At 60.1% G+C, this 56220-nt stretch carries 55 protein-coding genes, 1 tRNA gene and 1 rRNA gene (1 of these 57 only partly in view); 20 read left to right on the top strand and 37 right to left on the bottom strand.

Annotation, left to right across the window (positions count from 1 at the left end; translation table 11 throughout):
* Nucleotides 1–105: ribosomal RNA gene (gene rrf / locus BBI10_RS13635) — 5S ribosomal RNA — on the top strand; the annotation flags it as partial.
* A gap of 112 nt (nt 106–217) precedes the next feature.
* Here the strand turns inward: rrf and queD are convergent.
* Nucleotides 218–574, bottom strand: a complete 357-nt coding sequence (queD, locus tag BBI10_RS13640) for a 6-carboxytetrahydropterin synthase QueD (RefSeq protein ID WP_074893670.1) — start codon at nt 572–574, stop codon at nt 218–220.
* A gap of 104 nt (nt 575–678) precedes the next feature.
* The gene (locus BBI10_RS13645) at nt 679–1761 is read right to left on the bottom strand and encodes a hypothetical protein (protein WP_065989100.1); all 1083 of its coding nucleotides are present in this window, start codon (nt 1759–1761) and stop codon (nt 679–681) included.
* Nucleotides 1762–1923: 162 nt separating this feature from the next.
* On the opposite strand from BBI10_RS13645, the gene BBI10_RS13650 reads away from it, so the two are divergent.
* From BBI10_RS13650 to BBI10_RS13675, 6 genes are all read left to right on the top strand, one after another.
* On the top strand, nt 1924–2232 hold the full coding sequence (locus tag BBI10_RS13650) for a PepSY domain-containing protein (RefSeq protein ID WP_065989102.1): 309 nt from the start codon (nt 1924–1926) through the stop codon (nt 2230–2232).
* Complete coding sequence (locus BBI10_RS13655; protein ID WP_065989104.1) at nt 2232–2561, top strand: PepSY domain-containing protein; 330 nt, start codon at nt 2232–2234, stop codon at nt 2559–2561. The genes BBI10_RS13650 and BBI10_RS13655 overlap by 1 nt, the downstream gene beginning before the upstream one ends.
* Entirely contained in the window at nt 2561–3229 is a 669-nt protein-coding gene (locus BBI10_RS13660) for a response regulator transcription factor (protein ID WP_065989106.1), read from the top strand. The genes BBI10_RS13655 and BBI10_RS13660 overlap by 1 nt, the downstream gene beginning before the upstream one ends.
* Complete coding sequence (locus BBI10_RS13665; RefSeq protein ID WP_065989108.1) at nt 3226–4584, top strand: ATP-binding protein; 1359 nt, start codon at nt 3226–3228, stop codon at nt 4582–4584. The genes BBI10_RS13660 and BBI10_RS13665 overlap by 4 nt, the downstream gene beginning before the upstream one ends.
* Before the next feature lie 82 nt (nt 4585–4666).
* Nucleotides 4667–6346: a methyl-accepting chemotaxis protein gene (locus BBI10_RS13670; protein WP_065989670.1), complete on the top strand. Its 1680-nt coding sequence runs from the start codon at nt 4667–4669 to the stop codon at nt 6344–6346.
* Nucleotides 6347–6487: 141 nt separating this feature from the next.
* The gene (locus tag BBI10_RS13675) at nt 6488–7552 is read left to right on the top strand and encodes an AI-2E family transporter (RefSeq protein WP_065989110.1); all 1065 of its coding nucleotides are present in this window, start codon (nt 6488–6490) and stop codon (nt 7550–7552) included.
* A gap of 763 nt (nt 7553–8315) precedes the next feature.
* Here BBI10_RS13675 and nuoN read toward each other — a convergent pair.
* The 23 genes from nuoN to cspD form a co-directional block, all read right to left on the bottom strand.
* Nucleotides 8316–9773, bottom strand: a complete 1458-nt coding sequence (nuoN, locus tag BBI10_RS13680) for an NADH-quinone oxidoreductase subunit NuoN (protein WP_065989112.1) — start codon at nt 9771–9773, stop codon at nt 8316–8318.
* A 7-nt stretch (nt 9774–9780) separates the two neighbouring features.
* Complete coding sequence (nuoM, locus tag BBI10_RS13685) at nt 9781–11313, bottom strand: NADH-quinone oxidoreductase subunit M (RefSeq protein ID WP_065989114.1); 1533 nt, start codon at nt 11311–11313, stop codon at nt 9781–9783.
* 52 nt (nt 11314–11365) lie between these two features.
* Nucleotides 11366–13213, bottom strand: a complete 1848-nt coding sequence (gene nuoL / locus BBI10_RS13690; RefSeq protein ID WP_065989116.1) for an NADH-quinone oxidoreductase subunit L — start codon at nt 13211–13213, stop codon at nt 11366–11368.
* Nucleotides 13210–13521: an NADH-quinone oxidoreductase subunit NuoK gene (nuoK, locus tag BBI10_RS13695; protein ID WP_065989117.1), complete on the bottom strand. Its 312-nt coding sequence runs from the start codon at nt 13519–13521 to the stop codon at nt 13210–13212. Before nuoK ends, nuoL begins: the two co-directional genes overlap by 4 nt.
* Before the next feature lie 4 nt (nt 13522–13525).
* The gene (gene nuoJ, locus BBI10_RS13700; protein ID WP_037008804.1) at nt 13526–14026 is read right to left on the bottom strand and encodes an NADH-quinone oxidoreductase subunit J; all 501 of its coding nucleotides are present in this window, start codon (nt 14024–14026) and stop codon (nt 13526–13528) included.
* 9 nt (nt 14027–14035) lie between these two features.
* A complete protein-coding gene (gene nuoI, locus BBI10_RS13705; protein WP_065989118.1) occupies nt 14036–14584 on the bottom strand; it encodes an NADH-quinone oxidoreductase subunit NuoI in 549 nt (182 codons plus the stop codon).
* An 11-nt stretch (nt 14585–14595) separates the two neighbouring features.
* On the bottom strand, nt 14596–15585 hold the full coding sequence (gene nuoH, locus BBI10_RS13710) for an NADH-quinone oxidoreductase subunit NuoH (protein WP_037008811.1): 990 nt from the start codon (nt 15583–15585) through the stop codon (nt 14596–14598).
* The gene (nuoG, locus tag BBI10_RS13715; RefSeq protein ID WP_065989120.1) at nt 15582–18293 is read right to left on the bottom strand and encodes an NADH-quinone oxidoreductase subunit NuoG; all 2712 of its coding nucleotides are present in this window, start codon (nt 18291–18293) and stop codon (nt 15582–15584) included. Before nuoG ends, nuoH begins: the two co-directional genes overlap by 4 nt.
* Nucleotides 18294–18426: 133 nt before the next feature.
* The gene (gene nuoF / locus BBI10_RS13720) at nt 18427–19785 is read right to left on the bottom strand and encodes an NADH-quinone oxidoreductase subunit NuoF (RefSeq protein ID WP_065989122.1); all 1359 of its coding nucleotides are present in this window, start codon (nt 19783–19785) and stop codon (nt 18427–18429) included.
* The gene (gene nuoE, locus BBI10_RS13725; RefSeq protein ID WP_065989124.1) at nt 19782–20279 is read right to left on the bottom strand and encodes an NADH-quinone oxidoreductase subunit NuoE; all 498 of its coding nucleotides are present in this window, start codon (nt 20277–20279) and stop codon (nt 19782–19784) included. The genes nuoF and nuoE overlap by 4 nt, the downstream gene beginning before the upstream one ends.
* Nucleotides 20280–20281: 2 nt before the next feature.
* The gene (gene nuoC / locus BBI10_RS13730; RefSeq protein WP_065989125.1) at nt 20282–22063 is read right to left on the bottom strand and encodes an NADH-quinone oxidoreductase subunit C/D; all 1782 of its coding nucleotides are present in this window, start codon (nt 22061–22063) and stop codon (nt 20282–20284) included.
* Between the two features lie 74 nt (nt 22064–22137).
* On the bottom strand, nt 22138–22812 hold the full coding sequence (locus tag BBI10_RS13735) for a NuoB/complex I 20 kDa subunit family protein (protein WP_065989126.1): 675 nt from the start codon (nt 22810–22812) through the stop codon (nt 22138–22140).
* A 10-nt stretch (nt 22813–22822) separates the two neighbouring features.
* A complete protein-coding gene (locus tag BBI10_RS13740; RefSeq protein ID WP_037008823.1) occupies nt 22823–23236 on the bottom strand; it encodes an NADH-quinone oxidoreductase subunit A in 414 nt (137 codons plus the stop codon).
* 512 nt (nt 23237–23748) lie between these two features.
* Complete coding sequence (gene aceA / locus BBI10_RS13745; protein ID WP_065989127.1) at nt 23749–25074, bottom strand: isocitrate lyase; 1326 nt, start codon at nt 25072–25074, stop codon at nt 23749–23751.
* 626 nt (nt 25075–25700) lie between these two features.
* Nucleotides 25701–26489: a secretin N-terminal domain-containing protein gene (locus BBI10_RS13750; RefSeq protein ID WP_065989135.1), complete on the bottom strand. Its 789-nt coding sequence runs from the start codon at nt 26487–26489 to the stop codon at nt 25701–25703.
* Between the two features lie 162 nt (nt 26490–26651).
* Nucleotides 26652–27077: a GNAT family N-acetyltransferase gene (locus tag BBI10_RS13755; RefSeq protein WP_065989671.1), complete on the bottom strand. Its 426-nt coding sequence runs from the start codon at nt 27075–27077 to the stop codon at nt 26652–26654.
* On the bottom strand, nt 27070–28236 hold the full coding sequence (locus tag BBI10_RS13760) for a cupin domain-containing protein (RefSeq protein ID WP_065989137.1): 1167 nt from the start codon (nt 28234–28236) through the stop codon (nt 27070–27072). The genes BBI10_RS13755 and BBI10_RS13760 overlap by 8 nt, the downstream gene beginning before the upstream one ends.
* 84 nt (nt 28237–28320) lie before the next feature.
* The gene (purB, locus tag BBI10_RS13765) at nt 28321–29691 is read right to left on the bottom strand and encodes an adenylosuccinate lyase (RefSeq protein ID WP_065989138.1); all 1371 of its coding nucleotides are present in this window, start codon (nt 29689–29691) and stop codon (nt 28321–28323) included.
* A gap of 132 nt (nt 29692–29823) precedes the next feature.
* Nucleotides 29824–30444 carry a high frequency lysogenization protein HflD gene (hflD, locus tag BBI10_RS13770; RefSeq protein ID WP_065989140.1) on the bottom strand — a complete coding sequence of 207 codons (621 nt, stop codon included), beginning with the start codon at nt 30442–30444 and terminating at the stop codon, nt 29824–29826.
* The gene (gene mnmA, locus BBI10_RS13775) at nt 30444–31574 is read right to left on the bottom strand and encodes a tRNA 2-thiouridine(34) synthase MnmA (RefSeq protein ID WP_065989142.1); all 1131 of its coding nucleotides are present in this window, start codon (nt 31572–31574) and stop codon (nt 30444–30446) included. Before mnmA ends, hflD begins: the two co-directional genes overlap by 1 nt.
* 93 nt (nt 31575–31667) lie before the next feature.
* Nucleotides 31668–32108, bottom strand: a complete 441-nt coding sequence (locus BBI10_RS13780) for an NUDIX hydrolase (protein ID WP_065989143.1) — start codon at nt 32106–32108, stop codon at nt 31668–31670.
* Nucleotides 32109–32223: 115 nt separating this feature from the next.
* Nucleotides 32224–34449 carry an NADP-dependent isocitrate dehydrogenase gene (locus BBI10_RS13785; protein ID WP_065989144.1) on the bottom strand — a complete coding sequence of 742 codons (2226 nt, stop codon included), beginning with the start codon at nt 34447–34449 and terminating at the stop codon, nt 32224–32226.
* Nucleotides 34450–35033: 584 nt separating this feature from the next.
* Entirely contained in the window at nt 35034–35300 is a 267-nt protein-coding gene (gene cspD, locus BBI10_RS13790) for a cold shock domain-containing protein CspD (RefSeq protein ID WP_065989145.1), read from the bottom strand.
* Between the two features lie 222 nt (nt 35301–35522).
* On the opposite strand from cspD, the gene clpS reads away from it, so the two are divergent.
* Entirely contained in the window at nt 35523–35885 is a 363-nt protein-coding gene (clpS, locus tag BBI10_RS13795; protein WP_065989146.1) for an ATP-dependent Clp protease adapter ClpS, read from the top strand.
* A 30-nt stretch (nt 35886–35915) separates the two neighbouring features.
* A complete protein-coding gene (gene clpA, locus BBI10_RS13800; protein WP_065989148.1) occupies nt 35916–38186 on the top strand; it encodes an ATP-dependent Clp protease ATP-binding subunit ClpA in 2271 nt (756 codons plus the stop codon).
* 126 nt (nt 38187–38312) lie between these two features.
* On the opposite strand, the gene infA is transcribed toward clpA, so the two are convergent.
* The 3 genes from infA to aat form a co-directional block, all read right to left on the bottom strand.
* The gene (infA, locus tag BBI10_RS13805; protein ID WP_002553999.1) at nt 38313–38531 is read right to left on the bottom strand and encodes a translation initiation factor IF-1; all 219 of its coding nucleotides are present in this window, start codon (nt 38529–38531) and stop codon (nt 38313–38315) included.
* 101 nt (nt 38532–38632) lie between these two features.
* Entirely contained in the window at nt 38633–39340 is a 708-nt protein-coding gene (locus BBI10_RS13810; RefSeq protein ID WP_065989154.1) for an arginyltransferase, read from the bottom strand.
* Nucleotides 39341–39387: 47 nt separating this feature from the next.
* Entirely contained in the window at nt 39388–40077 is a 690-nt protein-coding gene (gene aat / locus BBI10_RS13815) for a leucyl/phenylalanyl-tRNA--protein transferase (protein ID WP_065989155.1), read from the bottom strand.
* A 461-nt stretch (nt 40078–40538) separates the two neighbouring features.
* On the opposite strand from aat, the gene BBI10_RS13820 reads away from it, so the two are divergent.
* The 6 genes from BBI10_RS13820 (at nt 40539) to cysG (ending at nt 48060) form a co-directional block, all read left to right on the top strand.
* Entirely contained in the window at nt 40539–42953 is a 2415-nt protein-coding gene (locus BBI10_RS13820; RefSeq protein ID WP_065989157.1) for a DNA translocase FtsK, read from the top strand.
* 76 nt (nt 42954–43029) lie between these two features.
* The gene (gene lolA / locus BBI10_RS13825) at nt 43030–43653 is read left to right on the top strand and encodes an outer membrane lipoprotein chaperone LolA (RefSeq protein ID WP_065989159.1); all 624 of its coding nucleotides are present in this window, start codon (nt 43030–43032) and stop codon (nt 43651–43653) included.
* A gap of 18 nt (nt 43654–43671) precedes the next feature.
* Nucleotides 43672–44994, top strand: coding sequence for a replication-associated recombination protein A (locus BBI10_RS13830; RefSeq protein ID WP_065989161.1), 1323 nt, complete (start codon nt 43672–43674; stop codon nt 44992–44994).
* A complete protein-coding gene (crcB, locus tag BBI10_RS13835) occupies nt 44994–45368 on the top strand; it encodes a fluoride efflux transporter CrcB (protein WP_065989163.1) in 375 nt (124 codons plus the stop codon). The genes BBI10_RS13830 and crcB overlap by 1 nt, the downstream gene beginning before the upstream one ends.
* A 16-nt stretch (nt 45369–45384) precedes the next feature.
* Nucleotides 45385–46665 carry a serine--tRNA ligase gene (serS, locus tag BBI10_RS13840; RefSeq protein ID WP_065989165.1) on the top strand — a complete coding sequence of 427 codons (1281 nt, stop codon included), beginning with the start codon at nt 45385–45387 and terminating at the stop codon, nt 46663–46665.
* Nucleotides 46666–48060 carry a siroheme synthase CysG gene (cysG, locus tag BBI10_RS13845; RefSeq protein ID WP_065989167.1) on the top strand — a complete coding sequence of 465 codons (1395 nt, stop codon included), beginning with the start codon at nt 46666–46668 and terminating at the stop codon, nt 48058–48060.
* Nucleotides 48061–48129: 69 nt separating this feature from the next.
* On the opposite strand, the gene BBI10_RS13850 is transcribed toward cysG, so the two are convergent.
* From BBI10_RS13850 to BBI10_RS13880, 7 genes are all read right to left on the bottom strand, one after another.
* Nucleotides 48130–49131 (bottom strand): glutathione S-transferase family protein, encoded by a 1002-nt coding sequence (locus BBI10_RS13850; RefSeq protein ID WP_065989169.1) that lies wholly within the window; start codon nt 49129–49131, stop codon nt 48130–48132.
* Nucleotides 49132–49228: 97 nt separating this feature from the next.
* Nucleotides 49229–50230 (bottom strand): glycosyl transferase family protein, encoded by a 1002-nt coding sequence (locus BBI10_RS13855; RefSeq protein WP_065989171.1) that lies wholly within the window; start codon nt 50228–50230, stop codon nt 49229–49231.
* Nucleotides 50227–50562 (bottom strand): TusE/DsrC/DsvC family sulfur relay protein, encoded by a 336-nt coding sequence (locus BBI10_RS13860; RefSeq protein ID WP_065989173.1) that lies wholly within the window; start codon nt 50560–50562, stop codon nt 50227–50229. The genes BBI10_RS13855 and BBI10_RS13860 overlap by 4 nt, the downstream gene beginning before the upstream one ends.
* Nucleotides 50559–50858: a sulfurtransferase complex subunit TusB gene (gene tusB / locus BBI10_RS13865; protein WP_065989175.1), complete on the bottom strand. Its 300-nt coding sequence runs from the start codon at nt 50856–50858 to the stop codon at nt 50559–50561. The genes BBI10_RS13860 and tusB overlap by 4 nt, the downstream gene beginning before the upstream one ends.
* Nucleotides 50858–51220, bottom strand: a complete 363-nt coding sequence (gene tusC, locus BBI10_RS13870) for a sulfurtransferase complex subunit TusC (protein WP_065989177.1) — start codon at nt 51218–51220, stop codon at nt 50858–50860. The genes tusB and tusC overlap by 1 nt, the downstream gene beginning before the upstream one ends.
* Before the next feature lies 1 nt (nt 51221).
* On the bottom strand, nt 51222–51614 hold the full coding sequence (gene tusD, locus BBI10_RS13875) for a sulfurtransferase complex subunit TusD (protein ID WP_065989181.1): 393 nt from the start codon (nt 51612–51614) through the stop codon (nt 51222–51224).
* Between the two features lie 114 nt (nt 51615–51728).
* Nucleotides 51729–52400 carry a Bax inhibitor-1/YccA family protein gene (locus BBI10_RS13880; RefSeq protein ID WP_065989182.1) on the bottom strand — a complete coding sequence of 224 codons (672 nt, stop codon included), beginning with the start codon at nt 52398–52400 and terminating at the stop codon, nt 51729–51731.
* Between the two features lie 169 nt (nt 52401–52569).
* Here BBI10_RS13880 and BBI10_RS13885 point away from each other — a divergent pair.
* Nucleotides 52570–52660, top strand: a tRNA-Ser gene (locus BBI10_RS13885).
* Nucleotides 52661–52847: 187 nt separating this feature from the next.
* On the top strand, nt 52848–53660 hold the full coding sequence (locus BBI10_RS13890) for an XRE family transcriptional regulator (RefSeq protein WP_141695182.1): 813 nt from the start codon (nt 52848–52850) through the stop codon (nt 53658–53660).
* Nucleotides 53661–53760: 100 nt separating this feature from the next.
* Here BBI10_RS13890 and BBI10_RS13895 read toward each other — a convergent pair whose 3' ends face one another.
* Nucleotides 53761–54081 (bottom strand): DUF1654 domain-containing protein, encoded by a 321-nt coding sequence (locus BBI10_RS13895; protein WP_065989183.1) that lies wholly within the window; start codon nt 54079–54081, stop codon nt 53761–53763.
* A gap of 496 nt (nt 54082–54577) precedes the next feature.
* Here BBI10_RS13895 and BBI10_RS26605 point away from each other — a divergent pair, with 496 nt between their 5' ends.
* From BBI10_RS26605 to BBI10_RS26610, 3 genes are read left to right on the top strand one after another with little or no spacing between them, the layout of a single operon-like run.
* The gene (locus BBI10_RS26605) at nt 54578–54766 is read left to right on the top strand and encodes a Com family DNA-binding transcriptional regulator (protein ID WP_083233116.1); all 189 of its coding nucleotides are present in this window, start codon (nt 54578–54580) and stop codon (nt 54764–54766) included.
* Nucleotides 54767–54769: 3 nt separating this feature from the next.
* Nucleotides 54770–55603, top strand: coding sequence for a putidacin L1 family lectin-like bacteriocin (locus BBI10_RS13900; RefSeq protein WP_065989185.1), 834 nt, complete (start codon nt 54770–54772; stop codon nt 55601–55603).
* Nucleotides 55604–55631: 28 nt separating this feature from the next.
* Nucleotides 55632–55769 (top strand): Com family DNA-binding transcriptional regulator, encoded by a 138-nt coding sequence (locus tag BBI10_RS26610; RefSeq protein WP_244160375.1) that lies wholly within the window; start codon nt 55632–55634, stop codon nt 55767–55769.
* Between the two features lie 439 nt (nt 55770–56208).
* On the opposite strand, the gene BBI10_RS27985 is transcribed toward BBI10_RS26610, so the two are convergent.
* A protein-coding gene (locus BBI10_RS27985) for a hypothetical protein (protein WP_244160365.1) crosses the window boundary here: on the bottom strand, nt 56209–56220 show its 3' portion. Its footprint extends 171 nt past the window's final position; the window shows 12 of its 183 coding nt (coding positions 172–183); its start codon lies beyond the right edge, outside the window; the stop codon is at nt 56209–56211.

The raw sequence follows: 56220 nt of genomic DNA on the forward strand, positions 1-56220 counted from the left end.
TAGAGCGTTGGAACCACCTGATCCCATCCCGAACTCAGCAGTGAAACGATGCATCGCCGATGGTAGTGTGGGGTTTCCCCATGTGAGAGTAGGTCATCGTCAAGATTAAATTCCGAAACCCCATTTGCGAAAGCAGATGGGGTTTTGTTTTTGCGCGCGATAAAAGAATAGAGCAAAAAAAACCACCCCGTAGGGTGGTCTCCATTCCCAACGCTGATCAGTCACCACGATAGACGCAACCGCTAGTACAGGTTTCGTGAATCCGTATAGCGGACAACTCTGGCAGCAGCGGCTTAAGCTCTTTCCAAATCCACTTCACCAGCACTTCACTGGTCGGATTTTCGAGGCCGGGAATGTCATTCAGGTAGTTATGGTCCAGGCGCTCGTACAGAGGCTTGAAGATTGTCTTGATCTCGGAGAAGTCGCGAATCCAGCCGGTATGCGGATCCGGTTCGCCCTGCAGATAGATCGCTACACGGAACGAGTGACCGTGCAGACGTCCGCACTTGTGTCCGTCCGGCACGTGAGGGAGCCGGTGAGCGGACTCGAACGTAAATTCTTTAAAAATTTCCACGGTGATATAAGCCTTGAGAAGTGGCGATCGCCTGCGCGATAAATGCAAGCTGCGAGTTTATCAGCAATGGTTTGGCGAGTGACAGGCTGAACCTGACCACGTGGTTAAACCAGAGGCTCCAGCCGTTCGGCGAGACGGCCAGTGTCTACGAGCTCCAGAAACTCATCCCCCAGCCGCTGGCTGCTTTCCATTGCAGTGCGCCAGTACCGTTGCCGATCTGCATCCCTCCCGACGAACCGTTTGAAATCGCTTCTATCAGGCAGCTTGTCGTAGGGCAGCGTAGCCAGGTACGCGTGTGAGGGAGCCAGCAGCACCACGTCTTGAAGCCGAGTCTGGTCGCCTCTGCGCCATGGCAGTGCCTTGTCAAACCAACCCGGAATGATTTTGTCGGTGAAGTGCGGATACAGCACGATGTCGCTTCCGCTGTACGGAAGGTCCAGATGGTAGTCGAGCAGGCCGCCGTCGCGGAACATCCCTGCGCCGACACCGGGTATCTCTCCAACGCCCTCCATGACCATCGGAATGGAGCCAGACGCCAGCAATGCCTGGCGCAGGTTCAGTGTGCCCAGCGGCAAGCAACACGATGGGAAGTCAGTCAATGGCAGCAGGGGAGGGACGAGGCGTGGGTCGTGCATGACCAGTCGTTCGAAATGTCGCGACAGGCGTGCGCGCCCGATCAGGTTATCAGCGACGACAGCCCCTAGCCCCAGGCTTAACCCTGCGCGATGATCCCGGGCAAGCAAGCCCCGACTTCTGACGATCATCACGTTAAGACGGTAATGAGCATTCGCCAGAACGTGTGCATCATTCGCCTGCAAAAGCGCATCAAGCATCGTCACGCAGCTTCGGGTGACCTGTGCCATCGTCACGCCTTTGGCGAAACTCTGCTCGTTGTACAGGTGGCCAAGTCGCCGGATACCTGCAACCGGGTCCGGCAGGCAGGCGCTAGCAAATCGCCACGAACCGATAGAGGCGCCAATCAACGATCGCTCCCGTTGAGCCCGGGGCAGCCATTCACCGAACAGCGCCAGATCCAGGCCCTGAATGCCCAATGCTTTCGGACCACCCGCGGCGCCAGGGATGATGCCGACATCTATCGGCGATAGGCCTTGCTCCCTGATCCGCGTCATCGCACGCCTGCCGGCCTTGATAGTCAATGCCGGGTATTTGATCTGAATGTTGCTCATGGCCCCTCCGGGTCGGACAGGGGCGAAGTATATCGTGGGTCCCGCTTTCATCCACTGGAGGCTCGACGGGTAGTGGCACGTAGCCAGATAAATTCAGCTTCAATTAAGTTCGCCCGTTTATGGTGGGTTCCGTGAACAACCAGACCCCTACGGAGATCCACCATGAAAATCCTGACTGCCTTTATCGCTGCCACTGCACTCACTGTCACAGCCGGTTATGTCCAGGCCCGGGATTTAGGTCCTGATGAGGCGCTGAAACTGCGCGATGCAGGTACTATTCAGTCCTTTGAAAAACTCAACGCTGTCGCCTTGGCCAAGCACCCTAAATCCACCATTACTGATACCGAGCTGGAACAGGAATATGGCAAGTACGTTTACCAGATCGAACTGCGCGATGCGCAAGGTGTGGAGTGGGACGTTGAAGTGGACGCCGTCAGCGGGCAGATTCTCAAAGATCACCAGGACGCCTGATGATCGCCAGTAAGCGTCCCGCCAAGCGTTTCGTTTACTGTCTGGTGGCCGTATGTGCGGTCACCTCGAGCCTGGAGTGCCTGGCTCGGGACCTGAATCAGGACGAGGTGCTTGAGCTGCGAAGGAAAGGCGTAATTCTGCCGCTTGAGCAGTTCATTGATCAGGCATTAGGGCGTTACCCCGGCTCTAAGTTGCTTGAGGCCGAACTTGAGGAAAAACACGGCGTGTTGGTGTATGAGATTGAGCTTCTCACTGCCGATCATGTGGTGCGCGAGCTGAAATTCGATGCCGGTGACAGCCGCCTGTTGCAAGACAAGGAAGACGATTGATGCGTTTGTTATTGGTTGAGGACCACGTTCCTTTGGCGGACGAGCTCATCAGTACGCTGGGCCGGCAAGGCTACGCGATCGACTGGCTGACCGACGGCCGCGACGCCATTCATCAAGGTGCCACCGAGCCCTACGACCTGATCGTGCTTGACCTCGGTCTGCCGGGGGTTCCGGGGCTTGAGGTCCTGCAGAAATGGCGCTCCGGCGGGCTGTCCACGCCTGTCCTCATTCTGACCGCGCGGGCCTCTTGGGCCGAGCGTATCGAGGGCCTCAAGGCCGGCGCCGACGACTACCTGACCAAACCCTTCCATCCCGAGGAACTGCAGTTGCGCATTCAGGCGCTGCTTCGCCGTGTCCGAGGTCTGGCCAACCAACCGAAACTCGAAGCCGCAGGCCTGCACCTGGACGAGGGGCGCCAGTGCGTCAGTCGCGGTGAGGAGGACATTCAACTGACGGCGGCGGAATTTCGCCTGCTCCGTTATTTCATGCTGCACCCCGGGCAGATACTCTCCAAGAGCCACTTGGCAGAGCACCTTTATGATGGGGAGAACGAACGGGACTCGAACGTCATCGAGGTCCATGTCAATCATTTGCGTCGCAAGCTTGGCCGCGCCGTTGTCGAGACGCGGCGTGGACAGGGCTATCGTTTTGCCGGGACGGGCGAGTGAGGTCCATTCAGCGACGGTTGAGTCTGGGCCTGATCAGCGTGCTGTTGATTGTCGGGTTGGTCTTGGCGCAGATCAGCCTGTGGCTGTTTGAAGTGGGCTTGCAGCGATACCTCGAGTCTGGCCTGCGCAATGAAAGCGAACTGCTGCTGGTGGCACTGGTTCGCGGTCCGGACGGCTTGCAGCTCGACGAGCATCGGCTGTCGCCCGGCTACCAACGACCTTATTCCGGCCATTATTTCCGGATTGATTTCGACCAGGGTCATTGGCGGTCGCGCTCGTTGTGGGATCTGGAGTTGCCGCATCCCGGGCAGCCCGGATTGCATGCCGATCTTGGCCTGGAAAAGACCGATCAATCGCTGTTGTTGCTGCACACCGATTACCGCAAGTTCGGCCAGACCATCTCCATCACCGTCGCTCAGGACTACACCCCGGTGCGAGACAGTTTTGCACTGGTCCAGCGCATCGGTCTCGGGTTAGGGCTGATGGCCCTGATCTTGATTCTGGTGTTGCAGCGCGTCACCGTTCGCCGCGCCTTGCGCCCCTTGGAAAGGGCCAGAGAACAGATTTTCCAGCTGCAACAAGGGCAGCGATCGCAACTTGATGAGCGAGTGCCGGTGGAACTCGAGCCCTTGGTCGCGCAGATCAATCATCTGCTAGCCCACACCGAGGACAGTCTCAAACGTTCTCGCAATGCCCTTGGCAACCTGGGCCACGCGCTGAAGACGCCGCTCGCGGTCCTGATGAGCCTGGCCGAAGGCGACAAGCTGGCCGGCCACCCGCATGTGCGCGACACCCTGCGCGATCAATTGCAGCACATTCAGCAGCGTCTTGAGCGTGAACTTAATCGTGCGCGGTTGTCAGGCGATGCCTTGCCGGGCTCGCGGTTTGATTGCGCTGCGGAGATTCCCGGGCTGTTCTCCACCTTGCGGATGATTCATGGCGAGCACCTTGAGCTCAGCAGTGAAATCGGTGCGGGTCTGTTTCTGCCGTGGGACCGTGAGGACATCCTCGAATTGCTCGGCAACATCATGGACAACGCCTGCAAGTGGGCCGACAGCCAGGTCAGCCTGACCATTGCCAAGCACGCTGACGGCTACTGCCTGCTGATCGACGACGACGGCCCGGGCATCCCCGTGGAGCATCGCGATGACGTCATCGGCCGTGGCAATCGCCTGGACGAGCAAGTGACCGGCCACGGTCTGGGACTCGGCATCGTCAAGGACATCGTCGAGGCGTGGGGCGGGCGCATTCAGTTGCTGGACAGCCCCATGGGCGGGCTGCAAGTGCGAATCGATTTGCCCGAGCGAATCAGCCCGCAACTGCCGGGGAGCGAAAGCGCACGTCAATCCTCATGACCTCAACTTTTTGCGCGCCGGGCCGTTAACCGTAAAGGAACCCCAACGGCTCAACGCACAAAAACAAAGGGTCATGACTGCTATGCGGCTAAATCTCAAAGCCAAAGTACTTTCGCTCGCGGTGCTCCCGGTATTGGTGTTCGCACTGATCATCAGCGCCAGCACCGTCATCATGCTGCGTGAACAGGGCAAGCGCGAAGTCGAGGAAACCCGCCAGCACCTGCTCGCGGAGGCCAAAGCCACGTTACAAAGTTACGTGGCTGTCGCGCTGGGCACCATCAAACCGCTGTATGACGCCTCGGCCCCGGGTGACATGGAGGCCCGCGCGCAAGTCATCAAAATGCTCTCTCAGGTCAACTACGCCAAGGACGGATACTTCTTCGGTTACGATTCTCAGGCGGTGCGGCTGTTCAAGGGCAATAGTCCGGACGGCATCGGCAAGAGCTTCAAAGACGCCCGCGATCCGAACGGTGTTTTCGTCAATGCTGGTCTCGTTGACGTCGCGAAAGCAGGTACTCATTACCTGGAATATTCCTCGGCGCTGCCCGGTTCGAGCGAACTGGTGCCCAAACTGGGGTATACCGAATACCTGCCGAAGTGGGACATGGCGTTCGGGTCGTCGATCAACCTGGACAACATCGATGCCAAAGTCACGGAGCTGCAGAAGAATGTCGCCGAGCGCCGGCAGAGCATGCTTGTCAGCATCATCGGCATCACGCTGCTGGTACTGGTGATCATCGCGGCGGCGGGTTTCTGGATCGCGGGCGGTATCCTGCGGCCCCTGCGCCTGATGAAAGCCAACCTCGATGACATCGCCGCCGGTGAGGGTGATCTGACCCGGCGTCTGGCGGTGACCTCCCAGGACGAACTTGGCGATCTGGCGGGTTCGTTCAACCGCTTCGTCGACAAGATTCACGGGCTGGTCCGGCAGATCGCCGAAATGACCTCTCAATTGACCGGGCTTGTGGGTGAAGTGACCGATCAGGCGCAGCGTTCCGAGCAGGCCATGGAGCGTCAGCGTCACGAGACCGATCAGGTGGCTACGGCGATTAATCAGATGTCGGCCGCGGCCCAGGAAGTCGCGAAGAGCGCGCAGGGTGCCTCGGTGGCTGCGCAGCAAACCGATGCCGAAGGTCAGGCCGCCAAGCGAGTGGTCGACGGCAGCATTCAGCAGATTCACGCGTTGGTGAACGACATCCGCGACAGCGGTACGTCACTGGACAGCCTGCAGAATGACGTGTCGTCCATCGTCGGCGTGCTCGGGGTGATTCGTTCCATCGCCGATCAGACCAATCTCCTGGCGCTCAACGCCGCGATCGAAGCCGCGCGTGCCGGGGAAGCGGGTCGCGGGTTCGCAGTGGTAGCGGATGAGGTGCGTGCGTTGGCCAGCCGCACGCAGCAAAGCACTCAGGAAATTCAAGGCATGATCGACCGTTTGCAGCAGGGCACCCACGGCGCGGTGCAGGCCATGAAACGTTCGAGCGAGGCGGGCGACGGGACTTCCGCTCGCGCCAACGAAGCCGGCGCGTCGCTGGACACCATCGGTCAACTGATCGGCACTATCAACGCGATGAACGCGCAGATTGCCAGCGCTGCAGAAGAGCAGACGGCCGTGGCGGAAGAGATCAATCGCAGCGTCCACCAGATCGCCGTGGCGGTCGAAAGCGTGGCCGATGAAACCCGCCACAGCGCCTCCACGTCACGTAACCTCACGGCGCTTAACCAACGCCTCGGCCAGTTGGTTCGGCAGTTCAGAATCTAGACGGGGCGGCGGGCCTCGCTCGGGGCCCGCTGTCAGCGCTTCCTCCACTGACCGTGCACTTCAGGCGCGGCACTCCTGCGGCGATTGACGGACTAAGCATCAGACCGTGTGCTTGGCGCGGTGTAATGACATGGAAGAAACATGAACGAAACCGCGCTGCAAAAGAAAACCCTCCTGCTGTTATTGATACTGGTCACCATCGCGTTTATCTGGATTCTGCTGCCATTCTACGGCGCGGTGTTCTGGGCGGTGATCCTCGGGATCATCTTCGCGCCGCTGCAACGCCGTCTGTTGGCCCGCTTCGGCTGGCAGCGCAACCTGACGTCCCTTTGTACGCTGATGATCTGTCTGGTCATCGCGATTCTGCCGGTCATCGTCATTGCGGCGTTGATGGTTCAGGAGGGGGCGACGCTCTACAAGAATGTGGAAAGTGGTCAGCTCGACATCGCCAAGTACCTGGCTGAATTCAAAGTGCTGCTGCCGCCCTATGTGCAGCATTGGCTTGATCGTCTGGGCATGGGAGATTTCAACGGGCTGCGCGACAAGATCGCCAAAAGCGCGATGCAGGGCAGCAATTACCTGGCGACCCAGGCGTTCAGCTTCGGGCAGGGTACGTTCGATTTCGTGGTCAGTTTTTTCATCATGCTCTACCTGCTGTTCTTTTTCCTGCGTGACGGACAGGACCTTACCCGCAAGATCCGCATCGCGATTCCGTTGGCCGAGCCTCAGAAACGCCGATTGCAGTTGAAATTCACGCGTGTTGTGCGTGCAACGGTGAAGGGCAATATTGTCGTGGCCGTGACGCAAGGCGCGTTGGGCGGGTTTATTTTCTGGGCACTGGATATCCCGAGCGCTTTGCTGTGGGCGGTGATGATGGCGTTTCTGTCGTTGCTGCCGGCGGTGGGGGCGGGGATTGTCTGGGCGCCGGTTGCGCTGTATTTCCTGCTCAGCGGGATGATCTGGCAGGGTGTGGTGTTGGGGCTGTTTGGGGTGTTTGTGATCGGGCTGGTGGATAACGTGTTGCGTCCGATCCTGGTGGGCAAGGATACGCGGATGCCCGATTATCTGATTCTGATCTCGACGCTGGGCGGTATGGCGGTGTTCGGGCTGAACGGGTTCGTGATCGGGCCGATGGTGGCGGCGTTGTTTATGTCGACGTGGGCGTTGTTTACCGGCGACAAGAAAACCATTCGATTGCCTGGTTAGCGTGTGTTTTAAGATCAAGATCTAAAGCGTCTGCCTAAGGGCGGACTGTTTCGCCTTCGGCGAGTTACTTGGAAAAGCACCCCAAGTAACCAAGGGTGCTTGCTCCTGGTTGGGCCCTTCCTTCGTCAGGGTTCCTTCACTCCGGTCTCGCTCCGTGGGCCGCGCCGAACGGACATCCATGTCCTGACGGCGCTCTCGCCGCATCCATGCGGCTCGGCCCACTGCGCGAGACCTCCGTTCAGCCTGCACCCAAGTCGCGATTGGCGGTGTTTGAGCCTTTTGCGTGTGAAGATCAAAAGCACATCTAAAGCAGATCAAGGGCTTCCCGGCTAAAGCCAGTCCTACAGGTATTCGCGCACGGTCAGTAGGACCGGCTTTAGCCGGGAAGCTGTTGATCTTGATCTTCATACACAGCAGTCCAGACGACACCCATCGCGACTTGGGTGCAGGCCGAACGCAGACGACGCGGAGTGGGCCGAGCGGCATGGATGCCGCGAGAGCGCCGTTAGGACATGGATGTCCGTTCGGCGCGGGCCCACGGAGCGTCGTCGAAGTGAGGGAACCCTGACGAAGGAAGGGCCTAACCGAGAGCAAGCACCCTTGGTTACTTGGGGTGCTTTTCCAAGTAACTCGCCGAAGGCGAAACCGAGGCCGTTAGGCCGTTAGGCCGACGCTCTTGATCCCCGGCTCTTCCAAAGTACTAAAGCCAAAGCCATAAAAAAACCCTGCTCTAGAGCAGGGTTTTTTTTGCATCACTCACTCATCACAAACCCGCATGGCCCACCAGGGTCAGCAGCGGTTGCGGGTACACGCCCAGGAAGAACGCCAGCAGCGTGATCCCCAACAGCATCACGCCACCTGCACGCTGCGCCCAGTTGAACGGGGCGTCGTGGCGCTGGATCTTCGAGTCTTGCAGATACAGCGTCACCATCACACGCAGGTAATAGAAGACACCAATGGCGCTGCCCACGACCAGCGAACCGGTCAGCCACCACAGGTGCGCTTCGACGCCCGTCGCGATGATGTAGAACTTGCCGATGAAGCCAGTCGTCAGCGGGATACCGGCCAGGGACAGCATCATCACGGTCAGCACCGCCGTCAGGTACGGACGACGCCAGAACAGGCCGCGGTATTCGAACATCGCGTCGGCATCGCGGCCGCTGTACGGCGACGACATCAACGTGACCACGCCGAACGCGCCCAGGCTGGTCAGCACGTAGGTGACCAGATAAACGTTGATCGCCTCGACCGCCATGCCTTTGCTCGCCACCATCGCGATCATCAGGTAACCGAAGTGCGCAATCGACGAATAGCCCAGCAGACGCTTGAGGTTGTTCTGCGTCAGGGCCAGCAGGTTACCGACCAGGATCGACGCCACGGCAATGACCGACATCACGTCGGTCAGCACACCACTGGTGGCCGCCGGAGATATCTGGAACAGGCGAACCAGCACACCGAACACCGCGACCTTACTGGCCGTGGCAAGGAAAGCCGCCACCGGGGCAGGGGCGCCTTCGTACACGTCCGGTGTCCACAAGTGGAACGGCACCAGCGACAGCTTGAAGCCCAGACCCACCAGCATCATGCCCAGACCCAGGCTGGCGATCGGGCTTGGCATACCGGTGGCCGCGATAGCCTTGCCGATCTCGCTGAAACCCAGGCTGCCGGATTCGGCATACAGCAGCGCCATACCGAACAGCAAGAAAGCCGAACCGGCGGCTGACAGCACCATGTACTTGATGCCGCCTTCCAGCGAACGCTTGTTAAAGAAGGCGTAAGCGACCAGACCGTAGACCGGCACCGACAGCAGTTCCAGACCGATGAACAGGCTTGCCAAGTGTTGCGCAGCGACCAGTACCAAGCCACCGGCCGCGGCCATCAGGATCAGCAGGTAAAGTTCTTCGCGGTTACCCGGATAGCCCGCCTTGCCTTCACCCAGGTAAGCGTGAGCCAGCGTGACGCAAGCCAGCGTGGACACCAGGATGATGCCCATGTAGAGGCAGGCGAAGCTGTCGATTTGCAGCAATGGGGTGACCACCAGCGGCGCGACTTTCAGCGCCGGGTAGATGGACAGCAAAGCCAGGTTGAGTCCCGCTACCGTCAGCAGGAATGATTGCGAGTGACTGCGACGCCATGCGATGCCCAGCATCACCACCACAATGGTGATGCTGGTAATCAGCAGCGGAGCCAGCGCAATAAAGTGTTGAATCGTCAGGTCCATAGCGCTCTTACCGGGCCGAAGCGAGTTGAGTGAAGGCGGTGCCGAGCCATTGCTGCACGCCATGCATGGTCGCCGAGGAGGTGTCGAGGATCGGTTGCGGGTAGACGCCCAGCAGAATCAACAACACCGCCAGACCCAGCACCATGATCAATTCCCGACCGTCCATGCCTTTATAGACCGCGTCGGATTTGGCCGGGCCGAAGTAGGCGCGGTGGATCATGATCAGCGAGTAGACAGAACCGAACACCAGGCCGGAGGTGGCGATGGCGGTGATCCATGGCGAGCTGACAAAGCTGCCAATCAGGATCAGGAATTCGCCAACGAAGTTACCGGTGCCTGGCAGGCCCAGCGAGGCGGCAGCGAAGAACAGGCTGATGGCCGGCAGGTACGCGATCTTGTTCCAAAGACCACCCATTTCGCGCATGTCGCGGGTGTGCAGGCGCTCGTACAGCTGGCCGCTGAGGATAAACAGCGCGGCGGCCGACAGACCGTGAGCGAGCATCTGAACGACGACGCCTTGCAGCGCCTGCTGGCTGCCGGAGTAGATGCCGATCAGCACGAAGCCCATGTGCGACACGCTGGAAAACGCGATCAGGCGCTTGATGTCGGTCTGGGCAAAGGCCAGGAAAGCACCGTAGAAGATACCAATCAGGCCCAGGACCATGGCGATTGGCGCGAACTCGGCCGAGGCATTCGGGAACAGCGGCAGGGCAAAACGCAGCAGACCATACGCAGCGGTCTTCAACAGGATGCCCGCCAGGTCCACGGAACCGGCGGTCGGCGCCTGGGCGTGAGCGTCAGGCAACCAGGAGTGCAGCGGCACGATCGGCAGCTTCACCGCGAAAGCGATGAAAAAGCCCAGCATCAGGATGTATTCGGTGCCGTGGGACAGCTTGGTTTTCAACAGGTCCGCGTAACCGAAGGTGATCACGCCGGTCTGGTTGAAGTGCACCAGCACCAGACCCAGGATCGCCACCAACATGATCAGGCCGCTGGCCTGAGTGAAGATGAAGAACTTGGTCGCTGCGTAGATCCGGGTCTTCTTGCCGTCTGCCGAGCTGTGACCCCAGAGTGCGATGAGGAAGTACATCGGCACCAGCATCATTTCCCAGAAGAAGAAGAACATGAACAGGTCGATGGCGAGGAACACGCCGACGACCCCGCCCAGGATCCACATCAGGTTCAGGTGGAAGAAGCCGACGTTGCGTTGAATCTCTTTCCACGAGCAGAGTACCGAGAGGATACCCAGCAGGCCGGTCAGCAGAATCATCAGCAGGGACAGGCCATCGAGCGCCAGGTGCACGCTGATGCCGAAGCGCTGGATCCACTGGAGCTTGAATTCAAGGGCCCAGGTCGGATCGGCGCCCGGAGCAGGAGCATAGGTAAACGTACCGGTGCTCCAGACCCACAGGCCCAGAATCGTCTCGAGAGACATGGTCAACAGCGCAATCCAGCGCGGCAGGGTAGGGCCGAAGCGCTCACCTTGCCAGCACAGCAGGCCGCCGATGAAGGGGATCAGGATTAGCCAAGGCAGAATCATGACGGGCTCAATTCCTTTCGCAAAGTCGCAAGGTTCATGTCAAATCGACTCATCAGACCAGCACAATCGCGCCGAGTACCAGTACGGCACCTGCGGCGATCGAAGCGGCGTACCAACGGAGCTGACCGGTTTCGGTGCGGGTCATCAAGCCGTTGCCTGCTTTGACCAGACGCGGAATCAGGCCAATTGTGTGGTCGAGCGGGTCACTACGCAGGATGCGGCTGATCGCCAGGTAAGGTTTGACGAACAGCACGTCATACACCCAGTCGAATCCCCAGGCTGCGAACCACCATGCGGACAGGAAACGACCCGGACCGCTGTTGGCGATGGCAGTGACCAGACGACGCTTGCCGAGGAACAGCACCGCCGCCAGCAGAATACCGGCCAGAGCGATGGCGCCCGAGGCGATTTCCAGACTGTGCTTGGCTTCGCCGCCCGCATGGCCCGCGCTTTCCGGTAGCACGCCGGCCAGTGGCGGATGAATCCAGGCGCCGATGAACGTCGACAGCACGATCAGCACACCCAGCGGTAACCAGTGGGAAATCCCGTGGCCGGCGTGGGCTTCGGTCTTCGCTTCGCCGTGGAAGGCGATGAAGATCAGGCGGAAAGTGTAGAGCGAGGTCATGAACGCACCGACCAGACCTGCATACAGCAGGTACTGATGGCCGCTGGCGAAGGCTTCCCAGAGGATTTCGTCTTTGGAGTAGAAGCCCGCGGTGACCAGCGGCAAGGCCGACAGCGCCGCGCCGCCGACGATGAAGCTGGCGTAGGCCAGTGGCAGTTTCTTCCACAGGCCGCCCATCTTGAAGATGTTCTGCTCGTGGTGGCACGCAACGATCACCGCACCGGACGCGAGGAACAGCAGCGCCTTGAAGAAGGCGTGGGTCATCAGGTGGAAAATCGCGCCGTCCCAGGCGCCCACGCCCAACGCCAGGAACATGTAGCCAATCTGGCTCATGGTCGAGTAGGCGAGGATACGTTTGATGTCGGTCTGCACCAGTGCGGCGAAACCCGCCAGTACCAGGGTCACGCCGCCGACGATGCCTACCAGATGCAGGATGTCCGGAGCGAGGATGAACAGGCCGTGGGTCCGTGCGATCAGGTAAACGCCTGCGGTTACCATGGTCGCGGCGTGGATCAGTGCCGACACCGGGGTAGGACCGGCCATTGCGTCTGCCAGCCAGGTTTGCAGCGGCAGTTGCGCGGATTTACCGACCGCACCGCCCAGCAGCATCAGCGTGGCCAGCACGATCCAGAAATCACCGACCTTGAAGTGCTGTGGCGCACGAACCAGCAATTCCTGAATGTTCAGCGTGCCCAGTTGCTGGAACAGAATGAACAGGCCGATGGCCATGAACACGTCGCCGATGCGGGTCACGATGAAGGCTTTTAGTGCGGCGTTGCCGTTGTTGCGGTTGCTGTAATAGAAACCGATCAACAGGTACGAGCACAGGCCCACGCCTTCCCAACCGAAGTAGATGAACAGCAGGTTGTCGCCCAGGATCAGGAACAACATGCTGGCAATGAACAGGTTGGTGTAGGCGAAGAAGCGCGAGTAGCCGTCTTCACCGCGCATGTACCACGAGGCGAACAGGTGAATGAGGAAGCCGACGCCGACCACCACACCGAGCATGGTGATGGACAGGCCATCGACATACAGGGCGAAGTTAGGCTCGAAGCCGTCCACCGACATCCAGCGCCACAGCACCATGGTCAGGTGACCGCCTTCCGGTGGTGAGACGTTGAATTGCCAGATCACGTACGCGGCGACGATGGCCGACAGGCCAATGGAACCCACGCCGATCAGGGCTGAAAGGTTTTCCGACCATTTGCCGCGCGAGAACGACAGCAGCAGGAAACCGATCAGGGGGAATACGAAAGTCAGAAAGAGTAGGTTCATCCGCGCATCTCGCTGGCAGCGTCGATATCGAGCGTGTGGAAGCGGCGATACAGTTGCAGCAGGATCGCCAGGCCAATACTGGCCTCGGCTGCGGCAAGGCTGATCACCAGAATGAACATGATCTGGCCGTCAGGCTGTGCCCAGCGGCTGCCCGCGACCACAAAGGCCAGCGCGGCTGCGTTCATCATGATTTCCAGGCTCATTAACACGAACAGTATGTTGCGGCGTACCAACAGGCCCGCCAGGCCGAGGCAGAACAGGATGCCGGCGACCGCCAGACCATGTTCCAGAGGGATTGCTGAGTTCATGGCTTTACTCCTTCGCCTCGTTACGGCCGACATGGAACGCCGTCACGGCTGCCGCAAGCAGCAGCATCGAGGCGAGTTCGACAACCAGCAGGTAAGGGCCAAACAGGCTGATGCCGACGGCTTTGGCGTCCACCGTGGTGTGACCGATGGAGGCGCCGGTGGAGTTGGCAAACAGCACGTAGATCAACTCCGCCAACAGCAGGCCGCCCAGCAGAATCGGGCCGAGCCAGATGCCGGGTTTGAGCCAGGCGCGTTCTTGTTGAACCGAGGCCGGGCCCAGGTTCAGCATCATCACCACGAAGACGAACAGCACCATGATGGCGCCAGCATAGGCGATCACTTCAAGCGCACCGGCAAACGGCGCGCCGAGGCTGAAGAAGGTCATGGCCACGGCGATCAGCGAAATGATCAGGTAGAGCAGGGCGTGCACCGGGTTCGTGTTAGTGATCACCCGAAGGGTGGCCACCACAGCGATGCCGGATGCGAAATAGAAAGCGAATTCCATCTTTCTTCCTTAAGGCAGCAAGCTCTTGACGTTGATGGGCTGGGCTTCGTTCTGTGCATCGCCTTTCGGCTTGCCGGCGATGGCCATCCCCGCAACGCGGTAGAAGTTGTAATCAGGGTTCTTGCCGGGGCCGGAGATCAGCAGATCTTCCTTCTCGTACACCAGATCCTGACGTTTGAACTCGGCCATCTCGAAATCCGGTGTCAGCTGGATTGCGGTGGTCGGGCAAGCTTCCTCACACATGCCGCAGAAGATGCAACGCGAGAAATTGATGCGGAAGAACTCCGGGTACCAACGACCGTCGTCGCTCTCGGCCTTCTGCAGCGAGATGCAACCCACCGGGCACGCCACGGCGCACAGGTTGCAGGCCACGCAGCGCTCTTCGCCGTCAGGGTCGCGGGTCAGGACGATGCGGCCACGGTAGCGCGGCGGCAGATAGACCTGTTCTTCCGGATATTGCAGGGTGTCACGCTTACGGAAGCCATGGCCGAAGACCATGATCAGGCTGCGCAGCTGGGTACCCGTACCCTTAACGATGTCGCCAATATATTTGAACATGGGTCAAATCCTCACTGAGCCGCCAGGACGACCGCAGCGGTCACCAGCAAATTGATCAGGGTCAGTGGCAAGCAGAACTTCCAGCTGAAATCCATCACCTGGTCATAACGCGGACGAGGGATCGAAGCACGCAACAGGATGAACAGCATGATGAAGAACGCGGTTTTCAGGGCAAACCACATGAACGACAGTTGCGGCAGGATATCGAACGGGCCGTGCCAGCCACCGAAGAACAAGGTCACCAGCAGCGCCGAGATCAGGATGATGCCGATGTACTCACCGACGAAGAACATGCCCCATTTCATGCCGGCGTATTCAATGTGGTAACCGTCGGCCAGTTCCTGTTCCGCTTCCGGCTGGTCGAACGGGTGACGGTGAGTCACGGCGACGCCAGCGATGAAGAAGGTACAGAAGCCAAAGAACTGCGGAATGATGAACCACAGGTGATCGGCCTGGTACTTGACGATGTCGCCCATGTTGAACGAACCGACCTGCACCACGATGCCCATCAGCGACAGGCCGAGGAACACTTCATAGGACACGGTCTGCGCCGAGGCGCGCAAGCTGCCCAGGAGGGCGTACTTGTTGTTCGATGACCAGCCGGCGAACAGCACCGCATAGACCGAGAGACCGGCCATGGCGAAGAAGAACAGCAGGCCGATGTTCAGGTCGGCGACCACCCAGGTCTGGGTCACCGGGATAACCGAGAACGCGATCAACAGCGCGCTCATGGCCACCACCGGCGCCAGGGTGAAGATCACCCGGTCGACGAAGGGCGGGTTCCAGTCCTCTTTAAAGAACATCTTCAGCATGTCGGCAGCAATCTGGAACATGCCGAACGGCCCGACGCGGTTCGGCCCGTAACGGTCCTGCCACCAGCCCAGCAGACGGCGTTCGACGAAGCTGAGCAGCGCGCCGCAGACCACCACGGCGAGCAGCACCACGATGGCCTTGACGACAGCGATGATCGAGTCGATCACTTCAGGGGTGAACCAGGTCATTGAGCGGCCTCCTGCACTGCATCAACGGTTTTGCCGAACAGCGCCGGAGGAATACCGGCCAGACCGGACGGCAGCGCCACCAGGCCTGCGCCCAGTTCTTCGCTGATGCGCAGCGGCAGACGCAGTGTCTGCCCGGCAACGCTCAGGCTGAGCAAGGCGCCTTCGTTGACACCCAGACGGTCCGCTTCTGACTTGGCCAGCGCCACATAGGCCTGGGGGATGCGCTCTTGAACCGGTGCGGCTTTGGAGGAGGTCTCCTCGCTGCCGAACAGGTGGTAGAACGGCACGACCTGCCAGGTACCTTGTGCAGGGGAGAAGGCCCGCGGCACGTTGGCGAACCAGCCCAGCTTGTCGCCGCTGCTTTCGATCAGGCGGACGCCCGGATCGCCGGCACGCAGGTGACCGCCGACTTCGTCCTGGAACTTGTTCCACGCCTGTGGCGAGTTCCAGCCCGGCGACCAGGCAAACGGCACCTGGGAACGCGGTTCGGCAGAGCCCGAATAACCTTCCATCGAGAAGGCGAACGCGGTGTCGATGTCCTGCGGCATACGGGGTTCGTGCACGCTGATGTTGGCGCGCATGGCGGTCCGGCCGCTGTAACGCAGCGGTTCGCGTGCCAGCTTCAGGCCCTTGATGCGGAACGCGGCAGACGGCGCGGCACCGACGATGCCCGCCAGTTGCGGATTGCTCGCGGCGCAGGCAGCGGTGACGTTGTCGAGCTGGGTCCAGTCAACCGGCTGATTCAACAGGGTGGCGCGCAGGGCATGCAGCCAGCGCCAGCCTTCGTGAACCAGAATGCTCGCGTCCAGATACGTCGGATCAAAGACCTGGAAGAAGCGCTGGGCGCGGCCTTCCTGGCTGACCAGCGTACCGTCGCCTTCGGCAAAGCTTGCGGCCGGCAGCACCAGGTGCGCGCGGTCGGTGGTCGCGGTCTTCTGATGATCGGCAACGATCACCACTTTCGCGGCCTTCAGTGCAGCCTCGACCGTCGCAGCGTCAACACGGGTGAACAGATCGTTTTCCAGCACGACGATGGCGTCGGCCTGGCCCGAAATCACGGCCTGCAGCGCAGCGTCGACCGAGTCGCCACCGAACAGGGTCAAGCCCATGCTGTTGGCTTCCGGCACGATCAGGCTCAGCGAACCCTGCTTGTCGCGCAGCTTCAAGGCCTTGGCGATGTTCGCCGCCGCTTCGATCAGCGCGTTCGAGCCCAGCGAGGCGCCGGACACGATCAGTGGGCGCTTGGCTTCAAGCAACGCAGCAGCAATGCGCTCGGCCAGTTCCAGCGCTTCGCTGTCCAGACCAACAACGGCCGGGGCGCTCGGGTCGATGGCGTGGGCCACGGCGAAACCGATGCGCGCCAGATCATCGGGCGCCGCGTGCACGCACTCCTCGGCGATGTCGTCGAGGCGGGTGTCGGTCAGGCTGGCGATGAACAGTGGGTTCAGCTCGTGCTGACCGATATTTTTGACCGCAGCGTCCAGCCACGGTTGGACTTTCATCGCAGCGGCCATGTCTTCGGCTTTGTTCTTCACCGACTGACGCAGGCCGAGGGCCATGCGCGCAGCGGTCTGGGTGACGTCTTCACCGAGAATGAACACGGCGTCGTGCTCTTCGACTTCACGCAGCGTCGGGATCGGCAGCGGGCTGTCTTTCAGCACCTGAGCGATCAGGCGCAGACGCTCCAGCTCACCGGCCTCGATGCCCGAGTAGAAGTGCTCGGCACCGACCAGCTCGCGCAGGGCGAAGTTGCTTTCCAGGCTGGCGCGCGGCGAACCGATGCCGACGATGTTGCGCCCGCGCAGCAGGTCAGCGGCCTTGTCCAGCGCAGCGTCCAGGCCCAGCTTGGTGCCTTCGGCCAGCGGCTGGCGTGGACGGTCCGTGCGGTTGACGTAGCCATAACCGAAACGGCCGCGGTCGCAGAGGAAATACTGGTTCACCGAACCGTTGTAGCGGTTCTCGATACGGCGGATTTCACCATAACGTTCGCCCGGGCTGATGTTGCAGCCACTTGAGCAGCCGTGGCAGATGCTCGGCGAGAACTGCATGTCCCATTTCCGGTTGTAGCGCTCGGAGTGGGTCTTGTCGGTGAACACACCGGTCGGGCAGACCTCGGTGAGGTTGCCTGAGAACTCGCTTTCCAGGGTGCCGTCTTCAACGCGACCGAAGTACACGTTGTCATGGGCGCCGAACACGCCGAGGTCAGTACCGCCGGCGTAGTCCTTATAGAAGCGCACGCAGCGATAGCAGGCGATGCAGCGGTTCATCTCGTGTGCGATGAACGGCCCCAGTTCCTGATTCTGGTGGGTGCGTTTGGTGAAGCGATAGCGGCGCTCGTTGTGGCCGGTCATCACCGTCATGTCCTGCAAATGACAGTGACCGCCTTCCTCGCAGACCGGGCAGTCGTGCGGGTGGTTTGTCATCAGCCATTCGACGACGCTGGCGCGAAACGCCTTGGATTCGTCGTCTTCGATGGAGATCCAGGTGTTGTCAGTGGCGGGCGTCATGCAGGACATGACGATACGACCACGGGTGTCGTTCTCGTCGGTGTACTGCTTGACCGCGCACTGGCGACAGGCGCCAACACTGCCAAGTGCCGGATGCCAGCAGAAATAAGGGATGTCGAGGCCCAGCGACAGACATGCCTGTAACAGGTTGTCTGCGCCATCGACTTCGAGCGCTTTGCCGTCTACGTGGATAGTGGCCATGGTTCAAAGTTCTTCGTTGGCCCGGTGTCAGCGGGCGTGGCTAATGGAATCTCGGTGCCATCCGACTCAAACAGCCTCGCGGCGTCGTCGGATGCAAGGAAGGCGGCCTTGAGAGCCGCCGACCGTTATCGTGTTATGCGCCGACCACGGTCGGACTGATGACCTGATTGAGGTCGCCCGCACGTGCCGGTGCGATGCCTGCCTCGAATTCCGGCCGGAAATACTTGATCGCGCTGCCCAGAGGTTCCACGGCGCCCGGTGCGTGGGCGCAGAAGGTTTTGCCTGGGCCGAGGAAGTTGACCAACCCCAGCAGCGTCTCGATATCGCCCGGTTGACCCTGGCCATTCTCGAGGGCGCGCAGCATTTTCACGCTCCACGGCAAGCCATCGCGGCACGGCGTGCAGAAACCGCACGACTCCTGGGCGAAGAACTCTTCCATGTTGCGCAGCAGCGAAACCATGTTGACCTTGTCGTCCACCGCCATCGCCAGACCGGTACCCATCCGGGTGCCGACCTTGGCCACGCCGCCGGCGTAGAACTGGCAATCGAGGTGTTCCGGCAACAGGAAACCGGTACCGGCGCCGCCGGGCTGCCAGCACTTGAGCTTGAAGCCGTCGCGCATGCCACCGGCGTAGTCTTCGAACAGCTCGCGAGCGGGGAGGCCGAACGGCAGTTCCCACAGGCCAGGGTTCTTCACCTTGCCGGAGAAGCCCATCAGCTTGGTGCCGTGGTCTTCGCTGCCTTCGCGGGCGAGGGACTTGTACCAGTCGTTACCGTTGTTAACGATGGCCGGGACGTTGCACAGGGTTTCGACGTTGTTCACGCAAGTCGGCTTGCCCCATACGCCCACCGCAGCGGGGAAAGGCGGCTTGGAGCGCGGATTGGCGCGACGGCCTTCGAGGGAGTTGATCAGCGCGGTTTCTTCACCGCAGATGTAACGCCCTGCACCGGTGTGCACGATCAGCTCGAAATCAAAACCGCTCCCGAGGATGTTCTTGCCCAGCAGGCCGGCGGCTTCGGCTTCTTTCACCGCGCGGCGCAGGTGCACCGCCGCAGTGGTGTATTCGCCGCGCAGGAAGATGTAACCGCGGTAGGCCTTCAGCGCGCGCGCACTGATCAGCATGCCCTCGATCAGCAGATGGGGCTGTTGCTCCATCAGCATGCGGTCTTTCCAGGTGTTCGGCTCCATCTCATCGGCGTTACACAGCAGGTAACGGATGTTCATGGATTCGTCTTTGGGCATCAGCCCCCACTTCACGCCCGTGGGAAAACCTGCACCGCCGCGGCCTTTAAGGCCGGAGTCTTTGACAGCCTGGACGATTTCGTCCGGCGACAGCGTCGCAAACGCTTTGCGCGCCGCGGCGTAGCCGTCTTTCTTCTGGTATTCATCGAGCCATACCGGCTCGCCGTCATCGCGCAGACGCCAGGTCAGCGGATGGGTTTCCGGGGCGCGAGTGATGAGGTTGGCGGGGCCGAAGGAAGTGATGGTCATACGTAACCCTCCAGCAGCGGGGCGACGCCCGCGGGCTGCAGATTGCCGAAAGTATCGTCGTCGATCATCACCGCCGGCGCCTTGTCACAGTTGCCCAGGCAGCAGGCCGGCAACAGCGTGAAGCGGCCGTCGGCGGTGGTCTGACCCAGGCCGATGCCCAGCTTGCTCTGAATCTCGCTGACGATGTCTTCGTGACCGGCGATGAAACAGACCATGCTGTTGCAGACGCGAATGATGTGGCGGCCCACCGGCTGACGGAAGATCTGGCTATAAAATGTCGCCACGCCTTCAACGTCGCTGGCAGGGATGCCCAGCACTTCACCGATGGCGTAGATGGCGCCGTCCGGCACCCAGCCGCGTTCTTTCTGGACGATTTTCAGGGCTTCGATGGACGCCGCACGCGGGTCCTCGTAGTGATGCATTTCGTGCTCGATGGCCGAGCGCTCGGATTCGCTCAGGGCGAAACGGTCTGTCTGGATAAGCGTGCTGTTCATGCTTAGCGGTCCACGTCGGCCATAACGAAATCGATACTACCCAGGTACGCGATCAAGTCCGCGACCATGCTGCCTTTGATCACCGAAGGGATCTGCTGCAGGTGCGGGTAGCTTGGGGTGCGAATCCGGGTACGGTAGCTCATGGTGCCGCCGTCGCTCGTCAGGTAATAACTGTTGATGCCCTTGGTCGCCTCGATCATCTGGAAGGATTCGTTGGCCGGCATGACCGGGCCCCACGAAACCTGCAGGAAGTGCGTGATCAGGGTTTCGATGTGCTGCAGGGTGCGTTCTTTCGGCGGCGGCGTGGTCAGCGGGTGATCCGCCTTGTACGGCCCGGCCGGCATGTTGCGCATGCACTGCTCGATGATCTTCAGGCTCTGGCGCATCTCTTCGACACGCACGATGCAGCGATCGTAGGCGTCGCCATCGTGGGCCAGGGGCACTTCGAACTCGAAGTTCTCGTAACCCGAATACGGACGCGCCTTGCGCAGGTCGAAGTCCAGACCGGTCGCCCGCAGGCTAGGCCCGGTGACGCCCCATTCCAGCGCTTCCTTGGTGTTGTACGCGGCAACGCCGACGGTACGACCTTTGAGGATGCTGTTTTGCAGGGCCGCTTTGGTGTACTCGTCCAGACGCTTGGGCATCCAGTCGATGAAGTCCTTGACCAGTTTCTCCCAGCCGCGGGGCAGGTCGTGGGCAACGCCGCCGATACGGAACCAGGCCGGGTGCAGGCGGAAACCGGTGACGGCTTCGATCACGGTGTAGGCGCGCTGACGGTCAGTGAACGTGAAGAACACCGGGGTCATGGCGCCGACGTCCTGGATGTAGGTCCCCAGGAACAGCAGGTGGCTGGTGATGCGGAAGAACTCGGACATCATGATGCGGATGACGTTGACCCGATCCGGCACGGTGATGCCGGCCAGTTTCTCGACCGAGAGCACGTACGGCAGGTTGTTCATCACGCCGCCGAGGTAATCGATGCGGTCGGTGTACGGAATGTAGCTGTGCCAGGACTGGCGCTCGGCCATCTTCTCGGCGCCACGGTGGTGGTAACCGATGTCCGGCACGCAGTCGACAATCTCTTCGCCGTCCAGCTGCAGGATGATGCGGAATGCACCGTGGGCCGAAGGGTGGTTCGGGCCCAGGTTGAGGAACATGTAGTCCTCGTTGGTGCCGGAACGCTTCATGCCCCAGTCTTCCGGACGGAACCGCGCGGCTTCCTCTTCCAGTTGTTGCTTGGCGAGGGTCAGGCTGTAAGGGTCGAATTCGGTGGCACGGGCCGGGAAATCCTTGCGCAGCGGGTGACCTTCCCAAGTCGGCGGCATCATGATGCGGGTCAGGTGCGGGTGGCCCGGGAAGTCGATCCCGAACATGTCCCACACTTCACGCTCGTACCAGTTGGCGTTTGGCCAGATGCCGGTCACGGTCGGCATGCTCAGGTCGGTTTCGGAAAGCGCAACCTTGATCATCACGTCACTGTTACGTTCTATCGACATCAGGTGATAGAACACGGTGAAGTCGGCGTCCGGCAGGCCACGGCGCTTGGTGCGCAGGCGTTCATCGACGCCGTGCAGGTCGTACAGCATCACGTACGGCTTGGGCATCTGACGCAGGAAGGTCAGGATTTCAATCAGCCGCGCACGTTGCACCCACAGCACGGGCATGCCGGTGACGGTGGACTGGGCGCTGAAGGCTTCAGCGCCAAAACGGTTATGGAGTTCAACGACGACCTCTTGGTCGTCAGCCTTGTGAGGCGGGATGTACAGAGCGGTGTCTGCAGTCATAGGTCTCGATCGCTATCGGTCAACGTACAGAATGAACCCAGGTTCAGGCTTCTTTTTGTAAAAGAAAAACTGGATCAGACTTCGTCGGGGCTGCGCAGGTTGGTCACCGCAATACGCTGTTCGCGGCGCTGTTCCTTCTGCGACGGCATCTCGGCGCGATAAACGCCCTGGTCACCGACGACCCAGGAAAGAGGACGACGCTCCTGTCCAATGGATTCCTGCAACAGCATCAAGCCTTGCAGAAATGCCTCTGGGCGGGGCGGGCAGCCGGGCACGTAAACATCCACGGGGAGGAATTTATCCACGCCCTGAACCACGGAGTAGATGTCGTACATGCCACCGGAGTTGGCACAGGCGCCCATGGAGATCACCCACTTGGGCTCCAGCATCTGCTCGTAGAGGCGCTGGATGATCGGGGCCATCTTCAGAAACGGTGTACCGGCGATCACCATGAAATCCGCCTGACGCGGCGATGCCCGGATGACTTCGGCGCCGAAGCGCGCGATGTCGTGGGGGGCAGTGAAGGCGGTGGTCATTTCCACATAGCAGCACGACAGACCGAAGTTGTACGGCCAAAGGGAGTTCTTGCGACCCCAGTTGACGGCACCATTCAGTACGTCTTCGAGCTTGCCCATGTAGATGTTTTTGTGGACTTGATCTTCTAACGGATCGGAAACGACTTCGCGTTCGCCGATGGGGTACTGCTCGTTAGGAGCATCCGGGTCGATCCTGGTGAGATTATATTGCATTGCCAAAGCCTCATTGTTTTAGCTTCGCCTGCCGGTTACGACGACCAACGGGAGCCCAATCGAGCGCCCCTACCCGCCATAGGTAGACAAGACCTGCCAACAGAATTGCTATGAAAACGAGCGCTTCGGCGAAGCCGGTCCAGCCGCTTTCGCGGACGGACACAGACCAGGCGTAAAGAAAGAGGGCTTCAATGTCGAAAATCACGAACAGCATCGCGACCAGATAGAATTTTGCCGAGAGCCGCAGACGGGCGCCGCCGGTGGGCAGCATGCCGGATTCGAACGGTTCGTTTTTGCTGCGGCCCCAGGCTTTGGAACCCAACAGGCTGGAGAGGCCGAGCATGAAGGCGCAGAGGCCGACGACACCAAGGAGAAACACGGCGAAGCCCCAATTGTGGGCAATCAATCCTGTCGAGTCGGGCATGCTGGCAGTCCTTAACAGAGAGCAAAAGTCTCTGGGCTTGAAAGAAGTAGAAGCAGTGACGATATGTCGCAGTGCGATCAATCCCGGGATTTTATGTGCAAAAGGAGGGCAAGTAAATTTTCTGCATCAAATTTATTCGCAGGATTAATGAGATAGGTCACGGTTTTCATGCTTAGCCCCAGCAGGGGCGGGCGTCGAAGGCGCTTTGGAGAAATATGTATCGTAGGCCGAGCCGGCAATTAGCCACGACTTAAATGATAATAAATATCATTTGGACAGGATGATTATCATGTGTCACTGCGACGTGACGAAGTTCCCGTTAATTATCGCGGGGAAGTTATCCGGTTATTGATGGCCTGATTAATTAACTTTTATCGGCTGATGAGAGTTGTCTATCGTTAATAGTTGACTGTTAACGTAGGTTAATTCCGGGCAGTCAGCAGAAAGCCGCCCGAAGGCGGCTCCTGTATTCTGCGCCGGCTTTCGCCGGGAAGAGGGCGGTTCGAAAAGCGTCAGTGGAACTGTTCTTCTTCCGTCGAGCCAGTCAGTGCCGTCACCGAAGACTTGCCGCCCTGAATGACCGTGGTCATGTCATCAAAGTACCCGGTGCCCACTTCCTGCTGGTGCGCCACGAACGTGTAGCCCTTGGCGGCGTCGGCGAACTCCTGTTCTTGCAGCTTCACGTAGGCAGTCATGTCGTTGCGGGCGTAGTCATGGGCCAGGTTGAACATGCTGTGCCACATGTTGTGGATGCCGGCCAGGGTGATGAACTGATGCTTGTAGCCCATTGCTGACAGCTCGCGCTGAAATTTCGCGATGGTCGCGTCGTCCAGGTTCTTCTTCCAGTTGAAGGAAGGCGAGCAGTTGTACGACAGCAGCTGATCCGGGTATTCCTTCTTGATCGCTTCGGCGAAGCGACGGGCCTCGTCCAGATCCGGCTTGGCGGTTTCACACCAGATGAGGTCGGCATACGGCGCGTACGCCAAGCCGCGGGCAATGGCCTGGTCCAGGCCGGCACGTACTTTGTAGAAGCCTTCCGGCGTGCGGGTGCCGGTGACGAACGGCTGGTCGTACGGATCGCAGTCCGACGTCAGCAGGTCCGCCGCGTTGGCGTCGGTGCGCGCCAGAATGATGGTCGGCACGCCGGCAACGTCAGCCGCCAGACGTGCGGCCACCAGTTTCTGTACCGCCTCCTGGGTGGGGACCAGAACCTTGCCGCCCATGTGGCCGCATTTTTTCACGGACGCCAGTTGGTCTTCGAAGTGCACGCCGGCAGCGCCTGCCTCGATCATGCTCTTCATCAGCTCGTAGGCATTGAGCACGCCGCCGAAACCGGCTTCGGCGTCGGCCACGATCGGCGCGAAGTAATCGATATAGCCTTCGTCGCCCGGGTTCTTGCCGGCTTTCCACTGGATCTGGTCCGCGCGGCGAAACGAGTTATTGATGCGCTTGACCACGGTCGGCACCGAATCCACCGGGTACAGCGACTGATCGGGGTACATCGATTCGGCGGAGTTGTTGTCCGCCGCGACTTGCCAGCCAGACAGGTAGATCGCCTGGATACCGGCTTTGACTTGTTGCACGGCCTGACCGCCAGTGAGAGCGCCCATGCAGTTGACGAAATCCTTGTCGGGACGAAAGGACGGCTTGGCGCCCTGGGTCACCAGGTTCCACAGCTTTTCAGCGCCCAGCTTTGCAAACGTGTGTTCAGGCTGAACCGAGCCACGCAGGCGGACGACGTCAGCAGCGGAGTAGGTGCGGGTGACGCCTTTCCAGCGTGGATTCTCCGCCCAGTCTTTCTCGATGGCTGCAATGTGTTGTTCGCGTGTCAGTGCCATGGGGTAAACCTCGTTGCTTGATGTTGTGGGTCTTGAGGTGAAGCGCCTTGCTTCGCCGCCGCCGGTCTTTCTTCAAGGCGCGCGGATGGCTGCTCGCTGATCCGGGGAGCATTGTTTTAGTCAGATTTATTCGCCATCGAGATGATGAGGCGATGAAACAGCCTTGTGGGCGTAAATGACGCTAATCGGCGCGAACGTGTTGAGTTCGAGCGCGATCAGGGAGAGTTCTGCACGACCCCTGATCAGCGGGAGCGAGGCCATCATGCCTCGGCAATTTTGCCTCGTCAAACACTTTGTAGTGCTTTTCTGACTGCACTACATCTTTCGTCTAATGGGACTTGTCGGTCAGTTTCAGGCGTGCGGGTGCTGGGAAGGGGAAGTCACCGTGGACACTGGGTGGTCACGGGTTTGCGGCGTTATGTAGTCCCGGATCGGGCACTACATAATTAGCGGTTTAACCGAAGCGGCACAGATGGACATGGTCCGTGTGGGAGCGACCGGGGTGGCGCTCCACCTTGCTCGCGAAGAGGCCAGTACATCCGCTGAATCTTCATTGGCTGAGATAGAGCCTTCGTGAGCAAGCTCACTCCCACAAGGTGTGCGCAGTAACTCGCGGTCACATCATGTCAATCCAGGCTATCGACCTTCACGCGCAGTTGCATGTCGTTGCTGCCCTGAGTCGAGTAGCGCCGGGCCACGCCGTGCTCGTCGGCGCGGGACTGACCGCTGGCGCCGGCCAGCGTGATCCACTCGCCCAGCCGACCACTGACTTGCGTGTCGGTGCTCTGCACCTTGATCGCGTCAGCCTGTTGCTGGCTCATGCGGTCGTTGTTGGTGCTGATGCTCAGATGGACGATATCGCCGGTGACCGTCGCCGTGACATAGAAGCCCTGGGTCACGTTGCGGTATTGAGTATTGGTCTGCGGGTAGCCATAGCCATCGGACTGCACCGAGGTGATCGGTATGCTCTGGCCCATCTGGATCAGAGCCGGCGTCCCTTCGCTGGCCTGAACCTGCTGCACGCCGCCGTCGCGGCTCGCGGTGCCGTAATTCTGGATGCGCGTCCGGCCGTCGGCGCTGAGGCGTCCGTCCTGCGAACGCACGGTGCCGTTGACCGAGTAGCCCTGGTCGCTCTGGACCGTGCTGTCACTGGTGTCGACGCTGATCATCAGACGCTTGGGCGCAGTGTCGAGCTGGCCGAGGAGGTCGCGCAGTTCGCTGATCTTGTCCGGCTCGGCGTTGACGATCAGTTTGTTGCCGTAGGCATTGACGCTGCCTTCGTTGCCCAGGAACGACTTCACAGTGGGTAGCAAATCGTCGCTGGTGCGGTAATTCAGGGGGATGACTTCAGTGGCGGCCGCGGCCGTGAAGCTGCAAGCCAACAGCAGTGAAGCGAGCAGGGTGCGTAATGACATCGGTGTGGTCTCCGCGAGGGGCGCGTCTGAACGACGAGTTTGCCAGTTTGTCGGCCTGGGCAGCACCAAGTTGAATCGCAGACAGCAAAACGCCCCGGTGCTTTTGTTTCAGCTTAGGCAGCTGAAGCGCGAACGTCGGGGCGCAAATGTCGCCAGGTGCAGTCAGTGCGAGTTGCGCACCATGTCCACGTGGGGCAGGCCGGCTTCAAGAAACTCGTCGCTCACCACGGTAAAGCCAAAGCGCTCATACAGCGCCGTGGCATGAACCTGTGCGCTGAGCCGCGTCTGTTTCAGGTCGCGGCGCTCTGCTTCGGCGAGGATCGCGGTGATCAACGCCTCACCCACGTTCAGGCCGCGCCAGTCCTTGAGCACGGACAATCGGCCGAATTCACCATCGGGCAGCAAGCGCGCGGTGCCCACGGCGTAATCCCCTTCAAGCGCCAGAAAGTGCAGGGCGCCTGCATCTTCCGAGTCCCATTCCAGTTCGGGCGGAACCGACTGTTCAAACACGAACACGGCGTCACGAATTCGCCGAATGTCGGCGTTGTCTTTCTGCCAGTCGGCTACCCGTACGTGGATCTTATTCATCAGCAAACCCCAGACTTCCTTGTTTGACCAGCTCACAGAGCAGGTTACGTCCATCATCATCTGCCAGCCATTGGCCCAGATTGTCGATGTGCAGCGCATCGGCCGCGCAGATCATTTTCAGCAGTTCACGCAGATGGCCCGGCAACAGACGGCTCTGACCGCTGGCGAACAGCAGCAGGTCGTCTTCGACTTCCGACCACGCCAGTCGCGCGCTCGGGTTGCGGATCAGCACGGCGCCCTGTTCCAGGCTGTCGAGTAACTCGCTCTCGGCCAGTTCCGGGCCGACCACCAGTTCAGGATAGCGCGGTTCGGTCATGAACTGGCCGAACCAGGTCAACAGCAGGCGCTCGTCACCCATGTGCTCGGCGAGCAAGCCCTTCAGGCGGTCAAGGGCGTCGTGTTGAATCTGGTGCGGATCGCTGACCGGTTGCGCGTCGGCGTCGGTGTAACGCTCTTCTTCAGGCATGAACTGGCTGAGGAAGTCCGTGAAGTGGGTCAGCACTTCGGCGGCGCTTGGCGCGCGGAACCCGACGGAGTAGGTCAGGCACTCATCCACCGCGACGCCGCAGTGGGCGAGGCGCGGCGGCAGGTAGAGCATGTCGCCCGGTTCCAGCGTCCACTCGTCGGTACCCTGGAAGTCGGCAAGGATGCGCAGGTCGGCGTGCTCGAGTAGCTTGCTTTCGGAGTCGCACATCTGGCCGATCTGCCAGTGACGCTTACCATGGCCCTGCAGCAGGAACACGTCGTAGTTGTCAAAATGCGGACCCACGCTGCCGCCCGGCGCGGCGTAGCTGATCATCACGTCATCGATGCGCCAGCTCGGCAGGAAGCGGAAGTTTTCCAACAATTCGCTGACTTCGGGAACGAACTGATCAACCGCCTGGACCAGCAGGGTCCACTCGCGCTCTGGCAAGGTGCTGAAGTCGTCCTCGGCGAACGGGCCGCGACGCAGCTCCCACGGGCGCTCGCCTTTCTCGAGGACCAGGCGCGATTCAACTTCTTCTTCCAGTGCCAGGCCGGCCAATTCGTCAGCGTCGATCGGGCTCTGGAAATCCGGAATGGCCTGACGGATCAGCAAAGGTTTCTTCTGCCAGTAGTCACGCAGGAACTCGCGCGCTGTGATGCCACCTAGGAGCTGAAGAGGGATGTCAGGATTCATGTGTAACCTATTGAAAAAACGGATTTTTACGACGGGAATAAAAACGCCCGGCTCAGCCGGGCGTTCAGAGCGGGTGCAGTGCGGTCAGATGCGCTTGGCTTGCGCCACGGCGTTGCCGATATAGTTCGCCGGCGTGAGCTTCTTCAGCTCGGCCTTGGCTTCTGCAGGCATGTCCAGGCCGTCGATGAAGGTCAGCAGCGCTTCAGGGCCGATGCCCTTGCCGCGCGTCAATTCCTTGAGCTTCTCGTACGGGTTTTCGATGTCGTAGCGACGCATGACCGTCTGGATCGGCTCGGCCAGGACTTCCCAGCAAGCGTCCAGATCGGCGGCGATCTTCTGCTCGTTGAGCTCCAGCTTGCCGATGCCTTTGAGGCTCGCTTCGTAGGCAATCACGCTGTGAGCAAAGCCCACGCCGAGGTTGCGCAGCACGGTGGAGTCGGTCAGGTCACGCTGCCAGCGGGAGATCGGCAACTTGCTGGCCAGATGCTGGAACAGCGCGTTGGCGATGCCGAGGTTGCCTTCGGAGTTTTCGAAGTCGATCGGGTTGACCTTGTGCGGCATGGTCGACGAACCGATTTCACCGGCGATGGTGCGCTGCTTGAAATAGCCCAGGGAGATGTAGCCCCAGATGTCGCGGTCGAAGTCGATCAGGATCGTGTTGTAGCGGGCGATCGCGTCGAACAGCTCGGCGATGTAGTCGTGGGGTTCGATCTGCGTGGTGTAGGGGTTGAAACCCAGACCCAGCTCGTCTTCGATGAAGGCGCGGGCGTTGGCTTCCCAGTCAATGTCCGGGTAGGCCGACAGGTGCGCGTTGTAGTTGCCGACGGCGCCGTTGATCTTGCCCAGCAGCGGCACGGCAGCGACTTGAGCGATCTGACGCTCCAGGCGGTAGACGACGTTCGCCAGTTCCTTGCCCAGGGTGGTCGGCGAGGCCGGCTGCCCGTGGGTGCGCGACAGCATCGGCACGGCGGCGAAACGGATCGCCAGCTCGCGGATGGACTCGGCGATCTGGCGCATCAGCGGCAGCAGCACGGTGTCACGGCCTTCGCGCAGCATCAGCGCGTGGGACAGGTTGTTGATGTCTTCGCTGGTGCAGGCGAAGTGGATGAACTCGCTGACCTTGGCCAGCTCCGGCAACTTGGCAGCCTGCTCCTTGAGCAGGTACTCGATGGCCTTGACGTCGTGATTGGTGGTGCGCTCGATCTCTTTGACACGCTCGGCGTGCTCGAGAGCGAAATCGTTGGCCATGGCATCGAGGATGGCGTTGGCTTCGGCGGAGAAGGCCGGGACTTCTGGGATTTGCGGGTGAGCCGCCAGGCGTTGCAGCCAGCGTACTTCCACCAGGGCGCGGAAACGGATCAGGCCGTATTCGCTGAAAATCGGGCGCAGGGCCTGGGTTTTGCCGGCGTAGCGGCCATCTACAGGGGAAACCGCAGTGAGCGAAGAAAGCTGCATAGGGTGTTCTCGGACTGTCGGGCAACGAAAAGGGGCGCGTATCATACATGAAAATTCCGGTCAGCCGAGGCTGGCTGACCGTTATGAGTCGCGCGATGTCGGGTCGGAAGCGAGCTGAAGGGCGTTGGCCCCTCAGCGGTGAAGCAATGGATACAGTTCTTTCAATAACTTGCGGCGGCTGATGACCAGTTGCCAGCGGTGACCGCCCACTTGTCGCCACAGTCGCGCGCAACGAATCCCGGCCAGCAAAAGCGCGCGGATTTTCGACGCATTGTTAGGTTGCTGCAGATTACGCATGTCGCCGTGGACCTGAATCCGCTGACGCAAGGTGCTCAGGGTGTCCTGATACAGCGCGCCGCTGGCGGCAATGACGTTCTCATGAGCGATACCGAAATGCTCAACCTGGGATTTGATCTGCGGCAGGCGCTTGCCGATGGTGTCGAGCATGTCGTCGCGCTTGGACAGTTGACGCTCCAGGCCCAGCATCGCCAGGGCATAACGCAATGGTTCCCGTTGCAACGTGGCCGGATCGCGTTCCAGGGCGCTGGCGAGGGCACGATAGCCCTCGTGCAGATTCAGGTCGTCGCCACCGAACACGTCCAGCGTGTCTTTCGGGTCCATGACCAGCAGGGTGCCCATCATACAGCCCACGGCGGCTTCACCGGCCTGACCGGTCTTGGCGATGCGATCGACCAGCACGGCGGCCTGAAAGACCCCCGCCAGGGCGACGAGTTGTTCCTGAATCGGGGTCATCAACGTGCGTCCCTGGTGTGCCACGGCTCGGCGATTTCGATGACGCCGCCGCCCAGGCAGACCTCGCCGTCGTAAAACACGACGGACTGGCCGGGCGTGACCGCGCGTTGCGGCTCGTCGAAGGTGGCGCGGTAACCGCTTTCAGTGCGTTCCAGGGTGCAGCGCTGGTCGCTTTGGCGGTACCGTACTTTGGCGGTCAGCTGGCGCGGACTGCTCAGGTCGATCGGGTTGACCCAGTAGATCTCAGAGGCGAGCAGGGCGCGGGAAAACAGCCACGGATGCTCGTTGCCCTGGCCGACGATCAGCTCGTTGTGCTCCAGGTCCTTGACCAGTACGTACCACGGCTCATCACCGGCATCTTTCAGCCCGCCGATGCCCAGGCCCTGGCGCTGGCCGATGGTGTGGTACATCAGGCCGGCGTGGCGACCGATGACTTCGCCTTCGGTGGTCTTGATTTCGCCGGGCTGCGCAGGCAGATATTGCTTGAGGAAGTCGGTGAAGCGACGCTCGCCGATGAAGCAAATGCCGGTCGAGTCCTTCTTCTTCGCGGTCGCCAGCTGGTATTTCTCGGCGATGGCGCGCACCTGGGGCTTCTCCAGTTCGCCGACCGGGAACAGCGTCTTGGCGATCTGCTCGCCGCCGACGGCATGCAGGAAGTAGCTCTGGTCCTTGTTCGGGTCCAGGCCCTTGAGCAGTTCGGTGCGGCCGTCGATGTCGCGGCGACGCACGTAGTGACCGGTCGCGATCAGGTCGGCGCCGAGCATGAAGGCGTAGTCGAGGAAGGCTTTGAACTTGATTTCGCGGTTGCACAGGATGTCCGGGTTCGGCGTGCGCCCGGCTTTGTATTCCTCGAGGAAGTGTTCGAAGACGTGGTCCCAGTACTCGGCCGCGAAGTTCACGGTGTGCAGTTTGATACCGATCTTGTCGCACACGGCCTGGGCGTCCGCGAGGTCGTCCATGGCGGTGCAGTATTCCGTTCCGTCGTCTTCTTCCCAGTTCTTCATGAACAGGCCTTCCACCTGGTACCCCTGCTCCATGAGCAGAAGGGCGGAGACCGAAGAATCCACGCCGCCGGACATGCCGACAATGACGCGCTTCTTTTCTGTATCGGAAAAGGCTGAATCAGACATAGGAATTCGATTGGGTAGCAGCAGGAAAGGGCGCGATTCTAACAGGGAGTCGGCGCCAAGGCTAAAAGCTATTCAGTTGCGCTGGGCGGCCGGTCAGTCGCGCACAACCTCGATGCTGTGAATCGGACCTGTCAGGTAGTCGTCCACGCAGCGCAGGACCAGCTCGCTGCGCCAGCGCTCCGGTTGGCTGGCGAGTTCGTCGCGGCTGAACCAGGGGGCGCCGACGATGCCGGTGTCCAGCGCACGCTCGGGGTGGTGTCGCGTCGCTTTGGCCGAAAAACACACACGCTGATAGGTCACGCCATTGCTTGGCGCAGTGTACAGGTAGATGCCGACGACGCCCGTCAGCTCGACGTCCCAGCCGGTTTCTTCAAGGGTTTCGCGGATGGCCGCTTCACGCAACGTCTCATCAGGCTCCAGGTGCCCGGCAGGCTGATTGAGCACCAGCTTGCCGTTTTTCAGTTCTTCAACGAACAGGAAACGGCCGTTGTCTTCGATGACGGTTGCGACGGTGATGTGGGGGTGCCAGGTCATGGATAGTTCGCTCATGCGGCAGGTGTCAAAGATAGGTCGTGTATTCAGATTGCAGTACTGCGCACAAACACAAACCCCGGCACGGGGCCGGGGTCTGTGGTCGACCACTACAACCTTACTTCAACGCGTTGATCGCGTCGTTCAGGGTCTTGCTTGGGCGCATGGCGTTGCTGGCCAGTTCCGGGGTAGGGAAGTAGTAGCCGCCGATGTCCAATGGCTTGCCCTGTACGCTGTTCAGCTCGGCGACGATGGTCGCTTCATTGTCAGCCAGGGTTTTTGCAAGCTCGGTGAACTTGGCTTGCAGCGCCGTATCTTCGGTCTGTGCCGCCAGGGCCTGAGCCCAGTAGGTGGCCAGGTAGAAGTGGCTGCCACGGTTGTCGATACCGCCGACCTTGCGCGATGGCGACTTGTTGTTGTCCAGGAACTGGCCGGTGGCCTTGTCCAGGGCGGTGGCAAGTACCAGCGCTTTCGGGTTGTCGTAGACGTTGCCCAGGTGCTCGAGAGACGCGGCCAGCGCCAGGAATTCACCCAGCGAATCCCAGCGCAGGAAGTTCTCTTCGTTCAGCTGTTGAACGTGCTTGGGCGCCGAACCGCCTGCGCCGGTTTCGAACAGACCACCGCCGCTCATCAGCGGCACGATGGACAGCATCTTGGCGCTGGTGCCCAGTTCCATGATCGGGAACAGGTCGGTCAGGTAGTCGCGCAGCACGTTGCCGGTCACCGAAATGGTGTCCTTGCCCGCGCGGATACGCTCCAACGAAACCTTCATCGCGTCGACGGGCGACTGGATGCTGATGTCCAGGCCTGCCGTGTCGTGATCCTTCAGGTAGTGCTCGACCTTCTTGATCATCGCCGCGTCGTGGGCGCGCTCAGGGTCCAGCCAGAAAATGGCCGGGGTGCCGCTCAGGCGCGAACGGTTGACGGCCAGTTTGACCCAGTCCTGAATCGGCGCGTCTTTGGTCTGGCACATGCGCCAGATGTCGCCGGCTTCAACGGTCTGCTCCATCAAGACCTGACCTTTGTCGTCGGTCACACGGACCACGCCATCGGTGTCGATCTGGAAGGTTTTGTTGTGCGAGCCGTACTCTTCGGCTTTCTGCGCCATCAGGCCAACGTTTGGCACGCTGCCCATGGTGGTCGGGTCGAAGGCGCCGTGCTGCTTGCAGTCTTCGATTACTGCCTGGTAAATGGTCGCGTAGCAACGATCCGGGATCACGGCCTTGGTGTCCTGCAGAACGCCGTCGTTGTTCCACATCTTGCCGGAATCACGAATCATCGCCGGCATCGAGGCGTCGACAATGACGTCGCTCGGCACGTGCAGGTTGGTGATGCCTTTGTCGGAGTTGACCATCGCCAGAGCAGGGCGGGTCGCGTAAACGGCTTTGACGTCCGCTTCGATCTGCGCTTGCTGGTCGGCCGGCAGGTCTTTGATGCGGGCGTACAGGTCGCCAATGCCGTTGTGCAGGTTGAAGCCGATTTCCTTCAGGACGTCAGCGTGCTTGCTCAGCGCTTCCTGATAGTACTCAGCGACGAACTCACCAAACATGATTGGGTCCGAGACCTTCATCATGGTGGCTTTCAAGTGCACGGAGAACAGCACGCCGAGCTTCTTGGCGTCTTCGATTTCACGGGCCACGAAAGCGCGCAGGGCTTTCTTGCTCATGACCGCGCAGTCGATGATCTCGCCGGCCAGTACTGAGGTCTTGTCCTTCAGCACGGTGGTGCTGCCGTCTTTGCCGATCAGCTCGATCTTCACGGCGCCAGCGGCTTCGATCAGCGAGGATTTTTCGCTGCCGTAGAAGTCACCGTTGTCCATGTGCGCCACGTGGGACTTGGAGTCCGCCGACCAGGCGCCCATCTTGTGCGGGTGCTTGCGCGCGTAGTTCTTGACGGAGAGCGGCGCTCGACGATCAGAGTTACCTTCACGCAGAACCGGGTTCACGGCGCTGCCTTTCACTTTGTCGTAGCCCGCCTGGGCAACCTTGTCGGCTTCGGTCACGACTTCATCGGGGTAGTTCGGGATGTCGTAGCCCTTGGCTTGCAGTTCCTTGATCGCGGCCTTCAGTTGTGGAACCGAGGCGCTGATGTTCGGCAGCTTGATGATGTTGGCTTCCGGCGTGGTCGCCAGTTGGCCCAGCTCTGCCAGATCGTCGGACACCTTCTTGTCACCCAGGCGCTCGGGAAAGCTGGCGAGGATGCGGGCTGCAAGCGAGATGTCGCGGGTTTCAACGGCGATGTCAGCGGAGGCGGTGAACGCTTCGATGATAGGCAGCAGTGAGTAGGTGGCGAGGGCTGGCGCTTCGTCAGTGAAGGTGTAGATGATCTTCGAGCGGTTGGACATATTCGGGATAACTCTCTTCTTTGCTGAGCGTACACAAAATTTCGAGATGCGCAGGGTAGGCACTTTCGCCCAGGTATCGATGAGCCGAAAGTCGAGAATTTCGTCGCGTGATAGGGGGTGCATCAGTCGAGCGTCAAACGGTCGGACCCGGGTAGCGGTCTGGCCTGTCGAGGGCTGAAAGCCTGGTCTCAGGTGGTTCGGCCCCCAATGACCCAACGGTCACCGGCGCTGAGTATATCACTGCACCCGGCCATTACTACGGTACTCGTGTGACGGCTTTGCGGTGCCCGGGGTGGTCGCGCGGATTCAGGCAAGCGTCATGATTTCCCCGGAAAACCCTTCAGCCCTTGTACAGCGGGGCCTGCGGCAAGCTGTCGCAGTGGTCTGAAGGCGATGTGCCCGGTTCGGTCGCTCAAGGGATTTCGACTAAAGGCGCATCCCCATCACGGCAGCGTTTCTCACGGCTATATAGATGCACGTCCCGAGAGGGGAGCGGCACAAAAAAAAGCCGGTCAACCCTGAACGGATTGACCGGCTTTTCGAATCTCGCGCTTGAACGGTCCGGCTCAGGCGTGATTGTTACGCTATGCCCGCTGCTTCTCTTCCTGTCTCTGGTGTTGAGTGACGGCTTCATGGGCAGCAGCGGGGACCTGCGCAATGATCCCCACGGCGTGAAGACCTTTTGGACCCTGGATGATCTCGAACTCGACCGGCTGTCCGGCCTTCAGCGTTTTATAGCCGTCCATAGCGATCGCCGAGTAATGAGCGAACAGGTCTTCAGACTTGCCGTCTTCAACGATGAAGCCATACCCCTTGGCGTTGTTGAACCACTTGACCTTACCGCTGTGCATAGTCACATCCCTCTGCAAAGGACTCCGATGGGAGTATCATCACCTCTCATCCGCCGGACCTAAAAAATTTTGGTTGACTGCGCGGACCCTTTTTACCCAATGTGGGTTCTATTGTTTGTAACACCGATTGGCCGATAGTCAAGGTCAAGCGGCGGTCCAGTTGAAAACCGGTATCACCGCCACCACTTATTTCAATCACGTCCTCTGTGAACCTTCTTTACCATGCATGCATTCAGCAAGATTCGACTAACATTCAATCAGGATGACCCGCAGCCCCATGAGGACGATGCGTCGGGCATCGCTGTACAAGAAGCCAAGCCGACATTGCAGGTGCCGCCTATGTATAAGGTGGTTTTGTTCAATGATGACTACACCCCGATGGATTTCGTTGTCGAAGTGCTCGAGGTGTTTTTCAACCTGAATCGTGAGCTGGCGACCAAGGTCATGCTGGCCGTCCATACAGAGGGACGGGCCGTTTGCGGATTGTTTACCCGCGACATCGCCGAGACCAAGGCTATGCAGGTCAACCAGTACGCCAGGGAAAGCCAGCATCCGCTACTCTGTGAAATCGAGAAGGACGGTTAACCGCCGGACACTTGGGTATGAGGTGAAGCTATGTTAAACCGTGAGCTCGAAGTCACCCTCAATCTGGCTTTCAAGGAGGCCCGCTCGAAACGTCATGAGTTCATGACCGTCGAGCACCTCCTGCTGGCCTTATTGGACAATGAGGCTGCCGCCACCGTACTGCGTGCCTGCGGCGCAAACCTCGACAAACTCAAACACGACCTCCAGGAGTTCATCGACTCCACCACGCCGCTGATTCCCGTCCACGACGAGGATCGCGAGACCCAACCTACACTCGGCTTCCAGCGCGTTCTACAGCGTGCGGTTTTTCATGTGCAGAGTTCCGGCAAGCGGGAAGTCACGGGCGCAAACGTGCTGGTGGCCATTTTCAGCGAGCAGGAGAGCCAGGCAGTGTTCCTGCTCAAGCAGCAGAGCGTTGCCCGTATCGATGTCGTCAACTACATCGCCCACGGTATTTCGAAAGTGCCCGGGCATGGCGATCAATCTGAAGGTGAGCAAGATATGCAGGATGACGAGGGCGGTGAGTCTTCTTCCTCAGGCAATCCTCTGGATGCCTATGCGAGCAACCTGAATGAGCTGGCCCGTCAAGGCCGCATCGATCCGCTGGTAGGGCGCGAGATGGAAGTCGAGCGCGTCGCTCAGATTCTCGCGCGGCGTCGCAAGAACAACCCGCTGCTGGTGGGCGAGGCCGGGGTGGGTAAAACCGCCATTGCCGAAGGCCTGGCCAAACGCATCGTCGACAACCAGGTGCCGGATCTGCTTGCTAACAGCGTCGTCTACTCCCTCGACCTGGGTGCACTGCTGGCCGGTACCAAGTACCGTGGCGATTTCGAGAAGCGCTTCAAGGCGCTGCTCGGCGAGTTGAAGAAACGGCCCCACGCGATCCTGTTCATCGACGAAATCCACACCATCATTGGTGCGGGCGCTGCATCAGGTGGCGTGATGGACGCTTCCAACCTGCTCAAGCCGCTGCTGTCTTCGGGTGATATCCGTTGCATCGGCTCGACCACGTTCCAGGAATTCCGCGGCATCTTCGAGAAAGACCGTGCGCTGGCCCGCCGCTTCCAGAAAGTCGACGTGTCCGAGCCCTCCGTCGAAGACACCATCGGCATTCTGCGTGGCCTGAAAGGTCGTTTCGAACAGCATCACAATATCGAATACAGCGATGAAGCCCTGCGTGCCGCTGCCGAGCTGGCATCGCGCTACATCAATGATCGTCATATGCCCGACAAGGCCATTGACGTGATTGACGAGGCCGGCGCCTATCAGCGGCTGCAACCGGTGGAAATGCGCGTCAAGCGCATTGAAGTGCCACAGGTCGAAGACATCGTGGCGAAGATCGCGCGGATTCCGCCAAAACACGTCAACAGCTCCGACAAGGAGTTGCTGCGTAACCTGGAGCGCGACCTGAAGCTGACCGTGTTCGGTCAGGATGCCGCCATCGACTCGCTGTCGACCGCGATCAAGCTGTCCCGTGCCGGCCTCAAGTCGCCGGACAAGCCTGTCGGTTCGTTCCTGTTCGCAGGTCCGACCGGTGTCGGCAAGACCGAGGCTGCGCGTCAGTTGGCCAAGGCGCTGGGTATCGAGCTGGTGCGTTTCGACATGTCCGAGTACATGGAGCGTCACACCGTATCGCGTCTGATCGGTGCGCCGCCGGGCTATGTCGGTTTTGATCAGGGCGGCCTGCTCACTGAAGCCGTCACCAAGCAACCGCATTGCGTGCTGCTGCTCGATGAAATCGAGAAGGCGCACCCGGAAGTCTTCAACCTGCTGCTGCAGGTGATGGACCACGGGACGCTGACCGACAACAACGGGCGCAAGGCGGACTTCCGCAATGTGATCGTGATCATGACCACCAACGCCGGTGCTGAAACGGCGGCGCGTGCTTCGATCGGTTTCACCCATCAGGATCACTCCTCTGATGCGATGGAAGTGATCAAGAAGAGCTTCACGCCGGAATTCCGCAACCGTCTGGACACCATCATTCAATTCGGTCGCCTCAGCCATGAGGTTATCAAGAGCGTGGTGGACAAGTTCCTCACCGAGCTTCAGGCGCAGCTGGAAGACAAGCGCGTGCTGCTGGAAGTGACCGAAGCGGCGAGAGGTTATCTGGCCGAAGGTGGTTACGACGCGGCGATGGGCGCACGTCCGATGGCACGACTGATCCAGGACAAGATCAAGCGTCCGCTGGCCGAGGAAATCCTCTTTGGCGAGTTGTCCGAGCATGGCGGTGTGGTACACATCGACTTCAAGGACGGCGAGATCACGTTCGATTACGAGACCACGGCTGAAATGGCCTGAGGTTTTGGCTATCGCAATAACCCTCAAAGGCGCCGAAAGGCGCCTTTTTTGTGTCTGGCTGGCTCGGGACTAAACCCGCGCACACAAAAACGCCCGGCATGTGCCGGGCGTTTTTGTTAAGACCTGTTAGCGGGCGCGGTAAGTGATGCGACCTTTGCTCAAGTCGTAGGGCGTCAGCTCAACGCGGACCTTGTCGCCGGTAAGAATGCGGATGTAGTTCTTGCGCATCTTGCCGGAGATGTGCGCGGTTACGACGTGCCCATTTTCCAACTCCACACGGAACATGGTGTTGGGCAGGGTGTCGACGACAGTGCCTTCCATTTCGAAGCTGTCTTCTTTCGACATGCAGTAAAGCCCTCGGTATCCAATGAATGGCCCGGTGCAAACGGCAGCCAGGCAAAAGCGGGCTGCATTGTGCCCGAAAACTGAGGTTTAAGCCAAGGGCTTCAGTAAAGAGTGACCCATCTTTGATTGGTGAGCAGTTCGATGGGGCGATATTGGGTCTTGTAATTCATCTTTTTGCAGTTCTTTATCCAGTAGCCGAGGTATACCGCGTGCAATTGCATGCGTGCGGCTTCGGCGATCTGCCAGAGAATCGCGTACCGCCCAAGGCTGCGGCGCTCCTCCGATGGCTCGTAGAAGGTGTAAACGGCAGAAAGACCGTTGGGCAGCAGGTCGGTGACGGCCACGGCGAGCAGTCGGCCTTCCAGACGGAATTCGTAAAAACGCGAAAACGGCAGGTCCCGGACCAGGAAGGTGGAAAACTGGTCGCGGCTCGGCGGAAACATATCCCCATCGGCATGGCGCTGTTCGATGTAGCGCTGATACAGATCGAAGTACTCCTCACTGAAATGCGGCTTAGTGCTCGTCACTTCGAGGTCGGCGTTCCTTTTGAAAATACGTTTTTGCTGACGATCGGGCACGAACAGTCCCACAGGAATGCGCGCAGGCACACAAGCGCTGCAGTTCTGGCAGTGCGGACGGTAAAGATGATCGCCACTTCGGCGAAACCCCATGTCCGAGAGATCGGCATAGACCTGGACATCCATTGGCTGGCTGGGGTCGAGAAACAGCGTAGTGGCTTGTTCCTCGGGCAGGTAGCTACAGGAGTGGGGTTGAGTGGCATAGAACTTCAGCCGCGCCAGCTCGGTCATGATCAACCCTCGAGAAAAACTGTAGACATGAGTGTATGCCAGGCCAATCAAACTCGCCTAGGTGACCAATCGGCTGAATGGCTCCCGTCGAGGTGTTTGTGCAGATAGTCGGCGAAGGTCTGGCGCGCAATCGAGCGCGCGCCAAGGCTTAGCAGGTGCTCGGTAGGCATCTGGCAATCAATGAGAACAAAACCCGATTCTTTCAGGTATTCGACCAACGTTGCGAAGCCGACCTTGGAAGCGTTGTCGGCCCGGCTGAACATCGATTCGCCGAAGAACAGCTGGCCCATTGCCAATCCGTACAGGCCGCCCACCAGCGCGTCGCCGTCCCAGACTTCGACGCTGTGGGCGAAGCCGCGGGCGTGCAGTTCAATGTAGGCTGCCTGCATGGAGCCGGTGATCCACGTGCCGTCGGCGTAGGCCCGGGGTTCGGCGCACGCTTGAATGACCGCCGCGAAATCCTGGTCGAAGGTGACCCGATAACGCCCCTGACGCAGCAACTTGCCCAGGCTGCGGGATACATGCAGCTCTTCCGGAAACAGCACGGTGCGCGGGTCCGGCGACCACCAGAGAATAGGCTGGCCCTGCTGATACCACGGAAAGCAGCCATGCCGGTACGCAGCGATCAGGCGATCAGCGGACAAATCGCCGCCGCCGGCCAGCAGTCCGTTGGGCTCGCGCATGGCTTTTTCCAGCGGAGGGAAATCGAAGGTGTTGCGTTGTAACCAGGTCAGCATGGCATCCAGACTTTACGAGAGGGGAGGGGAGTCAACGCGGTGTGCAACTCCGTAGTGCAAATGCGGTCACAAGCCGCTTGATCGCGCCTGGAAACTGGAGCAGTTGGCTTTTTCATCCAGACATGGCCTTTTGATAGTTCAAGCGAGTCGCAAAAACCCGTCATAAGCCTTTGTCGGCAAAGAAAATGCGTGCTCAAATTGTCAGCGGCCGGCGAAGCTTGAACATCTGCAAGCACCGCGCCAGACTAACGTAGCGCGCGGCGCGCAAATCCGTACAATGCCGATGTTGTTTAACCTCATTTCAAGTCACCTGTCGAGCGTGCGTTATCGCAGGCGCGGTTTTCCCTGTTGCCAGGATGCTCTACTGGCCGATGTTAGGGAAAGCCACTGCCATTTCGCCCAGGCAGTCGTACACAGTCAATCATCAGATGTTCGCGCTTGCGCGCAGGAATTGAAGCGTTTTGAAGAAATCCACCATAGCACCCACCCCCGTTCCGCTCTGGCGGCAGCACCTGCACTACCGGCTCAAGGAAGGTGCACTGATCGCGTTCGGCGCGCTGTGTCTGTATCTGATCATGGCGCTGTTGACCTACGATCAGGCCGATCCGGGCTGGAGCCACACAAGCAGCTCGAGCAATTCGGCGCAGATCCAGAACGCCGCAGGCTTCGCCGGTGCTTATTCTGCCGACATCCTGTTCATGATCCTCGGCTACTTCGCCTACATCTTCCCGTTGCTGCTGGGCGTCAAGGCCTATCAGGTGTTCCGCCAGCGCCATGAGCCATGGCAATGGAGCGGCTGGCTGTTTTCCTGGCGCATGATCGGGCTGGTGTTTCTCGTGCTGGCGGGTGCTTCGCTGGCGCACTTGCACTTTCATTCGGCGTCGGGCCTGCCGGGTTCGGCCGGTGGCGTGCTGGGCGAAGTGCTGGGCGATCTGGCCAAGCGTGCGCTGAATGTTCAGGGCAGCACGCTGCTGTTCATCGCCTTGTTTCTGTTCGGCCTGACCGTGTTCACCGATCTGTCCTGGTTCAAGGTGATGGACAACACCGGCAAGATCACCCTGGATCTGATCGAACTGTTCACCGGCTCCCTCAACCGCTGGTGGGCCGCCCGCAATGAGCGCAAGCAGATGGTGGCTCAGTTGCGTGAAGTCGACATGCGTGTCGACGAAGTGGTCGCGCCGGTGGCCCCGGATCGACGTGAGCAGGCCAAAGCCAAGGAGCGCCTGATCGAGCGCGAGCAGGCGCTGACCGAACACATGGTCGCCCGTGAGAAGCACGTGCCCGCCGTCATCGCGCCTGCACCGCCACGCGCACCTGAGCCGAGCAAGCGCGTGCAGAAAGAGAAGCAGGCGCCGTTGTTCGTCGACAGCGCCGTGGAAGGCACTTTGCCGCCCATCTCGATCCTCGATCCGGCCGAGAAAAAGCAGCTCAACTATTCGCCTGAATCGCTGGCGGCGGTGGGGCATCTGCTGGAGATCAAGCTCAAGGAATTCGGCGTCGAAGTCACCGTGGACTCGATTCATCCAGGGCCGGTGATCACCCGCTACGAAATCCAGCCGGCTGCCGGCGTGAAAGTCAGCCGTATCTCGAACCTGGCCAAAGACCTTGCGCGTTCCCTGGCAGTGACCAGCGTCCGTGTGGTCGAGGTCATTCCCGGCAAGACCACCGTCGGTATCGAAATTCCCAACGAAGATCGCCAGATCGTGCGCTTCTCCGAGGTCCTGTCGACGCCGGAATACGACGACGCGAAATCGCCGGTCACCCTGGCGCTGGGTCACGACATTGGCGGCAAACCGGTCATCACCGACCTCGCCAAGATGCCGCACCTGCTGGTCGCCGGTACCACCGGTTCCGGTAAGTCGGTGGGCGTGAACGCCATGATCCTGTCGATCCTGTTCAAGTCCGGCCCGGAAGACGCCAAGCTGATCATGATCGACCCGAAAATGCTCGAGCTGTCGATCTACGAAGGCATCCCGCATTTGCTGTGTCCGGTGGTGACCGACATGAAGGACGCCGCCAACGCCTTGCGCTGGTCGGTGGCTGAAATGGAACGCCGCTACAAACTGATGGCCAAGATGGGCGTGCGTAACCTGTCGGGCTTCAACCAGAAGGTGCGTGAAGCGGAGGAGGCCGGCACGCCGCTGTCCGATCCGCTGTACCACCGCGAAAGCATTCACGACGAAGCGCCGCTGCTGACCAAGCTGCCGACCATCGTTGTGGTGGTCGACGAATTCGCGGACATGATGATGATCGTCGGCAAGAAGGTCGAAGAACTCATCGCCCGTATCGCCCAGAAGGCCCGTGCCGCAGGTATCCACCTGATCCTCGCGACCCAGCGACCGTCGGTGGACGTGATCACCGGTCTGATCAAGGCCAACATCCCGACGCGCATGGCGTTCCAGGTGTCGAGCAAGATCGACTCCCGGACCATCATCGACCAGGGTGGCGCCGAACAACTGCTCGGCCACGGCGACATGCTCTACATGCCGCCGGGAACCAGCCTGCCGATTCGTGTGCACGGCGCGTTCGTCTCGGACGAAGAGGTTCACCGCGTCGTTGAGGCGTGGAAGCTGCGGGGTACGCCGAACTACAACGACGACATCCTGGCCGGCGTTGAAGAGCCGGGCAGCGGCTTCGACGGTGGCGGTGGCGGCGGTGATGGCGAAGACAGCGAAAGCGATGCGCTGTACGACGAAGCGGTCAAGTTCGTGCTGGAAAGCCGTCGCGCGTCGATCTCTGCGGTACAGCGCAAGCTGAAGATTGGTTACAACCGCGCCGCGCGGATGATCGAAACCATGGAAAACGCCGGCGTCGTAACACCCATGAACACCAACGGCTCGCGCGAAGTGATTGCGCCAGCCCCAGTGCGTGACTGACACTTCCCGGTCACGCGTTACCGGGCGTCGCCATCGCGACGGCGCCCGGCTTCAACCACACTCAAAGAGGAATCCCATGCGTCTTATCCGCATGCTGTTGGTATCTGCACTGGCTTTTTCTGCTGTCTCGGCCCACGCCGACAGCAAGGACGTGGCACGCCTGACCCAACTGCTGGAAAACTCGAAAACCCTGAGCGGGCGCTTCTCCCAGCTCACCCTCGACGGTGGCGGCACGCAGTTGCAGGAAACCTCCGGTCAAATGACTTTGCAGCGCCCGGGCCTGTTCTACTGGCACACCGACGCGCCGCAAGAGCAACTGATGGTGTCCGATGGCAAGAAGGTTTCCCTGTGGGACCCTGACCTGGAGCAGGTCACCATCAAGACCCTCGACCAGCGCCTGACCCAGACCCCGGCGCTGCTGCTGTCCGGCGACGTGTCGAAAATCAGCGAGAGCTTCGACATCAGTGCCAAGGAGGCGGGCGGCGTGATCGACTTCGTGCTCAAGCCCAAGTCTCGGGACACCCTGTTCGACAGCCTGCGCCTGTCCTTTCGCAACGGCATGATCAACGACATGCAATTGATCGACAGTGTCGGCCAGCGCACCAATATCCTGTTCACCGGCGTCAAGGCCAACGAGCCTGTCGCCGCGAGCAAATTCCAGTTCCAGATCCCGAAGGGCGCTGACGTCATTCAGGAATAAAAGGGGTTCGCCTGTTTCATGGACCTGTTCAGCACTGAACCGATCGCGCAACCGTTGGCCGCGCGCCTGCGAGCGACCAATCTGGACGAGTACGTCGGCCAGCAGCACCTGCTCGCCCACGGCAAGCCACTGCGTGAAGCGCTGGAGCAGGGTGCGCTGCATTCGATGATTTTCTGGGGACCGCCCGGCGTGGGCAAAACCACGCTGGCGCGGTTGCTGGCGAAAGTCTCCGACGCGCATTTTGAAACGGTGTCGGCGGTGCTGGCGGGGGTCAAAGAGATCCGCCAGGCGGTGGAGGTCGCCAAGCAGCAGGCGGGTCAGTACGGCCGCCGCACCATTCTGTTCGTCGACGAAGTGCACCGTTTCAACAAGTCCCAGCAGGATGCGTTTCTGCCCTACGTGGAAGACGGCACGCTGATCTTCATAGGCGCCACCACCGAAAACCCTTCTTTCGAACTCAACAACGCGCTGTTGTCTCGCGCCCGGGTCTATGTGCTCAAGAGCCTGGACGAAGGGGCGCTGCGCCAGTTGGTCAACCGCGCGCTGAACGAAGAACGCGGGCTGGGCAATCGCCATCTGACCTTGGGCGACGAGGCGTTCAAGACGCTTCTGGCTGCAGCGGATGGCGACGGCCGGCGGATGCTCAATCTGCTGGAGAACGCCTCGGACCTGGCGGAAGACGGCAGCGAAATCGATCCCGAGTTGCTGCAAAGCCTGCTGGGTGACAGTCGCCGTCGCTTCGACAAGGGTGGCGAAGCGTTCTACGACCAGATTTCCGCGCTGCACAAATCCATTCGCGGCTCCAACCCCGACGCCGCGCTGTACTGGTTCGCGCGAATGATCGACGGTGGCTGTGATCCGTTATACCTGGCGCGGCGCGTGGTGCGCATGGCCAGCGAAGACATCGGTAACGCCGATCCGCGCGCCTTGCCGCTGTGCATGTCGGCGTGGGATGTGCAGGAACGCCTCGGCAGCCCGGAAGGCGAGTTGGCCGTCGCCCAGGCCATCGTGTATCTGGCTTGCGCGCCGAAGAGCAACGCCGTGTACATGGGTTTCAAAATGGCCATGCGCGAAGCCACCGAGCACGGTTCGCTGGAAGTGCCCTTGCACCTGCGCAACGCGCCGACCAAGCTGATGAAACAGCTCGGCTACGGCGAAGAGTACCGCTACGCCCATGATGAGCCGGATGCCTACGCGGCGGGTGAAGACTACTTCCCCGACGAGCTTGAACCGCGTCAGTATTACCAGCCGGTCCCCCGCGGCCTTGAGCTGAAGATCGGCGAAAAACTCAAACACCTGTCGGCGCTCGACCGCGCCAGCCCTCGTCAACGGAGAAAATAGTGATTCAGTTGATTCTTGCCGTGTCCGCCGGTGGCGTCGCTGGTACATTACTGCGTTTCGCCACGGCTAACGTCGTGGCCGCGAACTGGCCGCGCTACTTCTACACAGCAACGCTGGCGGTGAATCTGGTCGGGTGCCTGCTGATCGGTCTGCTCTACGGGCTGTTTCTGATTCGCCCGGAAGTCCCGATCGAGTTGCGCGCCGGATTGATGGTGGGATTCCTCGGTGGTTTGACGACGTTTTCGTCTTTCTCACTGGACACGATTCGTCTGCTTGAAAGCGGCCAGGCTCCTCTGGCCATTGGCTACGCCCTCATCAGCGTACTGGGCGGGCTGCTCGCAACGTGGGCTGGCCTGTCTTTGACCCGAATTTAATATACGAGAGACCGATATGCTCGACTCCAAACTGTTACGTACCCAACTTCAGGACGTAGCGGATCGCCTGGCTTCCCGTGGCTTCACACTGGACGTGGCCCGCATCGAAGCGCTGGAAGCCCAGCGCAAGACGGTGCAGACCCGCACCGAACAGCTTCAGGCCGAGCGTAACGCCCGTTCCAAATCCATCGGTCAGGCCAAGCAGCGCGGCGAAGACATCGCGCCGCTGATGGCTGACATCGATCGCATGGCCGAAGAGCTGAGCACCGGCAAGAAAGAACTGGACGCCATTCAGTCCGAGCTCGATGCCATGGCCCTGAGCATGCCGAACCTGCCCCACGAATCGGTGCCGGTGGGCGCTGACGAAGAACAAAACGTCGAAGTGCGTACCTGGGGCACACCGGCTTCATTCGACTTCGCGGTTCAGGATCATGTCGCCCTGGGCGAGAAGTTCGGCTGGCTGGACTTCGAAACCGCCGCCAAGCTGTCCGGGGCCCGTTTCGCGTTGTTGCGTGGCCCGATTGCGCGCCTGCACCGTGCGTTGGCGCAGTTCATGATCACGCTGCACATCAATGAGCATGGTTACGAAGAGACCTACACGCCGTATCTGGTCCAGGCGCCCGCATTGCAGGGCACCGGCCAGCTACCGAAATTCGAAGAAGACCTGTTCAAGATCTCCCGCGAAGGCGAGGCCGATCTGTACCTGATCCCGACCGCCGAAGTGTCGCTGACCAACATCGTCTCCGGCGAAATCATCGACGCCAAGCAGCTGCCGCTGAAGTTCGTCGCCCACACCCCGTGCTTCCGCAGCGAAGCCGGCGCGTCGGGTCGCGATACCCGCGGCATGATCCGTCAGCACCAGTTCGACAAGGTCGAGATGGTGCAGATCGTCGAGCCGGAAAAATCCATGGAAGCGCTGGAGAGCCTGACCGGTCACGCCGAACGCGTTCTGCAACTGCTCGAATTGCCGTACCGCGTACTGGCGTTGTGCACAGGCGACATGGGTTTCAGTGCGGTGAAAACCTACGATCTGGAAGTGTGGATTCCGAGCCAGGACAAATACCGTGAAATCTCGTCGTGCTCCAACTGCGGCGACTTCCAGGCGCGTCGTATGCAGGCGCGCTGGCGCAACCCGGAAACCGGCAAGCCGGAACTGGTTCACACGCTGAACGGTTCGGGCCTCGCGGTGGGTCGCACGCTGGTGGCGGTACTGGAAAACTACCAGCAGGCCGACGGCTCGATCCGCGTGCCGGACGTTCTCAAGCCATGGATGGGCGGCATCGAGGTCATCGGCTAAATGGAATTTCTGCCACTGTTCCATAACCTTCGGGGCGCTCGGGTGCTGGTGGTCGGCGGCGGCGAGATTGCCTTGCGCAAGTCTCGCCTGCTGGCTGATTCCGGTGCGGTGCTGCGCGTGGTTGCTCCCGAGATCGGGGCGGAAGTGCGCGAGCTGATCGAGCGCAGCGGTGGCGAGCAGATTCTGCGTGGCTACACCGAGTCGGACCTCAACGGCTGCGTGCTGATTATCGCCGCCACCGACGATGAGCCGCTCAATGCGCAGGTGTCAGCCGATGCCCGCCAGCGCGGTGTGCCGGTCAACGTGGTGGATGCGCCTGCGCTGTGCAGCGTGATCTTCCCGGCGATTGTCGACCGGTCGCCGTTAGTGATCGCGGTGTCCAGCGGTGGCGATGCGCCGGTGCTGGCGCGTCTGATCCGCGCCAAGCTGGAAACCTGGATTCCGCCCACCTACGGGCATCTGGCCGGTCTGGCCGCGCGCTTTCGTCATCAGGTGAAAGGGCTGTTTCCTAACGTTCAGCAGCGTCGGGCGTTCTGGGAGGATGTATTTCAGGGGCCCATCGCTGATCGGCAGCTGGCCGGACAGGGCGCCGAAGCCGAGCGCTTGCTGCAAGCGAAGATCGACGGCGAGGCGCCGCCCACGACCGGTGAGGTGTACCTCGTCGGCGCGGGGCCGGGCGATCCTGATCTGCTGACCTTTCGCGCACTGCGTCTGATGCAACAGGCGGACGTGGTGCTTTACGACCGCCTCGTAGCGCCAGCGATCCTGGACTTGTGCCGACGCGACGCTGACCGTGTCTACGTCGGCAAGCAGCGCGCCGACCACGCCTTGCCCCAGGACCAGATCAACCAGCAGTTGGTGGACCTGGCCAAGCAGGGCAAACGCGTGGTGCGCCTCAAGGGCGGTGATCCGTTCATCTTCGGCCGTGGCGGCGAAGAAATCGAAGAGCTGGCCGCCCATGGCATTCCGTTCCAGGTCGTGCCGGGCATCACGGCGGCCAGTGGTTGCGCGGCCTACGCCGGTATTCCGCTGACCCATCGCGATCACGCGCAGTCCGTGCGTTTCGTGACCGGCCACCTGAAGAACGGCTCTACCGACCTGCCGTGGAAGGATCTGGTGTCGCCATCGCAGACGTTGGTGCTCTACATGGGCCTGATCGGGCTGCCGGTTATTTGCGAGCAGTTGATCCGGCACGGCCGGTCGGCCGACACCCCAGCGGCGTTGATTCAGCAGGGCACCACGGTCAACCAGCGCGTCTTCACCGGCACGCTGGCCAATCTGCCGCAATTGGTGGCCGAGCACGAAGTCCATGCGCCGACCCTGGTGATTGTGGGCGAAGTGGTGAAGTTGCGGGAGAAACTGGCATGGTTCGAAGGGGCTCAGGCGAGCGTCTGATTCCACCGCAGTCTTTCAAAGTTTATGCGGTGGAGAGCCAGGTGGGGTTTCAGTGTTAACTGAAACCCTTCAGCCGTTGTGCAAGATCCCTTTCCCGTTCAAACGCCCCCGATCATGCTTGCCGCTAAAGTCCTGCTGCGGCCCTTTTGGCACGATACCGGTCGGGTTGATGGTGGCGTGGCTCCCGTAGTAGTGATGCTTGATGTGCACGAAGTCCACCGTCTCGGCAACACCCGGCAGCTGATACATCTCGCGCACCCAGTTGCTCAGGTTCGGGTAGTCGGCAATGCGTCGCAGGTTGCACTTGAAGTGCCCGTGATACACCGCGTCAAAGCGAATCAGCGTGGTGAACAGGCGCACGTCCGCTTCAGTCAGGTACTCGCCCACCAGATAGCGTTTCTCGCTGAGCAGCGTTTCCAGCGCATCCAGCTCGGCGAACACCTCATCGAAAGCCTCTTCGTACGCACCTTGCGACGTCGCGAATCCGGCGCGATAGACGCCGTTGTTCACGGCCGGATAAATTCGGTCGTTCAGCCGGTCGATCTCGTTGCGCAGCGGCTCTGGATAGAGATCCAAGTGATTGCCGGTCAATTCGTCGAACGCCGAGTTGAACATCCGGATGATTTCCGACGACTCATTGCTGACAATGCGATTCAGCTGCTTGTCCCACAGCACCGGTACCGTAACCCGACCGGTGTAATCGGCGGTGTCGGCGAGATAGCGCTGGTACATAAAGGTATGGCCATCCAGTGCATCGCCGGTAGAACCGGTCTGCTTGTCGAATGTCCAGCCGTTCTCGCGCATCAGCCAACTGACCACCGAGACGTCGATCAGGCTTTCCAGACCCTTGAGCTTGCGCACGATCAACGTACGATGGGCCCACGGGCAGGCCAGGGAAACGTACAAATGGTAGCGGCCGGCCTCCGCCTTGAAGCCGCCTTCACCGGACGGGCCGGGGCTGCCATCAGCAGTCACCCAGTTCCGGCGCTTGGCTTGCTCGCGCTGAAACGCGCCGTCTTTGCTGCTTTCGTACCACTGGTCTTGCCAGCGTCCTTCAACGAGAAGGCCCATGCCTGACTCCAAATTGAGCTGTACCGAAGTACGTTGGAGATCAGTCTAAAGGCAATCGTTCGAACGAATGGCGCAAAGACTGGGGAGTAGCTATCGGCTAAATCGATCTGTTCCGGTTTGCCCAATACTGCTCCGCCTGGGCGAAGGCTTCAGCCCGCGGCATCCCGAGGCCCCGCAGTGCCAGCGCCATGGTTGCGATCAGCGCCAGCTGCGGGTAGCTGTCCTCGATATCGCCTTTCCAGATCGCGACCAGATGCAGCGGGTCGAGGGTGGCAGGCTTCACGTGGCGACGATCCGACAATGCGGGCCATTCCTCATCCCACGGCTGGCCATCGGTGGTGCCGTACAAATGGCTGATGGTGTCGGGGTTGATCTCGACCTCACCGCCGTCGCCCTTGATCACGATGGCGTGGTCGCCGAGCAGGCTGCTGGCGTCGCGGTGCACGCCCTGATAGCCAGGATGGAAAATACTCTGCAGCCCGCACCGCGCGCCCAGTGGGTTGAGGATGCGCGCCAGCGAATGGATCGGCGAGCGCAGTCCCAGCGTGTTGCGCAGATCGATCATGCGCTGAAGCTGCGGCGCCCAGTCGCCGAGGGGAAAGAACGCAATGTTCTGCTGCTCCAGCGCTTCCCCCACCGCTTGCCAGTTGCGACACAGCGGAATCCCCAACAGGTTCAGCAACTGCTCGCTGTACAACCGGCCGGCGGTATGGGCGCCGCCGCCGTGCATTAATACGCGCACGCCGTTCTGCGCCAGGCACTTGGCGGCCAGCAGGTACCACGGCAGGTGACGCTTCTTGCCGGCGTAGGTCGGCCAGTCGATATCGACCGTCAGTTCCGGCGCATGCAGACGCTCGCGCACCGCTTCGGTGAAGCCTGCGAGCTCATCCGGGCTCTCTTCCTTGTGCCGCAGCAGCATCAGGAAAGCGCCGAGCTGGGTGTCTTCGACTTTTTCATCGAGCACCATGCCCATGGCTTCCCGGGCTTCGGCGCGGGTCATGTTGCGCGCACCACGCTTGCCTTTGCCGAGAATACGAACGAAGGGCGCGAAGGGATGCTCGGCAGGGGTTTCGGTGACGAGGGGGGTGAAGTCAGTCATAGGCAATTGGTCGGCTTGGGCAGGCCCGCCAGCTTGGCGGCAAGTTTGGCGGGAGTGCCGTTGAACAGACGATTCAGGTGCAAGCTGTTGCCTTTGTCGGCGCCCAGTTTCAGCGCGGTGTACTTGACCAGCGGCCGTGTGGCCGGGGACAGCTGAAATTCTGCATAGAACCCGCGCAGCAGTTCAAGAATTTCCCAGTGATCGGGCGTGAGGGCGATGTCTTCCTCAAGGGCCAGGGCTTCGGCGACTTCGTTGGACCAGTCGTTTAGGTCCTCAAGATAGCCGTCCTTGTCCAGCGCGATGCTGCGGCCATCGACGATAAGCTGTTTCATAGCCAGGTGTTGACCTTGTCGTAGTGCACCGAGAGCGTCACGAAGCCGGCATAGTCGACGCTTTGTGCCCAGTCAGGCAGCGCGATGTGTCGAGCGGTGGCGTCTTCATCGAGCACGAACACCTTCAGGCTGCCGGTTTTCGCGTTCAGCGACTGGGCGGCAGCGGTGTCTGCGCGCAACGCATAGGTCGCGTCGCCGCAGAGCAGGATCGCGTCTTCGCTTCCTAGCACGCGCAGGCAACTGCTCAGGCGCGAGTCGGTGAAAGGGGAATTAGAGAGTACGTGCAGGGTAGCCATCAGATCGTAATCACTTGGTCGTAACGGTCAATGAGCGCGGCGATTTGCGGGTCATCCAGCACCTGGAGCGGTTCGACGCTTAACCCGGTTGGCGGCATCCCGCGCTGATTCAGGCTGGTGCGGCAGGCGAACAAGTCTTCCACGCCGAACATCGACAACGCCTGCAGGTTGGCGCTCAGGTCTTTCTGCTGCACCTGGCTGGCGTTCTGCGCCGTGGCCAACTGAAGCACACCGTCGTCCATGAACAGCATGGCGACCGGCAGATCAAACGCGCCGCCGGCCAGGGCAATGTCCAATGCCTCGCGCGCGTCCGGACCCGACCAGGGCGCCTGACGGCTGATGATCAATAACGACTTCGCCACGTTACGGCCCTCCAAAACAGATCAAGCGATCGGCCGTCTGTACTGCCTCGTGCAGCTGACCCAGCCCCGACAATTCCCAGGGTGCCGACAGGTTCGCCGCAGGTCGCGAATAACGCTCCGCCTCTTCAGCATTCAACACCCCCCGGCGCAGGGCGGCTGCGATGCAGACCACGCCATCAAGCTTGTGGGTGCTGACGAAATCGCGCCATTGCGCGGCGGTATCCGACTCGTCCTGGGGCGACACCACATTGCCGGACGCGCTGTGCACGCCGTCCTGATAAAAGAACAGGCGCACGATTTCATGGCCCTGCGCCAACACAGCTTTAGCGAACAGCAATGCACGCCGGGAGGAGGGCGCGTGGGCGGGCGAATGCAGGGCAATGGCGAACTTCATGGGCGGCTCGGTCGGGCGCTGACAGGGAACATGGGCGCAATGATAAAGAATTCACGAACGCCGGACAGCAAAAAGCCCGCAGAAGCGGGCTTTTTGTTAAAGCGGGCAAACGGATCAGTCTTTGCTGCCCATGATGCCGAAGATCTGCAACAGGCTGATGAACAGGTTGTAGATCGATACATACAGGCTGATGGTCGCCATGATGTAGTTGCGTTCACCGCCGTGGATGATCGCGCTGGTCTGGAACAGAATGCAGACCGACGAGAACAGCACGAAGCCGGCGCTGATCGCCAGTTGCAGGCCGCTGATCTGGAAGAACATGCTGGCTACTACGGCCCCGAGCAACACGAAAAAGCCTGCGGTGATGAAGCCGCCGAGGAAGCTCATGTCCTTGCGCGTGATCAGCACATAGGCCGACAGACCACCGAAGACCAGGGCCGTCATCGCGAACGCGGAGGCAACGACTTCAGCGCCGCCCTGCATGCCGATGTAGCGGTTGAGAATCGGGCCGAGGATGAACCCCATGAAGCCCGTCAGCGCGAACGCCGAGACCAGACCCCACGCCGAATCGCGCAATTTGTTGGTGAGGAAAAACAGACCGTAGAAGCCGATCAGCACAACGAAGACGTTCGGGTAACGGAAGTTCATCTGTTGTGAGACGAACGCCATGACGCCGCTGAAGGCGAGGGTGAGGGCCAGAAGGCCGTAAGTGTTGCGCAGGACGCGGCTAACCTCTAGCTGCTCGACCTGCACGCGGTTGTTGACTGCGTAATCCTGTTCGCGCATGGCGCTACTCCTGGTGGTGAAAACGAAGGGTTTGAAACCTCAAGTTGCAAAGATCATAACAGAGGCGAGGCAGCGCGCTAGCCGGAGAGTTTGACAGCTTGTTTCATTACGGTATTATGGCGCCCGCAAAGCGACGGAGGGGTGAAAAACCTTCGACGCCAAATGCTTCGGGGAATTGGCAGAGTGGTTGAATGCACCGGTCTTGAAAACCGGCGAACGTTAATAGCGTTTCTAGGGTTCGAATCCCTAGTTCCCCGCCAAACACAGTAAAAAGCCCTGCATATGCGGGGCTTTTTTCGTTTTCGGGGTCTGGTTTTCGCTGGGCTGGATTTGATCTTCATCTTTCGGATCATCCTGCCCGGCTTGCGTGAGCATTAGCAAAGGCTAATCATGTGGTTGATAGCAGACCGTAATTTACTCTATGCTAACCGGAAGCGATGATGGGACATGGACATTAACAAGCTTAGAGCCGACGCCCTGAAAGCCCTGATGGCCGGGGCCTCCCAGAAAGATTTCGCCAATAGGCACGGCCTTGATGCGTCGTATCTGTCCCAGATTCTTAACGGGCACAGAAATCTCGGCGAGAAAGCTGCTGCGAATTTGGAAGAGAAGATCGGCCTTCCTTCGGGAAGCCTGGTCAGCCCTGCTGCGTCCGAGACTTCCGCGACATCAGTGAAGGCCGGGCTTTCGGCACTGGAACAGCTCAAACAGTCCCTCGCCAAGGTGAAAGGCTTTTCAAATGAGGCGCGGGACCGGATTGTGGCGGCGGCTGCCGACCCGGATGACCAGAGCACAGACGTGCTTCCGGCCAATTACGCCGCCCTTCGTCCTACCCATGAAGAGATTGTCATTCGCCAGTACGACATACGTGCAGCGATGGGTCACGGACAAGTGCCGCCTGATTACAATGAGGTAGTGCGCAACTTGGTTGTCAGAGAGGAGATTCTTCGCGAGAAAGGTGTGACCTACACCTCGAAGACAGCTCTGGCCATGATCAGTGGCTGGGGTCAGAGCATGGAAGGAACCATCAACGATAAAGACTTGGTGATCGTCGACAAAGGCGTGCAGGACTTCATCGGTGAGGGCATCTACGTACTGACTTGGCACCAAGAGCTGTACATCAAGCGCGTGATGCGACTGGACGAAGAGAATTACAGGCTTATTTCAGACAATCAGCATTATGAGAACCAGACGGCAAGGATCGACGACGTGACGATCCATGCTAAGGTTTTATTGATCTGGAACGCAAGAAAGGCCTAGTTGCGCTGGCCGATCTGGCCGATCTGGCCGACTAGTGGCCGGCACAGGCGGTTTGTTGAAGGTACAGACGCCCGCTTATCAAGCGGGCTTTTTTGTGCACTCAGAAAGGCGCGGTTTCCTCCAGTGCTTCGAATTCGTCCCACACTTGGACGCGGGGATCGTCATCTGACGGCGCTTCCCACTTCAGCGTGACCGAACTGTCTTCATCGTTGAAAACCATCTCTATCCCATCCACTTCCGCAATAGCCCCCATCACTTCGTCCCACTCTCGCTCGCCGTCGGTCTCCAGCTTATGGATCGTGACCCACATCTGATCCTGGGCGATCGGGTGGTTGATCATGCCCGCCACCCTTAGGTTCAGGCGCTCCAGGCCGGACATGGGCTCGCGCTCTTGAGGCTTTTTCTTCTCTGGTAGGGACATCAGTTTCTCCTTGGTTACTGTATGTACGTACAGCTTTCGTAAGCATAACGGCAGTCAGCTGTTTGCAAAACCCCTGTCAGAAATATCGGCCTACCTCGAGCGACCGACATCCCTTACAGTCGCGTAAATAATTTAGCATTAGCTGTTGACGGGTCATTTAGCGTTTGCTAATTTACACCCATCGCAGCGATATACCGCAGCGGTATATGACTGGTGAAGCCGCCAGATAGCCAGGGACCAGCGAAGTGGTCTCCCAGCCCCGACAAGGGATCGACTGGATCAGAGCTCTTTAAGCAGAACGGAATCACCGATTTCACTGGCTGGCCTTGGCAGCAGGGTCAGACGGGAAATCAACGAAGAAAGAGGAGGCAGTCAGGCGGGTGCACTAACACTCACAGGGATCGCCAGATCGCAGGTTTTAACTGTAAACCGGCCGAGGCTTTTACTCTCCGCGCGAGCGGAGCGGCGTCTGGCAAAAACCAAAAGGCTTCGCAGAATGTTGAAAGATTGCAGATGTGGAAAGTGCAAAAAACTTCTCGCCCGTATCGGTGAGATGACACAGCTCCAGATCAAGTGTTCCCGATGCGGGACGTTGAATCATGTGAAGGCCACGAGCCCCGAGCTATCGCCTCTGAGCGAAACTAATGCGGATCCTTCCGCAACTCTCATTCGCCTCAATAGGTAAAAAATGTCAGATCCAACACTTACGCTGTTTGGCGGTTCGGGCACGTCGGTATTGCCCCCGAACCAGGCAATGACGATCGGTCAATACCTCGTTTCGCCGAACGGCCGTTATAGGCTTGTCCTGCAGCCTGACTCCAATCTTGTTCTTTGGGACGGAGATACTGCTTTGTGGGCAGGCAATGATGATCAGCCTTACAGCGAGAACGCGGCTCATGCGAAGATCAAAATTACGAGGTTTTACGTCCAGGGGGGCGGATATTTGGAGGATTCGCTCCGTCAACGCCTGTGGGTTATGGACACCGGTGGCGTAGGAGACAAAAGTGTCATTTATCGCTCCCATCTAGTAGTTCAGGACGACGCCAACATTGTGATTTTGGACGTCAGGGCCGTCTTCTCAAGTAATACCAAGGCGACGCTGCTCCCTAACGCAGCTGGCGTGAACATCATCCCGCCAGGCACCTATCTGGAAGTAGGGCGGCAGTACCCCGCGGGCGAATTCTTTCTGGTTTTCCAAGCCGATGGAAACTTGGTGGTTTATACAAAAGCGGGCGCCGTCGTCTGGCACACCAATACCTACGGTAAGGATGCCAAGGCCGCGGTTATGCAAACTGACGGCAACTTCGTCATCTACTCGTCCACTGGTGTGCCACTATGGAGCAGCCAAACCGGCGGGTTCCCAGGCGCCTATGCCCAGTTGCAAAGCAACGGTGCTTTCGTGATTTGTACCGGTGTCCCTATCTGGGCGCGTTTTGGTTGGAAGCCTGGTAAGTTGCCTAAGGTTTTTTACCCCGATAACGGTCCATGGAAAACGTTCGATCGCGTGATCTACACCTTCTGAGGTCCTACCACACTAACCTCTCGCCCGTATCGGTGAGATGACACAGCTCCAGATCAAGTGTTCCCGATGCGGGACGTTGAATCATGTGAAGGCCACGAGCCCCGAGCTATCGCCTTTGAGCGACATGAATGCGGGATCTTCCGCACCCAATCATTCGACTCTATAGGTAAAAAAATGGCTGAACAAATCGGTGCAAAATTCAAATCGGTCGCTACCAACTATACCGATGTGATCTTTACCCCTGCACAAAACGTAAATGGTGCAGTTATTCGTACTGCCACTATGCACATTGGCTCCTCTTACGGGATCCTTACCACCGGCGCAACCGCTCCAAATGATTATTATGACGTGAGCAAGCCGGTGATTCTATCCGTGCGAGGCACTGCGCCGGCTGGCAGCGGATTCCCTGGTGCTTCTGCAACACTGCCATTTCAGGTAACCATCCCTGCCGGCCAAGGACTGTGGGTCGCTATGGGGCAAGGCGGAGGCGGCCAGGCTTACGTGACTTACGACCTGCTTCCGGCTGCATAAGGGTCATTGTTAAAGAGGCCCTGCGAAGGGTCTCTCTAACACGTGCTTATTGCCCCCGACACTGCGGGACTCATTCATGCCACCTC

The organism is Pseudomonas graminis (assembly GCF_001705435.1).
Taxonomy (GTDB): Bacteria; Pseudomonadota; Gammaproteobacteria; order Pseudomonadales; family Pseudomonadaceae; genus Aquipseudomonas; species Aquipseudomonas graminis_B.

Excerpts from the sequence above, each read along its gene's own strand:
- aat (WP_065989155.1), bottom strand. The coding sequence starts at position 40,077 with ATGCTGACCTGGTTACAACGCAACACCTTCGATTTCCCTCCGCTGGAA.
- cysG (WP_065989167.1), top strand. The coding sequence starts at position 46,666 with ATGGAATTTCTGCCACTGTTCCATAACCTTCGGGGCGCTCGGGTGCTG.
- BBI10_RS13855 (WP_065989171.1), bottom strand. The coding sequence starts at position 50,230 with ATGACTGACTTCACCCCCCTCGTCACCGAAACCCCTGCCGAGCATCCC.
- tusD (WP_065989181.1), bottom strand. The coding sequence starts at position 51,614 with ATGAAGTTCGCCATTGCCCTGCATTCGCCCGCCCACGCGCCCTCCTCC.
- BBI10_RS13750 (WP_065989135.1), bottom strand. The coding sequence starts at position 26,489 with ATGTCATTACGCACCCTGCTCGCTTCACTGCTGTTGGCTTGCAGCTTC.
- nuoG (WP_065989120.1), bottom strand. The coding sequence starts at position 18,293 with ATGGCCACTATCCACGTAGACGGCAAAGCGCTCGAAGTCGATGGCGCA.
- BBI10_RS13850 (WP_065989169.1), bottom strand. The coding sequence starts at position 49,131 with ATGGGCCTTCTCGTTGAAGGACGCTGGCAAGACCAGTGGTACGAAAGC.
- BBI10_RS13735 (WP_065989126.1), bottom strand. The coding sequence starts at position 22,812 with ATGCAATATAATCTCACCAGGATCGACCCGGATGCTCCTAACGAGCAG.
- BBI10_RS13740 (WP_037008823.1), bottom strand. The coding sequence starts at position 23,236 with ATGCCCGACTCGACAGGATTGATTGCCCACAATTGGGGCTTCGCCGTG.
- nuoE (WP_065989124.1), bottom strand. The coding sequence starts at position 20,279 with ATGAACAGCACGCTTATCCAGACAGACCGTTTCGCCCTGAGCGAATCC.
- tusB (WP_065989175.1), bottom strand. The coding sequence starts at position 50,858 with ATGGCTACCCTGCACGTACTCTCTAATTCCCCTTTCACCGACTCGCGC.
- BBI10_RS13760 (WP_065989137.1), bottom strand. The coding sequence starts at position 28,236 with ATGAATCCTGACATCCCTCTTCAGCTCCTAGGTGGCATCACAGCGCGC.
- BBI10_RS13755 (WP_065989671.1), bottom strand. The coding sequence starts at position 27,077 with ATGAATAAGATCCACGTACGGGTAGCCGACTGGCAGAAAGACAACGCC.
- BBI10_RS13650 (WP_065989102.1), top strand. The coding sequence starts at position 1,924 with ATGAAAATCCTGACTGCCTTTATCGCTGCCACTGCACTCACTGTCACA.
- BBI10_RS13645 (WP_065989100.1), bottom strand. The coding sequence starts at position 1,761 with ATGAGCAACATTCAGATCAAATACCCGGCATTGACTATCAAGGCCGGC.
- nuoJ (WP_037008804.1), bottom strand. The coding sequence starts at position 14,026 with ATGGAATTCGCTTTCTATTTCGCATCCGGCATCGCTGTGGTGGCCACC.
- infA (WP_002553999.1), bottom strand. The coding sequence starts at position 38,531 with ATGTCGAAAGAAGACAGCTTCGAAATGGAAGGCACTGTCGTCGACACC.
- nuoH (WP_037008811.1), bottom strand. The coding sequence starts at position 15,585 with ATGACCTGGTTCACCCCTGAAGTGATCGACTCGATCATCGCTGTCGTC.
- BBI10_RS13860 (WP_065989173.1), bottom strand. The coding sequence starts at position 50,562 with ATGAAACAGCTTATCGTCGATGGCCGCAGCATCGCGCTGGACAAGGAC.
- BBI10_RS13785 (WP_065989144.1), bottom strand. The coding sequence starts at position 34,449 with ATGTCCAACCGCTCGAAGATCATCTACACCTTCACTGACGAAGCGCCA.
- nuoK (WP_065989117.1), bottom strand. The coding sequence starts at position 13,521 with ATGAACTCAGCAATCCCTCTGGAACATGGTCTGGCGGTCGCCGGCATC.
- clpS (WP_065989146.1), top strand. The coding sequence starts at position 35,523 with ATGCATGCATTCAGCAAGATTCGACTAACATTCAATCAGGATGACCCG.
- BBI10_RS13675 (WP_065989110.1), top strand. The coding sequence starts at position 6,488 with ATGAACGAAACCGCGCTGCAAAAGAAAACCCTCCTGCTGTTATTGATA.
- lolA (WP_065989159.1), top strand. The coding sequence starts at position 43,030 with ATGCGTCTTATCCGCATGCTGTTGGTATCTGCACTGGCTTTTTCTGCT.
- cspD (WP_065989145.1), bottom strand. The coding sequence starts at position 35,300 with ATGCACAGCGGTAAGGTCAAGTGGTTCAACAACGCCAAGGGGTATGGC.
- BBI10_RS13660 (WP_065989106.1), top strand. The coding sequence starts at position 2,561 with ATGCGTTTGTTATTGGTTGAGGACCACGTTCCTTTGGCGGACGAGCTC.
- BBI10_RS13830 (WP_065989161.1), top strand. The coding sequence starts at position 43,672 with ATGGACCTGTTCAGCACTGAACCGATCGCGCAACCGTTGGCCGCGCGC.
- serS (WP_065989165.1), top strand. The coding sequence starts at position 45,385 with ATGCTCGACTCCAAACTGTTACGTACCCAACTTCAGGACGTAGCGGAT.
- BBI10_RS13890 (WP_141695182.1), top strand. The coding sequence starts at position 52,848 with ATGGACATTAACAAGCTTAGAGCCGACGCCCTGAAAGCCCTGATGGCC.
- BBI10_RS13880 (WP_065989182.1), bottom strand. The coding sequence starts at position 52,400 with ATGCGCGAACAGGATTACGCAGTCAACAACCGCGTGCAGGTCGAGCAG.
- BBI10_RS13655 (WP_065989104.1), top strand. The coding sequence starts at position 2,232 with ATGATCGCCAGTAAGCGTCCCGCCAAGCGTTTCGTTTACTGTCTGGTG.
- BBI10_RS13900 (WP_065989185.1), top strand. The coding sequence starts at position 54,770 with ATGTCAGATCCAACACTTACGCTGTTTGGCGGTTCGGGCACGTCGGTA.
- nuoM (WP_065989114.1), bottom strand. The coding sequence starts at position 11,313 with ATGATTCTGCCTTGGCTAATCCTGATCCCCTTCATCGGCGGCCTGCTG.
- BBI10_RS13780 (WP_065989143.1), bottom strand. The coding sequence starts at position 32,108 with ATGACCTGGCACCCCCACATCACCGTCGCAACCGTCATCGAAGACAAC.
- aceA (WP_065989127.1), bottom strand. The coding sequence starts at position 25,074 with ATGGCACTGACACGCGAACAACACATTGCAGCCATCGAGAAAGACTGG.
- hflD (WP_065989140.1), bottom strand. The coding sequence starts at position 30,444 with ATGACCCCGATTCAGGAACAACTCGTCGCCCTGGCGGGGGTCTTTCAG.
- purB (WP_065989138.1), bottom strand. The coding sequence starts at position 29,691 with ATGCAGCTTTCTTCGCTCACTGCGGTTTCCCCTGTAGATGGCCGCTAC.
- nuoN (WP_065989112.1), bottom strand. The coding sequence starts at position 9,773 with ATGGACCTGACGATTCAACACTTTATTGCGCTGGCTCCGCTGCTGATT.
- nuoF (WP_065989122.1), bottom strand. The coding sequence starts at position 19,785 with ATGACCATCACTTCCTTCGGCCCCGCCAACCTCATCACTCGCGCCCCG.
- BBI10_RS26605 (WP_083233116.1), top strand. The coding sequence starts at position 54,578 with ATGTTGAAAGATTGCAGATGTGGAAAGTGCAAAAAACTTCTCGCCCGT.
- BBI10_RS13670 (WP_065989670.1), top strand. The coding sequence starts at position 4,667 with ATGCGGCTAAATCTCAAAGCCAAAGTACTTTCGCTCGCGGTGCTCCCG.
- clpA (WP_065989148.1), top strand. The coding sequence starts at position 35,916 with ATGTTAAACCGTGAGCTCGAAGTCACCCTCAATCTGGCTTTCAAGGAG.
- nuoC (WP_065989125.1), bottom strand. The coding sequence starts at position 22,063 with ATGACTGCAGACACCGCTCTGTACATCCCGCCTCACAAGGCTGACGAC.
- BBI10_RS13895 (WP_065989183.1), bottom strand. The coding sequence starts at position 54,081 with ATGTCCCTACCAGAGAAGAAAAAGCCTCAAGAGCGCGAGCCCATGTCC.
- mnmA (WP_065989142.1), bottom strand. The coding sequence starts at position 31,574 with ATGTCTGATTCAGCCTTTTCCGATACAGAAAAGAAGCGCGTCATTGTC.
- nuoI (WP_065989118.1), bottom strand. The coding sequence starts at position 14,584 with ATGTTCAAATATATTGGCGACATCGTTAAGGGTACGGGTACCCAGCTG.
- nuoL (WP_065989116.1), bottom strand. The coding sequence starts at position 13,213 with ATGAACCTACTCTTTCTGACTTTCGTATTCCCCCTGATCGGTTTCCTG.
- BBI10_RS13810 (WP_065989154.1), bottom strand. The coding sequence starts at position 39,340 with ATGACCGAGCTGGCGCGGCTGAAGTTCTATGCCACTCAACCCCACTCC.